This window comes from Streptomyces sp. NPDC088554 (assembly GCF_044752945.1).
In the GTDB taxonomy this organism is placed as follows: domain Bacteria; phylum Actinomycetota; class Actinomycetes; order Streptomycetales; family Streptomycetaceae; genus Streptomyces.
Genome location: NZ_JBIVMF010000010.1, coordinates 57,672 through 115,342, shown reverse-complemented (window position 1 = coordinate 115,342; position 57,671 = coordinate 57,672). Strand labels below are relative to the sequence as shown.

The window sequence follows — 57,671 nt, the reverse complement described above, 5'->3', positions numbered from 1 at the left end:
ACCAGACAGCACCTCAGCCGCACCCGGCGTTCCGCGATAGCCGGTGCCGCGGCTCTCGCCGTGGTCGCGGGCGTGGGCGGAGCCGCGCCCGTCGCCGGAGCGGCGACCGCGCCCGGTCCGAAGCTCAACCTGATCGCCGCCTCCACGTCCGTGACCCTCGACCGGTGGGAGGGCAGCGACGGGGTCTACCTGGAGCTCGGCACCTATCTCACCGTCGACGGCGGCCCGCTCGAATTCCAGGTGACGCGCAAGTCCTACAAGGACCCCGTAATCGCCCGTCAGATCATCCGGGACGGGAAGAAGACCCGGACCAGGAACCTGCCCAAGGGAATGGTCAAGGACTTCTCCGGGCTCCGGGGGTTCCTGGAGACCACACTGACCGACGCGTCCGGCAAGGTGGTGCACAAAACCACCGACACGTTCTGTCCCAACAACGCGTCGGGCCGGCTCCGCCCGGACGCCCCGGCCACCTCGAAGTATCCCGAGAGCTGCCCGACCAACCCCTTCACCCTCGGTTCGGTGTGGGGCGTCCAGCGGGGCTGGGCGACCAACACCACGATGTACGACTACTCCAGGCCGGTCGATCTCAAGGCCGGGGAGTACACCGCCAAAGTCTCCGTGACGAAGAAGTACCGCGACCTGTTCTCCATCCCGAACAAGACGCGGACGGTCAAGGTGACCGTCCGCCGGCTGACGGACGACGGGGGCGGTGCGGGGCTCCGCTCCGCCGCCGGGCACTCGGGCCACACCGCGATGCCGGGGCACTCCATGCCCTCGGCCCCGGCAGCCGGACACGCCCACACCTACCTCGACAGCCGGGGCGCCGACGCGCCCGTACCGCCCGCCGCGCCGCACGCCCTCGCCTCCGGCAACCGCTCGGCGCGCGCCGCCGACGGCAAGGGGCAGACCGACGGTTCGCGGATCGCGCCCGCGCTGAAGCCCAACGCCGAGCGTCCGGCCGGCCGGGCCAAGGTCCCGGACGTACCCAAGCCCGATCTGCGCGCACTGCCCGCCTGGGACATCGCCATCACCGACGGCGAGGACGGTGACATCAAGGGCAAGGACTATCTGGCCTTCAGCGCCAACGTGTGGAACGCGGGCCCCGCTCCCCTGGTCGTGGACGGTTTCCGGAGCCCCGGCAAGGATCTGATGGACGCGTACCAGTACTTCTACGACGCCAAGGGCAGGCAGGTCGGATACGCGCCCGCCGGCACCATGGAGTGGGACGCGCGGGTGGGCCACGAGCACTGGCACTTCACCGACTTCGCCAGCTACCGGCTGCTGACCGCCGACAAGAAGGTGGCCGTGCGCAGTGGCAAGGAGGCCTTCTGTCTGGCCAACACCGACGCCATCGACTACACGGTGAAGAACGCCAACTGGCACCCGAACAACACCGATCTGGCCACCGCCTGCGGTTCGCGCGGCTCGATCTCGGTGCGTGAGGTGCTCGACGTCGGCTCGGGTGACACCTACACCCAGTACCGCCCCGGCCAGTCCTTCGAGGTCACCGACTTCCCGAACGGCACCTACTACATCGAGGTGCTCGCCAACCCGTCGAAGCGGCTCCACGAGACCAGTCTCAAGAACAACGTCGCGCTGCGCAAGGTCGTGCTGAGCGGCAAGCCCGGCGCCCGCAAGGTGACCGTGCCGCCGCACCAGCTGATCAACACCCCCTGATCAACACCCTGTGATCAACACCTTGTGATCCGCGAAAAGCGTCCGCCGGTTTCTGTGATTCCGGCGGACGCCGCGCGTCTCCTGTAGGCCGGGACGTGCGGACGCTCCCGTGGCGGCGCCCGTGCGCCCGCCCGGATAGCCTGCCGCACAGGGCCGGCGGTCCGCAAGCGTCTCGCCCGCCATGTGCGCGCGTGCCCGCACTGCGCCGCCCACCAGGAAGAACTACTGCCCGCCGAGGGGCTGTTGGCGTGCCTCGCCCTGGCGTACGGGACATCGGCGGCCTGGCCGGACACCGCGCCGCCCCGCCGGGCCGCCCCGCCGGGCCGAGAGGCGGGATCACCCCGACCAGCTTCCCGGGGGAAGGTCTCCGGTGGTGACGGCTGTCGATCGCGCACCGGGGCGAGTGGGTGACCATCCGGGCAGGGGTACTTCACGGTCCGCTGGAACCTGATGTACGGGGAGCGCGGCGGCGCACCGACCATGCCCAGTTGGACCGCGCTGGAGGGGAAGCTGTTCCATGCGGCCTCCGGGGGCGGTACCGGATGGACGACACACTGCCCGGGAGCCCCGACCCGCAGCAGGACGGGCAATCGGAGGACGGCCATGTCGTCCCGGGACACCGTCACCGCGGGGTTCTCCGTACCGCCGTCCGGTGGCGATCAGGGACGGGTGCGGTACGGCTTCGCACGGACACCGGCAAGGACACCGCTCCGGTCCCGCAGCGTCTCTGACCCGCTCGGCGGGGGCAATCCATTGACGGCACGTCAGGAGTCATCCGTACAGTAGGAGACCGGGGCGCCTGGGCACGCCCGGTAAGTCCAGGATCGACCGGTCTCCACGTCACTCCCATTACAGTTACATGTCATGCGCATGACATCACAACGCCCCTTCTTGAAACGGCGGTTGGGCTTCCGCCATCGTTTCCCACAAGCGGTCGCAGCAACCCACTGCGCCCCACGCGCACCACGATGAGGAGGACCCCTCACCATGGCAGTGATACGTACCACCCGCACCCGGATCGCCGCGGCGGTCGCCGCCGTCACGGCGGTCACCGCGCTCGGAGCCGTCTCCCTCCCGGCCCAGGCCGCGCCCGCACCCGCGCTCGGGACGGTCATCGGCGCCGACGCCGCCGACGCGGTGGACGGCAGCTACATCGTCACGCTGAAGAAGAGTTCCGGCCTCGCCGCCGCCTCGGCCGCGGGCCGCGATGTGGTGTCCGAGTACGGTGGCACGGTCGAGCGGACGTACACGGCGGCCCTCAACGGCTACGCCGCCGAGCTGTCCCCCACCCAGGCCCGCAGACTCGCGGCCGACCCGGCGGTCGACCAGGTCTTCCAGAACCGCACCGTGCGCGCGCTCGCCACCCAGACCAACCCGCCGTCCTGGGGACTGGACCGCATCGACCAGACCTCCCTGCCGCTGAACCAGCAGTACGCCTACCCGGACACCGCCGGTGAGGGCGCGACGGTCTATGTCATCGACACCGGGGTCCGCATCGCCCACCAGGACTTCGGCGGCCGGGCCGTCAACGGCTACGACGCCGTCGACAACGACAACGTCGCGCAGGACGGCAACGGTCACGGCACCCATGTCGCCGCCACCGCCGCGGGCACTGCCTACGGTGTGGCGAAGAAGGCGAAGATCGTGGCCGTGCGGGTGCTCAACAACTCGGGCCAGGGCACCACGGCCGGGGTCGTGGCGGGCATCGACTGGGTCACCAACAACCACAGCGGCCCCTCCGTCGCCAATGTGTCCCTGGGCGGTGGCGTCGACACCGTACTGGACACCGCCGTACAGAACTCCATCAGGAGCGGGGTGACCTACGCCATCGCCGCGGGCAACAACAACGCCAACGCCCAGAACTACTCCCCGGCCCGTGTCCCCGAGGCGATCACCGTCGGCGCGACCACCAGCACCGACGCGAGAGCGAGCTACTCCAACTACGGTTCCCGGGTGGACATCTTCGCGCCCGGCAGCTCCATCACCAGCGCCTGGAACACCTCCAACACGGCCACCAACTCCATCTCCGGCACTTCCATGGCCGCCCCCCACGTGGCCGGCGCCGCCGCCGTCTATCTCGCCGGACACCCCACCGCCACCCCGGCCCAGGTCGCCACCGCCCTGGTCGACGGCGGCACGTCAGGCACCGTGACCAGCCCCGGCACCGGATCACCCAACAAGCTGCTCAAACTGATCCCGTAACCACCACGCCCCACCCCACCCGCCCGCCGCCCACCACCCCGGGCGGCGGGCGTCGCCGTACCCACCGCGATCACCCGAGGACGCGAACCGAGCGCCCGGCCGCGGAACTCGGGGGTGGCGCTGTGTCCATGCGGTCATTCAACGTGCAGCGGTACAGGGCAAGCACCGTGACGACACGGCGTAGTCCCACCGGTCGAGACATTCCGCTTCCTCACCATGGGTACGTTCACAGACGAGCCCGCTCTCCGGACCGATCCCAAGGTCCACAAGTCCACGCTGTGCCGGATCAGCACCTCCTGACTCCACCTCACCACCACCCCGGGACAGGGGCCGTGAGCGGCGAAGCACCGACTCGACCGAGCGAAAGGAACGAGACGTGAAGAGAACACGGCCGCCCGCACGGTATCGCAGACAGGGGTTCGGGCAAGTGGCGAGCCTTCTGCTGGCGCTGCTCGCCGCAGTCGGTCTCGCCTGTGGCAGCGCGTTCGCGGCTCCTCACCCGGAGAGCGCGTCCGCCTCCTCGACGGTCACAGCCCCGGTTCCCGACAACGCCATGGACGCCGTGGCCGCGATGCAGCCGGGTTGGAACCTGGGCAACACTCTGGACGCCATCCCCCATGAGACGTCCTGGGGCAACCCCTTGACCACCAAGGCGATGTTCGACACCGTGCGAGCCCAGGGCTTCCGCAGTGTCCGCATACCTGTCACCTGGAGCAACTACCAGTCGGCCGAAGCCCCTTACACGATCGACCCGGCGTACATGAGCCGGGTCGGGCAGGTGGTCGACTGGGCCCTGGCCGACGATCTCTACGTCGTCCTCAACCTCCATCACGACTCGTGGCAGTGGATCAACAAGATGGCCACCGACCACGACCAGGTGCTGGCCCGTTACAACGCGACCTGGAACCAGATCGCCACCGCGTTCAGGAACGCACCGCGCAAGCTGCTCTTCGAGAGTGTCAACGAACCCGTCTTCGACAACGCCAGTGACGCCCGGAAAGCCCAACTGCTCAACGAGTTGAACACCTCGTTCCACAGCATCGTGCGCCAGAAGGGCGGCGAGAACGCGACACGTCTCCTCGTCCTGCCCACTCAGGTCTGCACACCGGACCAGGGACTCATGGACGAGCTGGCCGCCACGATCAACTCGTTGCACGACCCCAACCTGGTCGCCACCGTGCACTACTACAGTTTCTGGCCGTTCAGTGTGAACATCGCCGGCTACACCCGGTTCGACGCGACCGTCCAGAAGGACATGAGCGATGCCTTCACCCGGATGCGCGACACGTTCGTCGCGAAGGGCATCCCCGTCTACCTCGGTGAGTACGGCCTGCTCAGCGACCCCGACTACACCCGCCCCACCGACATCGTCCAGCGGGGTGAGGCGCTGAAGTACTTCGAGGCGTTCGGCCATGAAGCGCGGGTCAACGGGGTCACCACCGCTCTGTGGGACGCCGGTTCCTTCCTGAACCGCAACACGTTGCAGTGGCGCTACCCCGGACTGTCCGCCCAGATCAAGTCGGGTTGGACCACCCGCTCGGGAACCGCCTCCTCGGACAGGGTCCTCGTACCGAAGTCCGGCGCGATCACGGCCAAAACCATCGCGCTGAACCTGAACGGCACCGCCTTCCAGGGCCTCTGGCAGGGCAGCACACCGCTCGTCCAGGGCAGGGACTACACGGTCGCGGGCAGCCAGCTCACGCTGACGACTGCCGCCCTCACCCGGCTGACCGGCAACCGGGACTACGGGGTCAACACGACACTCCAGGCCGGATTCTCCTCAGGGGTGCCCTGGCAGATCGACGTGACCACGTACGACACACCGGTGCTGTCGCAAGCGACCGGAACGACCGGCTCCTTCGCCATCCCCACGCAGTTCCGGGGCGACACACTGGCGACCATGGAGGCCACATACGCCGACGGCCGCAACGCCGGCCCCGCCGACTGGACCTCCTACCAGCAGTTCGAGACCGCGTTCTCCCCGAACTACGGCGGCAACGCCCTCACCCTCACCCCCGCCTTCTTCAACGCGGTCGGCGACGGCACACCGGTAACACTCACCTTCCACTTCTGGAGCGGCGCCACCGTGACGTACCACGTGACCAAGTCGGGAAGCTCGGTGACGGGCAGGACCTCCTGACCGAGCCGTAAAGCACGCACCGCGGTAACGGGGTAACGGGCGACTGGGTCGTCGGGATCCGCCACCGGGTCCCGACGACCACGCCCGCGTCACTGCCGCTCGGGATCCCGCGCCGCGCGTCAGTCCACGGTCACGGTGTTGAGGGGCACCGTTGCGGCCGTACGCGCGAACGCACCTCCGAAGGACCCCTCGACCTCCGCCTTCTCGGCCGTGTTCGGGTAGGCGTTCGTGCACGTGGTACCCGCGCTGGAACCGGACATCAGGCTCGAACAGGGCCCCGGCTTGCGGTCCGGCAGGCCCAGGATGTGGCCCAGTTCATGGGACGAGATACGGATCGTGTTGTGGCCCTCGTCCACCGCCTGCCGTCCGATGTAGACGGTGCCGTTGCCCAGCGAGGTGGTGATGGCACGGGGCCAGCCGTTGTCCGCCAGGACCCGGATGTTGGCGCGTTGCCCGGCCGAGACCGGCCGCAGTTCGACAGCGTCGACGCTCTCGTTCCAGATGGCCGCGCCCCGGTCGACCGCGGACCTGAACTCCGCGGCCCCGCCGGCGTCGTACGTGATCACACGAGCGGCCAAGGCCCTGTCCGTATCAGCGGAAGGGGCGGCCACGGCCGGACCACCCATCAGGGAAAAGGTCACGGTCAGCGCGGCAGCCAGCCCGCTGGTCAGCTGGGGAACGTTCATGGTCGGCCTCCTTGCAGGGAGAGATGGTCGTGCACATGACATGCTTTCTCCCTGCTCACTGCCCATCAAGGACCGGCGCCAATCCGCCGTTTCGGCGAACGTGACACCCTGGATCCGAACTGCCGCCGGGATAGCTCGACCTGGTGCCGGGCAGGCCCATAAAGGCTCCCCCCTAAGGGGGTTGACGACCCTCCCGGAGCACCGTACGACCGGCCTCGCGACGTCGCGACACCGCCCGTACGCCGATTGGAGCAATGTACAAGATTTGGCAAGGCCGGAGACGAGGGACTTCCATGCATCGCATCGCTGAGCAAGAGTGACCTCCACCACGATTCGGAAGTAAGTTTCCGCATTGTAGAACTTGCTCTGGAGGAATACCGTGTCGCCGTCCGTACCGTCCCTGCCGCGACGCGTCGCACGCACGCTGTGCACCTCGCTGTTCGCGCAGGTCGCCTGTGCCCTCGTTCTCGGAATCGTCGTCGGAAAGCTGTGGCCCGACATCGCCACAGCCGCCCAGCCGCTCGGTGACGGATTCGTCCGCCTCATCAAGGCAGTGATCTCGCCCCTGGTGTTCTGCGTGGTCGTCGTCGGCATCACCAAGGCCGGAGACCTCAAGGCCTTCGGACGGATCGGCCTCAAGGCCCTGATCTGGTTCGAAGTCGCCACCACGCTGGCGCTGTTGATCGGCCTGCTCGCCGGGAACCTGGTCCAGCCCGGGGCCGGCATGAACATCGACCCGGCGAAGCTGGACACATCGGCGGTCGACGAGAAGACGGGCGGCGGATCCCTGCCCTCGACATCCGAGTTCATCCTGCGCGCCCTGCCCGACAGCGCGGTCGGTGCGTTCGCCGAGAACTCGCTCCTCCAGGTTCTGGTGCTGGCCTGTCTGGTGGGAGCCGCCGTGCTGCATCTGGGTCACACCAAGGTGCCCAAGATCCTGCCGGCCGTGGAACAGGCCCAGGACGTGGTCTTCGCCATCGTCGGCTTCGTCATGAAGCTCGCCCCCCTCGCGGTCTTCGGCGCGACGGCCCACCTGGTGGGAGAGTACGGGGTCGGTGTGATGTCCACGTACGGCAAGCTCATCGGTGTCTGCTACGCGGCCGCGCTGATCTTCCTGCTCCTGCTGGCCGTCGCGCTCAAAGCGGTCGTCGGCATCAGCCTCTGGAAGTTCGTCCGCTACACCCGCGAGGAGATGCTGCTCGCGCTCGGCACCGCCTCCAGCGAGACCGTCATGCCCCGCATGATGCAGAAACTGCGCCAGGCCGGCTGCCGCGACGACGCCGTGGGCCTGGTTCTGCCCACCGGCTACTCCTTCAACCTCGACGGCGCCTCGATCTACCTCTCCATCGGCACACTGTTCATCGCCGAGGCGGTAGGCGTGAACCTTTCCCCGGGCCAGCAGATCACGGTCGTCCTGATCCTCATGCTGACGAGCAAGGGCATGGCGGGCGTACCGGGTTCGGCGTTCCTCGCACTGTCGGCGACCGCATCGGCGCTCGGGGTCATCCCGGTAGGCGCCGTCGCCCTGCTCCTCGGCGTCGACCGCATCATGGACTCGATGCGCGTCGCCACCAACCTCCTCGGCAACTGTGTCGCCGTCTTCGCCGTCTCCCGCTGGGAGGGCGCGCTGGACATCGACCGCGCCAAGAAGATGCTCGACGGCGAGATCACGTTCGTACCGGAGGAGAACACACCGATACACGACACCGAACTCACACCTCGGCGCGGAGCCCACGTGGACGGTCCGGCCGGTCAGCCGACCGCGGAAAGGAGTTGACCCGCGCCGAACGGCAGAGACAAGGAAGTCCACACCGACCGTGACCCCAGACAGTGGACAGCCCCCGCCCGGAGAATCCTCCCGGTGCTGGGCTTGTCCGGCCGGACGCGCCTCTCGGTGAGGTGCGCCCCGTGGTGATCTGCCGAATCCCGGCCGCGAACCGCTGCCTCAACGCGTTTTGATCGCTCTCGTCGAGCCATGTGGCCGAGACGCTCCGCAGACAGGTCTCGACGAGATCGTCGGCGCTCCGGTCGGAGACGACACTCCGTGAGAGGTGTTCGCCCATGTCCACAACGCCTGTCCCCCACCGGATGACGATCGAGGCCGACGGTGCGCGCCTGTACGCCGAGGTGGCCGGTGAGGGCCCGCCACTGCTCTGCGTCAGCGGATCCGGTTCGGCGCTGAACGAGGAGTACGGCCCGGCTTCGTCACCGCTCAGCAGGCATTTCACCGTCGCCGCCTACGACCATCGTGGACTCGGGCGCTCCACCTCGCAGGACCGGCCCCTCACCATGGCCGACTTCGCCGAGGACGCCTTCACGGTGGCAGACGCGTTGGGCTGGGAGAAGTTCGCGCTGTTCGGACCGTCGTTCGGTGGCATGGTGGCACAGCGGATGGCGGTGTCACGGCCTTCCCGGATCCGTCGGCTCGTACTCTGCGGTACGTCGAGTGGAGGCCCGGGAGGAAGCTCCTACCCGCTCCACGAACGTCCGGAGCCGCTCCGGATGGCGATGCTGTTCGACACCCGGCCGAAGATGTGGGAGGGCCTGGTCTCCCTGATCTCCGGGACCGAGCCCCCGCACGAGCCTGGCTACGAACGGCAGTTGCGCGCGCGGGCGACGCACGACGTCTGGTCGCGGCTTCCCGCTGTCACGGCACCGACCCTTGTCACCTCGGGCAGGTACGACGCGATCGCGCCGCCTGGGAACGGCGCGGCCATCGCGTCCCGGATCCACGGAGCCCGTCACGAGGTCTTCGAGGGAGGGCACGCCTTTATGTACGAGGACGCACGCGCCTGGCCTGTGACACTTGAGTTCCTCCGAGGCGCCTGACACCACAGAACAGCACCGGTGCGGCTCGCCTGCCGCATCGGTGCTCCCGTACGTGATCCACCGGGCAGCCGGCCTCATACGGGGCAGCCCGTACCCTCACCGCCTCGCGGACCGCCGCGGTGTTCTTCCTGCCCGTCCTGGAGCCGTCGAGCTTCGCCTGGATGTGGTCCTTGATGGTGCCCGGCTCGTACAGCGCGGCGTCCGACTCGGCGACGAACGACGCCAGTGGCGCGACCACCGCGTCGATGGTGCCGTCGTGGAACAGGGCGGCCGACCGGCATCGTCGGATCCGGCCGTCCACCACACGCGGCTTCACCCGGTGACTGTCTAGGGTGGGCGGATGGACGAGATGGAGATCGTGGCCGACCGGGACGCGTGGCGAGCCGAATTCGAGGAGCGGGTGCTGGCCGGGTACCGGGCTGCGGGGTGCTCCGAGCCGCTGGCCCAGGCCCTGCGGGAACGGGCGGTGGAGGGAATCGACGACTGGACGGTGGCCACGGACGGCACCGAGTGGATCGCGGTCGGGGTGACGGAGGACAACGGGACGACCGTGGGCCGCATACACGACCTGACGGCGCCGCAGGGACGCGAGTGGGCCGAGCGGTGGTGCGCCGCACACGGCGCGCGGCAGGTGGCGGTCCGGCTCACCGGCGGAGCGGGAGCATTCGCCGGCTATCCCGTACGGGGACAGAACCGGATGCGTGTCGCGGCCGAGCAGCCCGCGCTGCCACCGGGCCTGGCCGTACGCCGGCTCACCGAGGAGGAGTACCCGGGCTGGTACGCGGACGAGAAGGCCGCGTACATCAGGGACATCGTCCGTGCCGGATTCCTGAGCCTGGAGCAGGCCGGGGCCAAGTCCGACCAGGACTTCGCCCGCCACCTCCCGCAGGGGTATCTGACCCCGGGGCACGCCTTCTACGCGATGGAGGCCGGCGGCCAGGTGGTCGGCACCGGCTGGGTGAACCACGGCTTCCTGCCGGGCGTGACCTTCGGCTTCTCGCTGGAGGTCCGCAGGGAGCACCGCGGCAAGGGCTACGGCCGGGCCGCGATGGCGGTCGGCGAGTGGGTCACCCGGCAGGGCGGCGACGAGGCGATGATGTTCAACGTCTTCGGCGGCAACGAGGTCGCGATGAGTCTGTACGACAGCGCCGGCTTCGTCGTCCTGGACGAGTACCGCTCGATCGACCTCTAGGGGTGTGGCGAAAGTCCCGTACCAGCGCCGTGTGCTGTCATCGGCGACCGGCCTCCTGCCGAGGCCGGTCGCCGCGTCGTACGGCAGAACCCGCTCAGTAGAACTCGACGGTGTTCACACGGTTGACCAGGGTGTGTCCGTCGAGGAGCCGGGTGGCGTTGGCCGCGAAGAGTTCGGCGATGAGGCGGTCCTCCGCCGCGTCGAGCGCGGCGGTGTGCGGGCTCACCAGCACGCGTTCGTGGTCCCAGAGCGGGCTGTGGGCCGACAGTGGTTCGGTCTCGAAGACGTCCAGTGCGGCGAAGCCGACGCGGCCGGAGTCGAGCGCGTCGAGCAGGGCAGCCTCGTCGACAACGCTTCCGCGGCCGACGTTGACGAGGCAGGCGCCGGGCCGCAAAGCGTCGAAGAACCGCTTGCCGACGAGGTGTTCGGTCGCCGCCGTACCGGGGAGTGTGTTCACCACGGCGTCGACGTGGGGGGCCACTTCGGCGATGCGGTCGGGACGTACCATCCTGGAGACACCGGCGACCTCGACGTCCGTTCTGCTCGTGCCGATGACCGTCGCACCCAGCGCGTGGAGCTTCGCGGCGACGACCCGGCCGATCCCACCGAGACCGAGGACGAGCACGGTCTGCGCGCTCACCTGCCGCATCGTCCAGCGGCCGCTCCACTCGTGGTCGCGCTGCTGGCGGTTCAGCCGGGGCAGGTCCTTGGCGCCCGCGAGCACACCGAAGACGGCGAACTCGGCGAGCGGATGTCCGTGCACACCGGCGGAGGTGGTGAACCGGACCCTGTCGAGTTCGTCGGGGCGGAGTCCGGCGGCCTTGACCTGGCTGCCGCCGCCCGCGGCCATCGTGTGCACCCAGCGCAGGCGCGGGTTGGCGCGGACCGCTCGGGCCAGGGCGGCCGGGTCCACATCGGGAATGCCGTACAGGGCGTCGGCCGAGTCGATGGCGGCCTCGTAGGCGCGCTGCTGGGAAGGGGTACGGTGCCAGCGCGGATCGCCGGAGAAGTCGGCGGGCCAGCGCATCGGGGGAAGGAGCGCCTGGTCGACGACGAGATCGATCCGCGGCTCCAGTTCCTGTACGCGCGCGCGGTTCTCCTCGGACAGCGGTGCGGCGACCGCCACCCGGAGCCGGTCCGCCGGCCGGTCCTGTACGGGCATCAGGCGGTCCTGTTCCGCAGTGTCTCGACCTCGGCGTCCAGCGCCGCTTCGCGGGCGACGATCTCGCCGACCGACTTGAGCGCTTCGTCGGCGCGGTGCGGCGGGATGACGATGACACCGTCCCCGTCAGCGGCGATGATGTCGCCGGGGTTCACCACGACGCCGCCGATGGCGACCGATTCGCCGATCGTGCCCGGTCCGTTCTTGAAGGGACCGGCGGGGGTGAGCCCACGGGCGAAGACCGGGATGCCGAGTTCTTCGATGATCGCCGCGTCACGGACGTACCCGTCGACGATCGCGCCCGCGGCGCCGTAAGCGGCGAAGCGCTGGGCGAGGTTGTCGCCGATGACGGCCCGGCCGTCGTAGCCGAAGGCGTTGATGACGAGGATGTCGCCGGGGCGGATGTGTTCGAGCGCCGCGATCACGGCCTTGTTGTCACCCGCGACGGTGAGGACCGGGAGCGCTGTGCCAACGGCCGTGGCCCCGTTCCAGATGGGGGCGATGCCCCCGTCGACGATGTTGAGCCGGTCGAGGGCGTCGCCGAGGTTGGCCACGGAGTGGGTGCGGAACTGATCGAGCACATGCCCGTCGACACGTTCCCACTCGGTGTTCACGCGCACATTGTCCTGGGTCATCGCAGGCTCCTTCAGGTAGTGGGGTGGAGTGGGAAGACGGATCGGAACAGCGCGCGGCAGCCCGGCCGGAGAACGGAGGGGATCGCCGCACCGGCGGTGTGGCGGTGGGGACATGGGGGTCCGTCCCACCCCCCTCCAGGAAATGCGAAAGCTTTCGCGTTTTGCGAGAGACAGTGTGCATCCAACCGCGCCACAAGACAAGGGGTGACGCGCGAGAAAGGGGCGCCGTCCCGCATGCCGGGATACGGGACCCTCCGGCCGGACGGGAGCCGTGAAGTCACCCCCCTCGGCCGCCGAAACCGGCTCCGCGACGCCGGGAGAACCCGGCCGCCCGGGAGGGGAACACGATCGGAGCGCAAGGTTAACGTGAGGGCAACACACATCCTTGACCTCGCCCAGAATGCGAATCTATTCTCATTCGCGATTCAAGTCGCAACTTTGATGCCGGCGTTGTTCTGCGGCTCTTGTACCGTGACGTCTCCTCCCCGGCCCCACGCGGGCGAGCGATCACGGCCCTGGGCCGACCCGTGTGGAGCGTCGTGGCGCCTCACGGGACAGGAAGTGCGGGGCCGACACGACGGCGTGTTGGGCATCGGGCCCCGTAAGCCCTGGACGGGCGGATTCCTGAACAGCGCCGAGCCGACACGACTCCTCCGAGATGCCGTCACCGCGTTCCCCCGCAGGGACCGGAGCGGTGTACCTCGGTTCGGGAACGACCGCAGGCACCCCGTTCAGCGCATGATTCTCAGGACGCCGTTCCGGAGTCCGCGACACCGAAAGTGAACGCGAATGACAACGTCAGATCGGCTCGACACCACATCAGATCGCCACCGGACAGCGACGGAAGAGCCCGGTGCCGCCACGGTCGATGTCGCCTCCGCCAACGGCAAGGTCGTCCGTAAGGCCACCATCGCCGGCGCGGTCGGTTCCTTCGTCGAGTGGTACGACTACGGCATCTACGGCCTGCTCGTCACCTATCTCGCGATCAACATCATGGGCGAGGCCGAGGCCGGCGGCCTCTTCCTCACCAACGTCGGGTTCCTGATCAGCTTCATCGCCCGCCCGTTCGGCAGTGTCATCTGCGGATACCTCGGGGACCGGATCGGGCGGAAGTCCCTGCTGGCCGCCCTCCTCGTGCTCATCTCCGCCGCGACCGCGGCCATCGGTCTCATCCCCTCCTCCTCCGTCATCGGTGTCGCCGCCCCCATCCTTCTGGTGCTCCTGCGGGTGCTCCAGGGCTTCTCGGCGGGCGGGGAGGTGGCCGGCGCCATGTCCTTCGTCGGCGAGTACGCCCCGGACGCCCGCCGTAACTTCATGATGAGCTTCATCGCCGTCGGCTCGTTCATCGCCCTGATGTTCGGCAGCGCCTTCTCCGCGATCCTCATCACCACACTCGGCGATGACGCCATGGCCTCCTGGGCCTGGCGGGTGCCGTTCCTCCTCGCCGTCCCGCTCGGCTACGTCGGCTTCTACATCCGCCGCCAACTGGAGGAGACCCCGCACTTCGTGGCGCTGCGCGCGCGGAACACCGTCGCGCGCAACCCGCTGAAGGACGCCCTGACCTCCCCGCGCCATCTGAAGGCGATCGCGCTCACGGTCTTCCTCCCCGCGCTCAACGGCCCCGGCTACTACCTGCTGTTCGTCTACATGCCCACGTATCTGAAGACTTCGCTCGGCGAACACAACTTCTCGATGCTGCGCGCGCTCACCGTCACGGCGTTCAGCCTGGTCGCCATCGCGATCTGCATCCCGCTCATGGCCCGCCTGTCGGACAGGATCGGCCGCAAGCCCGTTCTCGCCTTCTCCGCCATCGCGATGGCCGTCGTCTCGTACCCGATGTTCCGGCTCATCATCACGGGAGAGTTCGCGCTGGCCTGTATCGGCACCATCGTTCTCGCGATCGCCTTCTCCGGCCACGCCGCCGTCGTCCACACTGTTCTCGCCGAGATGTTCCCGACCACCGTGCGCTACTCCGCCTACAGTATTGGGTTCAGCATCTCCACGATCATCTTCGGAGGCAGCGCCCCGCTCCTGATGACCGAACTGATCCAGTCGACCGGCTCGAACCTGATCCCGGCCTTCGCCTCCATCATCACCGCACTGATCACCCTGATCACCATCGCCTTCGTACGCGAGACCAAGGGCCAGCCCCTCGCAACCAGCTGAAACACACCTGGGAGAGACACCATGGGAATCAACTCCGTAGCCGTCGTCGCCGACCTCGGTGAGAGCTTCGGCAACTACACGATCGGCGACGACAGCGCCCTGCTCGGCCTCGTCACCTCGTCGAACATCGCCTGCGGCTTCCACGCCGGCGACCCGCGCATCATGGACCGGACCGTCGCCGACTGCGTCGAGCGCGGCATCGAACTCGGCGCCCACCCCGGATACCCCGACCTCGTCGGCTTCGGCCGCCGGCTCATCGAGGCGACCGAGGAGGAGATCCGTACCGACGTCCTCTACCAGCTCGGCGCACTCGACGCCTTCGCGAGGGTGCACGGCGGTACGATCAGCCATGTCGCCCCGCACGGCCGTATGGGGTCGATCGCGCAGACCGACGCCAAGCACGCGCGGGCCATCACCGACGCGATAGCCGCGTACAACACCGACTACGTCGTCATCTGTCAGCGCGGGCTGCTCGCCGAGGAATCGCGCAAGCGCGGACTCGAGGTCGGCTACGTGTTCCTGGCCGACCGGGGGTACGGCGACGACGGCATGCCCGTCTCCCGCTCGCACGAAGGCGGCCTGATCCACGACCCCGAGCTCATCGGCCGGCGCTCGGTCCAGGTCGTACAGGAGGGCACCGTACGCTCGGTCAACGGCAATGTGGTGCCGCTCGGCCACGACGCCGACGTCCTGCTCCTGCACGGTGACCACCCCTCCGTCCTCGCCAACGGCACCGCGCTGCGGGCCGCGCTCGACGCGGCGGACATCCGCGTCGCCGGGCTGCGGGACGTCCTGGCGGAGAAGGCGGAGGCCGCGCTCGCCCACTGAGGGCCCGAGCGCACCGGACGATGACCACAACACCGTACGGCGCCATCGCCGTCGAGCCCTTCGGGGACTCGGCGGTGATGGTGACCCTCCCCCACGCAGACCAGGCCCTCCGCACGTCGGGGATCGTCGCCTTCCGCGACCGGTTCCTGGCCCACCGCCCCCACGGCGTACTGGACGTCGTCTCCGGTCTCGAATCCCTGCTCATCGAGTTCGACCCGCTGCAGACCGCGCTCCAGCACGTGGAGTACGCGGCGCGCCTGCTCGCGCGGTGGACCCCGGCGCCGTCGGACGGTCCCGACCGCCCGCGGGCGGTACGGGAGTTCGCCATCCCCGTTGTCTTCGACGACGCGGCCGGACCCGATCTGGCCTCCGTCGCCGACGAGGTGGGGCTCGCCCCCGCCGAAGTCGTCGAGGCCATCGCGGAGTCCACCTTCACGATCGCCCTCCTCGGCGCGGCGATGGCGCCGATGATGGACGGGCTCGACGTGCCCAGGCCGGTACGCCGACGGGCCGAGCCCCGGACCGATGTCGCCCCCGGATCGATCATGATCGCCGGTACCCACGCGATCATCCAGCCGTTCCCCGGCCCGACCGGCTGGCGCGTGGTCGGACACACTCCGCACACCATCGTCGACATCTCCCGTCCGGACCCCGTCTCGTTCTCCACCGGCGACCTCGTGCGCTTCGTCCCCGTCACCCGGGGCGAGGCCGCGGCGCTCGGCGCCGGTTTCCTGCTGCCGGTGAAGGAGCCCGTATGAGGACCGTGGCGCTCGACATCACCAGCACCGGATGGGTCACGACCTTCCAGGACCTCGGCCGTCATGACACGGAGCGGCGCGGTGTGCCCACCGGCGGCGCGGCCGACCAGCACTCGGCGGCCGTCGCCAACCTCCTCGTGGGCAACCCCCGGGGCGCGACGCTGATCGAGAGCCTCGGCGGTGAACTGGCCCTCGTGCCCGAGGCCGACGTCCTGCTCGCCGTGGCCGGCGTCCCGGCCGAGGTCACCGTGGGCGGCGAGCCCGTCGAGAGCTGGTCGCCGCTGGTGGTGCCGGCGGGCCGCGAGGTGCGGGTACGCGCAGACATGGGCCGGGGGGCCCGTACCTATCTGGCCGTGAACGGCGTGCTCGGCGCGGAGACCCTGTTGGGCAGCGCGGCCCCGGACGCCCGGATGGGGTTCGGGCAGGTCGTCGCCCGGGGCGCGCGGGTCCTGCTGGAGACGGAGTTCCGGGGGTTCGGCCGACGGCTGTTCGGGCCGCCGCTGTTCCGGCTTCCCGTGCCGGTGCCGCGCTTCGACGCCGGGCCCTGGACCATCGACGTCGTCGCGAGTCACGGGATCCACACGATCCCCGGTATCCGCGAGGTGATCGAGGAGGCGACCTATGCCGTCACCCCCCGCTCCGACCACGTCGGGCTCCGGCTCGACGGGCCGGTACTCCACCCGGACACCGACACCGAGATCCTGTCGCACGGGGTGCCCATCGGCGCGTTGCAGATCCCGCACGCGGACGAGCTGATCGTGCTCGGCCGCTACCGGAGTCTGACCGCGGGCTACCCGATCATCGGTGTCACCTCGCGGGCCTCCCTGTCCCTGCTCGGACAGGCCGGTCCGGGGCGGGAGTTGCGGTTCCGCTGGACCGACCGCGAGAGCGCGCTGCGCCGGTTCGCGCGGCGCGAGGCGGAGGTGCGCGTCCTCGGACACGCGGCCGCGGAGGCGTTCGGCGCTCTCGGCTTCACCGCGCCCTTGTCCCGCACTATATGAGAAGTTATTCTCAAGTGAAAAGTTAATCTCAGATCAGTTGTGGAGGAGGAACGTGACAACGTTGGCCGGCAGGACCACGCTCATCACGGGAGCGGGCAGCGGAATGGGTCGGGAGACCGCCCTCCTGCTCGCCCGGGACGGCGCCGCCGTCGTGCTCATCGGCCGCAGACAGGAGGCGCTCGACGAGGTCGCCGCCACGATCCGCGCCGAGGGCGGCACGGCCCTCGCCCTCGCCGCGGACATCACCCGCACGGACGATGTCACCCGCGTCCTCGACCTGGTCCGCTCCCGGCTCGGGCCGGTGGACATCCTCGTCAACAACGCGGGCAGCGCCTCGTCCGTACTCAACCCGCAGTGGCTCCCGCACGACGAGTGGCGCCAGGTCCTCGACGTGAATCTCACGGCGGTCTTCCAGCTCACCCAGGCCGTGCTCCCCGACATGCTCGGCCGGGACACCGGGACGATCGTCACCGTCTCCTCGCTCGCCGCCGTCAACCCCAACCTGCTGGGCGGCGCCGCCTACGGCGCGGCCAAGGCCGGGGTACGCAACTTCATGACGTTCCTGCACAACACCTTCCGCAACCAGGGGCTGCGGGCGATCACCGTGCTGCCCGGCGAGGCGGACACCCCCATCCTCGACAACCGCGCCCGGCCCCCGGCCCCGGAGGAACGCGCCAACATGGTGCGGCCCGAGGACGTGGCCGAGGCCATCCGGCTCGCCGTCACCCTCCCCCAGCGCGTCGTCCTCCAGGAGATCGTCGTCGCCCCCACCCGGCAGCGCGACACCTCCGCCGACCTGGAGACCAGCCGTTGGGCGGGCGCGCCCGCCGACGCCGTACCGCAGGTCTGACCACCCCGCCACCAGGAGAAGCACATGCCGCCCACCGTCACCTCGCAGCCGCCCCGGTTCGCCACCGCGGAGGCCGTCGCCCGTATCGCAGCCGCCTCCCGGCGGACACAACAGCCGCAGTCGCAGGGCGATCTCGTCTCCCTCGCCATGGGCGAACCCGACTTCGACACGCCCGAGTTGGTGACCGAAGCGGCCCACGCCTCGCTGCGCGCCGGACGCACCCACTACTCACCACTGCTCGGCGAACCCGCCCTGCGCGAGGCGCTCGCCGAGAAGCTCACCGGCATCGCCGGGGCGCCGGTCGCCGCCTCCGACATCCTGATCACCCAGGGCGGCACCGCCGGGCTCTCCGCCGCGATCCTCGGCATCGTCAACCCCGGCGACAAGGTGGTCATCCCCGACCCCACCTACTCCCTCTACGCGGACCTGGTCAGCATGGCCGGGGGTACGGTCGTGCCCGTCCCGCTCACCCCTGACCTGCACTGGGACCTCGACCTGCTCGCCGACGCCCTCACGGACGCCACCCTCTTCGTCTTCTGCAACCCCAGCAACCCGACCGGGATCGTGCACAGCCGCGAGGAGCTCGACACACTCGCCACCCTGCTCGACGGCACCTCCACGATCGTGATCTCCGACGAGGCGTACTCCGACCTCGACTACACCGGCCGGCCCTTCACCTCGACGATCTCGATCGACGGTCTGCGCGACCGTACCGTCTACTGCCAGACCTTCTCCAAGAGTTACGCGATGACCGGCTGGCGCGTCGGCTACCTCTGGGGACCGTCGGCGCTCATCCAGGCGGCCGCGCGCATTCACAACACCTTCAACGGCTCCGTGAACACCTTCATCCAGGACGCCGCGCTCGTCGCGGTGCGAAGCTGCGACGAGGACGTGGCCCGGATGCGCGCCGAGTACGAGCGGCGCGGCGAGATCATGCGTACGGAACTGGCCGCGGTCCCCGGCCTCACCCTCAGCGCGCCGGAAGGCGCCTTCTACCAGTTCCCGCGCTACGACATCGACCTGCCCGCCGTGGAGGTCGTCGCGGCGCTGCGTACGCGCGGTGTGGCCGTCCGGCCGGGAAGCGAGTTCGGAGCCCGGGGCGAGGGGCACCTCCGGCTGTCGTACGCTGCCAGCCGGCAGTCCATCACCGAGGGCGTCCGCCGACTGGCCGATGGACTCGCGGCTCTTCGGTGAAAGCCGTCCCGCACGCAACGGGGAGTAGACCCATGCGCAGTGACACCGAGCGCAATCGCAGGCATCTGATCAAGGCTGCCGCACGGCTGTTCGAGAACTCGCCGACGCCCGTCAGTCTGGCCGAGATCGCCAAACACGCCGAGGTGTCCACCGCGACGGCCTACCGGCACTTCTCCTCCGTCGAGGAGATCCTGCACGCCTTCCGCGCCCAAGTCGGCTCCGAGCTGCGCGACTTCGGCGCACAGCAGACCACCCGGGGCATGGCGCGGCTGGAGGCGGTGTCCCGCTGCTGGGTGTCGCTCGTCCTCGAACACGGCGGAGCGATGGCTCAGATGCGTTCACACCGCGGCTATCTCGAACGGCTGCGCGAAGGGACCGGCTATCTCACCCCGCAGGCCGAGGCGCTCGCCGAGCCGCTGCGGCAGACCACCGAGGAACTCGGCCTCGGGGACCTCGGGGACGAGGCCCTGTATCTGTGGAACGCGCTGTTCGACCCGCGCGACATCCTCGACCTCATCAGGAGCGGACGTACCGAGGACGAGGCAGCCACCCGTCTCGTGGCCGCGCTGCGCGGCGCCCTGACCGGCTGGGCGGCGGCGGGGCGGTAAGGCGCCGAAGGCTGGAGGGCCGCGCGAGAACGGGTGCGCGGGCCCTCCGGCTCCCGCCGGAAGGCCCTCTGCCGTAAGCCCTCCGCCGGAGTCGCTCCCTCGTGTACGTACCTGCGGAGTGGCCACTCACTCCGTGTCGGCCGCCGCGGGCGTACGCGCGGTCCGGAGGGAGTCGAGCAGCCGGGGCGACGCCTGAAGTGCCGTGCGCTGCATCAGGTCCACGACGCCGCGGACACCCGCCAGCTCCGATCCCCCGCCGGCCCGGCCGGGGCCGCCGTGCCGCAGGGCGGGCAGCGGCGATCCGTGTCCGGTGGTCTGCGCCATGTTCGTCGAGTCCAGCAGATGCAGCCGCCCGTGCCAGGGCGCGGTCTCCTGGACGAGGGCGGTCGTCCAGGCGAGGTCGTCGCTGACGACCGAGGCGGCGAGGCTGCCCAGGCCGCGTGCCATCAGCTCCGTGGCGTGTGCCGTGTCGCGGTACGCCAGTACGGTCGCGGCCGGGCCGAACGGCTCGACCTCGTGGGGCGCGGCGGCGTCCGGGTCGGCGGAGACCAGGAGGGTGTCGAGGAAGGCGCCCCGCTCGGGGTCGGCGTCGACGGCCCGCACCCTGTCGGGGTCGCCGTACACGAAGCGGCCGGACTCGGCGATCGTCCGCACGGCCCGGCGTACGTCGTCGCGTTGTTCGAGGCTGACGACCGCCCCCATGGTGACGCCCTCCGCCGCCGGGTTGCCGATGGTCACCCCGGCCAGCTCGGACGCGAGGGCGTCGAGGGCGGCGGATTCGTGTTCCCGGGGGACGAGGACGCGCCGGATCGCGGTGCATTTCTGGCCGGCCTTGACGGTCATCTCGGTCACGACCTCGCGGACGAACGCGGCGAACAGCGGCGAGCCGGGCGGTACGTCCGGGGCGAGGACGATGGCGTTGACGGAGTCGGCCTCCGCGTTGAAGCGGACGGAGCGGGCCACCACGTTCCGCTGGGTGCGCAGCGTCCGCGCGGTGGCGGCCGAGCCGGTGAAGGACAGCACGTCCTGCTCCCCGAGCAGGTCGAGCGCGGGCCGTACCGAACCCACGACCAGTTGCAGCGCTCCGGGCGGCAGCACACCGGCCTCGGCCACGATCCGGACGAGGTGTTCGGTGAGGTACGCGGTGGGGGTGGCCGGCTTGACCACGGTGGGCATTCCGGCGAGCAGCGCCTGGGCCAGTTTCTCCAGTGGCGCCCAGACGGGGAAGTTGAAGGCGTTGACCTGGAGCATCAGGCCCGGGGAGGGGGCGCAGAGGTGGACGCCGAGGAAGTCCTCGCCGCGGGCCAGGCGTTCGGCGGGGCCTTCGACCAGGAAGGGGGCGTCCGGCAGTTCGGCCCTGGCGCGCGCGGAGTAGTCGCGCAGGACGCGGATGCCGCCGTCGACGTCGTACCGGGCGTCCAGCGGGGTGGCTCCGGCGCGGGCCGAGCGCGTGTACAGCTCCGCTCTGCGGTCGCGGACGGCCGTGGCGACCGCGTCCAGCAGGTCGGCCCGCTGGTGGAAGGTCAGGGCGCGCAGGGCGGCGGCGCCGGTGTGCCGCGCGTGGCCGAACGCCCCGGCGAGGTCGAGGCCCTGGGAGGAGACGTGGCAGATCAGGTCTCCGGTGACCGCGTCGCGTACGCCGGTCGCGGATGCGGGCGTGGCGGTGGGGGTGACCCAGGTGTCCCGTACATAGCTCTGGAGCATGGGCTGCATGGCTGCTGACCGCTTTCGTCGGAGGGCCGGTTCGGGGTGGGTGGTTCGGGGGCCGCTTCGGGGGCGGGACGAGCCGGGGCACGGCGGGCGGGGCCGGCCTGTCACTCGACCGGGTGGTGGCCCCAGATGTCGGCGGTGTAGGTGCGGCTGACCCAGGTGTCCTCGTCGACCTCCACGCCGCCCGCGCCGATCTCGATGCCGAAGCCGCCCGGTGAGGTCATGTAGAAGGAGAACATCCCGTCGTTGGCGTGTTTGCCGAGCGTCGCCATGAGCTTGACCCCGTGTTCGCGCGTCCGGTCCAGGGCCCGGCCGACCTCCTCCGGGCTGGTCACCTCGCACAGGATGTGGTGGGTGCCCTCGTTCTTGAAGGACCGGATGAAGGCGATGCTGTGATGGCGGGGGTTGCAGCCGAGGAAGTAGAACGTGCCCCAGGGGTAGTCGGCGGTGTCGCTGAGCCTGAACCCCAGGATGTCGCAGTAGAAGTCCACCGCCTCCTGGACATGGGGCGTCTTCATCACGACGTGTCCGAGCCCCTGCTCCCCGGTCACGAAGTCGACGCCCAGCGGTGAGACGAACTGGCTCGGGGCGAGGCGACGGCCGCAGAACAGCTCGGTACGGACGCCCAACGGGCCCGTGAAGTGCACCATCCGGGCCACATGGCGGTCCCGGCACTCCTCGTCCGTACCGACGGACACATCGACCCCGGCCTCCTTGAGCCGCACCGTCATCCCGTCGATCGCGGCCGGGTCACGGGCCTCCCAGCCGATGACCGTCGCCCCGCCGGTCCCCGCCTCCTCCAGCCACATACGGAACGGATGCTGGTCCATTCGCAGGTGGTAGCGCGCGGCGGAATCGCCGCCCGATGCGGCCACGGGCTCGACCGCGAGACCTATCACTGTCCGGGCGTACTCCGCCCACGCTGTCGGGTCGGGTGTACCTATGCCCACGTAGCCAAGGCTCTGGATCGTCATAGCCAGACGGTATTTGTTAGACCCTTGACGGTCAAGACTCATACGAATACGTTGACGTCATCGAACCGAGGAGGTTGCAGGTGCCCGAGAAGGCCCGTGTACGGCCCGTCGACGAGGCCGATCTGCAGGAGAGGACGCTGGCGTCGCTGGCGCCGTACCGCGACCAGGACGGCCGGATCCACACGATCTGGGCCACCCTGGCCCACCACGAGGACGCGCTGCGCCGCTACCTCGTCTTCAGCAACCACGTGCTGGGCAAGAACACCCTGCCCCTCGCCTCGCGGGAGCTGATGATCCTGCGGATCGCCGCCCGCGCCCGAGCGGCGTACGAGTGGGACCAGCACGTCAGGATCGCCCGCCGCGCCGGACTGTCCGACGAGACCGTCCTCGCCGCCGCGACCGGCGCGTGGGACGGGCTCGACGAGCTCGACCAGATCCTGCTCGCCGCCACGGACTCGCTCATCGATCGTCAGAATGTTGACGACGAGCTGTGGAGCAGGCTGACGGCGCACCTGAGTGTCCAGCAGACCATCGACGTCCTCTACACCGTGGGTCAGTACCTGACCATCGCGACCGTCATCAACACCCTGGGCGTCCAGACGGAGGGCGATCCCGCACTCGCCCTTCCCCCCACCGATCAGAAGGAAGTACAGGCATGAAGCTCGCCAACCTTGCCGGCCGCCCCGTCGTCGTGCGCGGGGCCCGCGCCCTCGACATCGCAGACGCGAGCAAGGGAGCGATCGAACCGCGGCCTGCGGTCCTGTCCGATCTCGCCCTCCACGACGAGGTGCGCGCCCTCGCCGAACGGGCCGCGGAGACGGACTGGAAGCCGTTCGACCCCCGCGACCTGGGCCGCGTCTCCAAGCCCTACAAGGCCATCGGCGTCGCCCTCAACTACCGCGCGCACGCCGAGGAGTCCGGGCTCCCCGTCCCGGACGAGCCGTCGGTGTTCGCCAAGTTCGCCTCGTCCGTGATCGGTCCGTACGACTCCGTCGTCGTGGCCCCGCAGTACGACAAGGTGGACTTCGAGGCGGAGCTCGTGGTCGTCATGGGCAGGGTCGGCAAGGACATCCCCGAAGCCGACGCCTGGTCCTATGTGGCCGGTGTCACCGCGGGTCAGGACATCAGCGACCGCAAGGAGCAGTGGCGCAAGCCGATCAACCAGTTCACCCTGCCGAAGTCGTACGACACCTTCAGCCCGATCGGCCCCTACCTGGTCACGGTCGACGAGTTCGAGGACCCGGACGACATCGAGGTGGCCGGCTGGGTCGACGACCTCGAAGTGCAGCGCGGCCGTACCTCCGAGCTCATCTTCAGCGTGCCCGAGCTGATCGTCTGGCTGTCGAAGCGGATGACGTTCGAGCCGGGCGACCTGATCTTCACCGGTACCCCCGCCGGCTGCGGCGTCCGTCGTACCCCGCGCCTCTACCTCAGCGCGGGTAAGGTCCTGCGCACCGAGGTCACGGGCGTCGGCGCTATGGTCAATCCGGTCGTCGCCGGCTGACAGCGGTCCGCCGGACCAAGGAAGGGTGGGAGATCGTGACCGACACCGTACGCGAACCGGGAACCGTCGGCGCGAGCCGTACCCGGGAGTTCTCGGAGCTGCTGCGCCACCACCACCGCCAGCTGGGCACGACCGACCCCCGGGATCTCGACGCGATCGAGATGGTCACCGATCTCACCCGTCTCGAAGCCCGGCTGACCAAGGACTTCGAGAAGCACGTCCACCGTCCCCTCGGTCTGACCTGGGCGGGCTTCCGTATCCTCAACGCCCTGTGGGCGTACGGCGGACTCGCCCAGCAGGACATCGGGCGGGTCTCCGGCTCCACCCGCGCCAGCATCTCCAGCGCGCTCACCACACTGGAGAACCGGGGGCTCGTCACCCGCGAACGGGTCGAGAGCGACCGGCGCCAGCTGATCGTCGGCCTCACCCCGGAGGGCAGCGAGACGCTACGGCGCGCCATCAGTGCCCAGACCGAGCGCGAGCGGGCCTGGACGGCGATCCTCCGCGACGACCAGCTCGGTGAGCTGGTGCATCTGCTCCGTATGCTGGTCAACCAGGAAACCCCGGACTCCTCGGAGACTCCGGAGACCGCAGCGTCCGCGAAGGCCCCGGACACGGTCTGATCCCTCACGGCGGAACTCCCCCTGACGCGCACCCCGGGACAGCCGGGTGCGCCACGCGACAGCCGAATACCGCCAGAACTCCCACCGCACACCCGCTTTTCGCGCTGAGCGCCCCTACCGCTCAGCCGCTCCCCCACCCTGACACTCCCCCGTCGGGTTCTCCGTCGTCCCCGTCATGCTTCTCAAAGGAGAGAACCATGGTCCGTCGTGTTGTCACCGGTGTCAGCACGGGCGGCAAGCCCGTGATCGTGAGCGACGGCGAGCCGCCGCGCACCTATCAGTACACCCACACCCCCGGCTTCGCCCGCTCCCTGGTGTGGAACACCTCGGCGCCCGCCGTCCCGGCTGCCGATCCGACCCAGGCTCTGAAGTCCTTCGTACCCGCCCCCGGCGAGACGATCGCGATGACCGTCACCTTCCCGCCGACCAGCGTCTACACCGACCCCGGCTGGGACCCCACAGCCGCCGCGGCCGAGCAGGCGGAGGCCACCCCGGTCTTCGCGGAGCTGTTCGAGCCCGACAACCCCGGCATGCACACCACACCGACCGTCGACTACGGCGTGGTCCTGAGCGGCGAGATCGTGCTCGACCTCGACGGGGACGAGACGGCGGTGCTGCGCCCCGGCGACCTGATAGTCCAGAACGGCACCCGGCACGCCTGGCGCAACCCCGGTACCGAGCCCGCCACGGTGTTCTTCGTCCTGATCGGCGCGGGCGGTACCTCATGAGCACCCCGACAACGGCGGCGCCCGGCGCTCCGGTGGTCGACCTCGACCTCGCCGACCTGCGCCGCGACCCCTACCCCGCCTACGCGGAGCTGCGCCGGACCGCGCCGCTCGCCTGGGTCCCGTCGGTCGGGCGGCATCTGCTCACCCGCTACGACGACATCGTCCACGCCGAGAAGCTGCCCGAGGTGTTCAGCTCCCGCGAGGAGGGCTCGCTGCTGCTGCGCACCGTCGGCCCCAATCTGCTCCGCGAGGACGGTCCGGAGCACCGGCGGCTGCGGGCGGCGGCCGAGCCGCCCACCCGTCCCCGGCAGGTCCGCGACCTGTGGGCCGGATCCTTCGAACGGACCGCGCACGAGCTGCTCGACGGGATCGCCGGACGCGGCGAGGCCGATCTCGTACGCGACTTCGCCGAGCCGCTCGCGGCGGCCAACCTCGCCCTGGTCCTCGGCCTGCGCAACGCCCGCCCCGACCACATCGCCGGCTGGTCGCGGGACATGATGGCCGGCAACAGCAACTACGCGGACGACGCCGACCTGTGGCTCCGGGCCGAGAACGCCACCCGGGCCATCGACGAGGCCGTGGCCGAGGTCGTGCGGATCGTCCGGCGCGAGCCCGACGGCTCGGTGATCTCCACCATGGTCCACGCGCCCGATCCGCTGGAGCTCACCGAGATCCAGAACAACGTCAAGGTCATCATCGGCGGAGGCGTCAACGAGCCGCGCGATGTCTTCGGTGTGGGCGCCCGGGCCCTGCTGCGCCGCCCCGGCGTACGGGACCGGGTGCTGGCGGACCCCGCGCTGTGGAAGCGGGTCTTCGAGGAGACCGCCCGCTGGATCTCGCCGATCGGCATGTATCCGCGCCAGCTCACCCGGGAGTACGAGATCGCCGGGGTGACCCTGCCCGCGGGCAGCCGGGTGGCCCTGGTGATCGCCTCGGGCAACCGGGACGAGTCGGTCTTCGAGCGGGCCGACGAGTTCGACATCGACCGCCCCACCCGCCCGCATCTCGCCTTCGGCGGCGGCCCGCACTTCTGCATGGGCGCGTGGGTCGCGCGCCACGAGGTCAGCGCCCTGGCCTGGCCCCTCGTCTTCAGCCGCCTCAGGGGACTCCGCCTGGACGACAGCGCGCGGGACCAGCTGGAGGGCTGGGTATTCCGGGGGCTCACCTCACTGAACGTCACCTGGCAAGCCGTCTGAGCCGCCCCCACTGGGAGAACTTCATGCCCATCGTCATCTTCGAGTCGCCCGACGGCGCCCAACGCAAGATAACCGCCGCCCCGGGGACCGTACTCATGCAGGCAGCCGTGTCCCACGGCGTCGCGGGCATCGTCGCGGAGTGCGGAGGCAACGCCTCCTGCGCCACCTGCCACGTCTACATCGACGCCCGGCACGGCGACCAGGTCGGCCCGCCCAACGAGGTCGAGGACGAGATGCTCGACTTCACCGCCGCCGAACGCCGGCCCACCAGTCGGCTCAGCTGCCAGATCGAGCTCTCCGACGCGCTCGACGGGCTGGTCGTCCTCGTGCCCGAGGAGCAGGTATGACCAGCACGGACCCCGGCCCGAGTACGGCGGGTGTGGTCGTCGTCGGCGGTGGGCAGGCCGGATACAGCGTCGTCTCGGCCCTGCGCGGCGCCGGGTACGAGGGACCGGTCACCCTCTGCGCCGACGAGCCGCACCTCCCGTACCAGCGGCCGCCGCTGTCGAAGAAGGCCCACACCGAGCCGGACACCCTGCGTGTGGAGCTGGTGCCGGAGTCCTTCTACCGCGACCGGGACATCGCGCTGCGGCTGGGGGACGGGGTGGCCTCCCTCGACACCGCCGCCCGCAGTGTGACCACCCACGCGGGCGTCCGGCTCGGCTACGACCACCTCGTCCTGGCGACCGGCGCGCGCAACCGTCCGCTGCCCGTCCCCGGCGCCTCGCTGGCCGGTGTCCACGCGCTGCGCTCGCTCGACGACGCCCTCACGATCGGCCGGGCCCTGACCACGGCCCTGGACGTGGTCGTCGTGGGCGGCGGGTTCATCGGCCTGGAGCTGGCGCTGGTCGCGCAGGGGCTCGGGGCCCGGGTCACCGTCGTCGAACTGGCGGACCGGCTGCTGAGCAGAGCCGTCTCCCCGCAGGTGGAGACCCATCTGCGGGAGCGGCACGAGAGCAGCGGCGTCCGTATCCTCACCGGGACGGCCGTCCGGGCGATCGAGGGCACGGACCGGGTGCGCCAGGTCGTCACGGACCGCGGCACGCTCCTCGCCGATCTCGTCGTGTACGGCATCGGCGCCGTCCCCAGGGACGAGTTGGCGCGGGACGCCGGTCTGGCCGTGGGCGACGGGGTGATCGTGGACGAGCGGCTGCGCTCGGTCACCGACCCGAGGGTGTCCGCCGTCGGCGACTGCGCCCGCCATCCCCACCCCCACGCCGACGGGCCGGTCCGGCTGGAGTCCGTGCAGAACGCCGCCGACCAGGGGACCCTGGTCGGCCGGCGGATCGCGGGAGCACCGGGCCCGTACGAGAGCCTGCCGTGGTTCTGGAGCGACCAGGGCGACGTCAAGTTACAGATCGCCGGGCTGCGTACGGGCACCGACGAGGTGCGCGTGATGCCCGGCGGCTCACCCGAGCGGCTGGCCGCGTACGCCTTCCGCGACGAGCGGCTGGTGGCCGTGGAGACGCTGAACTGGCCCGCGGAACATCTGGCCGCCCGCCGGCTGCTGGAGCGGCGGACGCGGATCGGCGCCGCCGACCTCGCGGGGACGACCCTCGGCGCGCTCGCCCGCGCCCAACGTGCCACGGAGGTAGGGACATGAGCGCGGCGCCCGCGGCGGAGGACAGCTGGTTCGGCGCCCACCTGGTGGCGAGCGCGGCGGAGGTCGGCTCCCGGGTCGCCCTGGTCTTCCTGGACCGGTCCTGGACCTACGCCGAACTGAACCTGGCCATCCGGCGCACCGTCGCCCGCCTCGACACGTTCGGGATACGCCGGGGCGATCGTGTCGTGATGCAGGGGACGGCCCGGCCCGAGGCCCTGATCACCCTGTTCGCGGTGGCCCGGATGGGGGCCGTGCTCGTACCCGTCCACCCCCAGGTGACCGGCGGCGAGCTGGCGGTCGTCTGCGAGGAGACCTCGCCCCGGGCCGTCGTGGCGGACGAGGGGTTCCCGGAGAGCCGCCCTGCCGACGGCTCCCGCACCCGGCTGAGCTGGGACGATCTGCACCCCGGTGCCGAATCGTCGGCGCCCGACAGCGAGCCCGCCGCGCCGCACGGCTCGGACGTCGCGGTCATCTCGTTCACATCGGGCACCTCCGGGCGGCCCAAGGGCGTCGCGCTGACCCATGACAACCTGCGCTGGAGCATGGTCAACGGGCTGTCCCTGCTGCCCGTCGGCCCGGACGACGTCGCCCTCGTCTCCACACCGCTGGCCCATGTCGCCGTCCTGGGCGGGCTGCCGCAGTACACCTGGGCACGGCGCGGAACGGTGGTGCTGGCCCCGAAGTTCGACCCGGACCTGTTCATCGACCTCGTCCGCGTCCACCGGGTCACCTGCGCCTTCGCCGTACCGGCCATGGCGGCCCTGCTGATCCGTCACCCCCGCTTCACCGGCGGCGGCCTGGACACGCTGCGCTGGGTCCTGTCCGGCGGAGCGCCCGCCCCGACGGCCACCAGGGCCCGGCTGCGTGAGCGCGGTATCGCGGTGGTCGACTCCTACGGCCTGACGGAGACCAGCGCCGGAGTGACGTACTCCGCGCTCGACGGGGCCGGCGCGGCGGGGCACCCCGTACCGCACGTCGAGTTCCTGATCGTGGACCCGGCGGGGGCACCCGCCCCGCCCGGCGCGGCCGGGGAGATCTGGGTGCGCGGGCCGTCGGTCGCGGCGACGTACCGCTCCGCCGCCGGGTCGCGGCCCGCGACCGACCCCGAGGGCTGGTTCCACACCGGGGACCGGGGCCGGATCGACGCGCGGGGCCTGCTCGAAGTCGTCGGACGGGTCAAGGACACCATCATCACCGGCGGCGAGAACATCGACCCCGCCGAGGTCGAGAACGCGCTGGCCGATCTGCCGGGCATCGTCGAGGTCGCGGTGTCCGGGACGCCCGATCCGGTCTGGGGCGAGGTGGTGACCGCCTTCCTCGTCGCCGACGCGGGCGAACCCTCCCTGGACGACATCCGGGGCCATCTCGACGGCCGGCTCGCCCGGCACAAATGGCCGCGCCGTCTGTGCGTGGTCCCCGCGCTGCCGCGCGGAACGACCGGAAAGCTCCAGCGTCAGCGGCTCACCACGCTGCTCGACGGCTGATCCCCACCGCCGCGTCCCTCTCCCCACATCCCCACGCCCCCGCCCATCGGGCGGGGGTCGGCGCCACCTTCAGCACGCCATCTCCCTCACCCATACCCAGGAGAGACCATGAGTGCGATTATGCGAGCCGCGCGGATGCACGACGTCGGCGAGCCGATGCGGATCGAGGAACTCCCCGTTCCCGTCCCGGGCCCCGGTGATGTCCGCGTGGCCGTCCACGCCGTGAACATCGTCCCGAATCTCGCCAACATCCTGAACATGTGGACCACGTGGTTCCCGCACAGCCCCCTGCCCACCCTGCCGGCCATCTTCGGTCTCGACCCGGCCGGTGTGGTCGAGGCGGTCGGCGAGGGCGTCCAGGGGTTCGCCGTGGGCGACCGGGTGTACGTCAACCCGGGCCGCTCCTGCGGCTCCTGCCGCTCCTGTCGGAACGGCGACTCGATCAACTGCGCCAGCTACGCCTTCGCCGGATACTTCGGCTTCTCATCCACCTCGCTCGGGCTGCTCGACCGCTACCACGGGGGCCTCGCCGAGTACATGCTCGCGCCGGCCTACTCGCTGGTGAAGCTGCCCGACACGCTGTCCTTCGAGGCGGCCGCCCGCTTCGGCTATCTGGGCACGATGTACTCCGCCCTCCGCAAAGCGGGGGCGGGACCGGGCAAGACCGTCCTGGTCAACGGCGTCAGCGGCACCCTCGGGATCGGCGCCGCGCTGCTCGCGCCCGCCTTCGGCCTGACCCATGTCTACGGCACCGGCCGGGACCGGGGCCTCCTCGACCAGGTCGGCAGGCTCGCGGACGGCCGGGTGCGGGTGCACGCGCTCGACGACGGCCCGGTCGACGCGTGGATCCGCGAGGAGACCGGCGGACACGGCGCCGACATCTACATCGACGCGCTCGGTCCGGGGGCCCCGCACGAGACGTTCCTCTCCGGTATGCGCGCGATGGCGCGCGGCGGCGTCGCGGTCAACATCGGCGCCGTCACGGGCGATGTGTCCATCGACATCCACCGGATGATGGACCAGCAGCTACGGCTGATCGGATCGGCCTGGTTCACCTCCGGCGAGGGCCAGGACATGGCCGACATGGTGGAGGCCGGTCTGCTCGACCTCGGCCCGCTGGAGCACCAGGTGTTCCCGCTCGACCAGGTCAACGAGGCCATCAGCGGTATCGCCCAACGCAACGGCGGCTTAAGCAACTTCATCATCAGCCCGTCGGCCGTCTCGTAGCGCACGGCCGGTTCCGGCCGGGGCCGCCGGCCGTCCCCCCTGTCCGGCGGCCCCCTCTTCTTCCCCTCTCCCCCCTCTCCGCTTTCCGCTTTCCGCTTTCCGCTTTCCCGATCTTCTGGAGTCACGATGCGCACACCGCACGCCGCCCGCCCGGCCGACCCCCTCGACCTCATCGAACTCGACACGCTGCTGACCCCGGACGAGCGGTCCGTCCGCGACACCGTCCGCACCTTCTGCGACCGGCGCGTCGAGCCGTACATCGCCGAGTGGTTCGAGCGGGGCGCGATCGACGACATCCGCGGACTCGCCAAGGAACTGGGCCAACTCGGCTTGCTGGGAATGCACTTGGAGGGGTACGGCTGCGCGGGGATGAGCGCCGTCGACTACGGGCTCGCCTGTCTCGAACTGGAGGCGACCGACTCGGGGCTGCGCTCCCTGGTATCGGTCCAGGGCTCGCTGGCCATGTACGCCATATGGGCGTTCGGATCCGAGGAGCAGAAGGAGGAGTGGCTGCCCCGTCTCGCGGCCGGCACCACCATCGGCTGCTTCGGTCTCACCGAGCCCGACTCCGGGTCCGACCCCGGCAGCATGCGGACCTCGGCCCGCCGTGACGGTGAGGACTGGATCCTGGACGGGCGCAAGATGTGGATCACCAACGGGTCGGTCTCCGACGTCGCGGTGGTCTGGGCCCGTACCGACGACGGGGTCCGCGGCTTCGTGGTGCCCACCGACGCCCCCGGCTTCTCGGCACCCGCGATCAAGCACAAGATGTCGCTGCGCGCGTCGGTGACCAGCGAACTCGTCCTCGACTCCGTACGCCTGCCCGCCACGGCGGTCCTGCCCGGGGTACGCGGGCTCAGGGGACCGCTGTCCTGCCTCAACGAGGCCCGGTACGGCATCGCCTGGGGCGCGATGGGCGCCGCCCGCTCGGCCTTCCGCACAGCGCTGGCGTACGCGGGCGACCGGGTCCAGTTCGACCGTCCGATCAGCTCCTTCCAGCTGACCCAGGCCAAGCTGACCGATATGGCCCTCGAACTGTCCAAGGGCACACTCCTCGCCTTCCACCTGGGCCGGATCAAGGACGACCGGGGTCTGCGGCCCGAGCAGGTCAGCTACGGCAAGCTCAACAACACCCGGGCCGCGCTGGAGATCTGCCGCACCTCGCGCACCATCCTGGGGGCGAACGGCATCTCCCTGGAGTACCCCGTCATCCGGCACGCCAACAACCTGGAGTCGATCCTCACCTACGAGGGCACCGTCGAGATGCACACCCTCATGATCGGCCAGGCGCTGACCGGGCAGGCGGCCTTCCGGTGACGCGCGCGGTCAGGGCCTGGCGCCGGAGCCCGGTGTTCAGTTGACGGGCCGGTCGTTCCCGGATGTCTCGGCGGGGTCCGGCTGCCAGGAGCGCATACGGGCGAACTCCACCACCTGCTCCGCCATGGTCTCGATCTGCTCCCGCGTCCGCTGGTCGGCGCAGCGGCCGTCGGGCGTGAAGCCGGCCACCGTGGTGTTCACCACCACGCCCAGGGGGGTCGGCCAGCCCCGCAGCGCGTGGGTGATCGTGCGCAGAGTGCCCAGTGTGGTCACCCCGCTCTGCCAGCCCTGTGCCACACCGAGGCAGCCGACAGCGCGCCCGCTGAGGTAGGGGCGTCGGTCGTCACGCAGCTCCTCGATGTGGTCCAGGGCGTTCTTCAACAGCCCGGACAGGCTGCCGTGGTAGGCGGGTCCGGCGATCACCACACCGTCCGCGACGGCCAGCGCGGCCAGCAGCCGTTTGGCGGCGGGGGACAGGTCCGGCGCCGTGGGGTCGTACATCGGCATGACCAGATCGGTACCGCTGATGGCGGTGACGGTCGCGCCGAGGCGTTCCGCGGCGGCCAGGGTCACGTGCAGGGCCCGCTCCGAGGTGGAGTCCGGCCGGGGCGACCCGCCGATGCCGAGGACGTTGACTGGTCTCTGAACCGCTTTCCCTGGATACACGTGAAAACCGTACTCGTCCCCTCCCATTCCCTGTTCTCTCCCGGGTAACGACATATTCTCCGGTGGCGTGGGACGAGCGATTACAGCGCCGTGGAAGAACCGGCCTCGATGGCCGCTAGCGTTTGTCACAGTGGGCGCTACACGCAAGGTCGCACCACTGTCGATCGGCTGGCGACTCTTTCGGAGAACTCCGCAGGAATGAGACGAAGCCACGCCGCGTAGGTCTTCCAGGAGGAAACAAGCATGCCCCAGAGCGCCGCTGAGAGGGTGCCCACCCGCGAGGAATTGATCGGCCGGGCGCAGGAACTCATCCCGTTGCTCCGGCGCAACGCGGACCGGACCGAGAAGGAGTCGAAAGTCCCGGACGAGAACATCGCCGCCCTGCGCGACGCGGGCCTGTTCCGGCTCAGCACGCCCGCCAAGTGGGGCGGCTGGGAACTGCCGATGCGCCACCAGGTGGAAATACTCTCCGAACTGGGGCGGGGTTGTCCGTCCACCGGGTGGATCGCGGCCAACCACGCGGCCTCCGTCGATCTGGTGATGCTGATGCCCGAGCCGGGTCTTGAGGAGATCTACGGCGACCGTCCGGACGCCGTCATGCTCTCGGCCGCCAGCCTCGACCCGGAACTGCGCGCCGACAAGGTGGCCGGCGGGCTGAAGGTCAACGGCCGTTTCCCGTACGCCTCCGGCTGTGAGCTGTCCGACTGGGCGTTCCTCGCCTGGGTCCCGGTGTACGAGGACGGCCGGCACATCGGTGTGGCCAACCTGCTGGCGCCGCCCACCGGGCTGCGGATCGAGCACACCTGGAAGGTGGCCGGGCTGCTGGGCACCGGCACCCACGCGATGGTGGCCGAGGATCTGACCGTGCCGGACCGCTTCGTACAGTTCGCGCCGCTCCGGGCCGACGGCGAGGCGGGCTCGCCGATCGCACCGACCGTTCTCATCAAGGGCAATCTGCACTCGCTGTCGTCCCTGGTGGGCGCGGCCCGTGGTGCGCTGGACGTGGTCCGCGCGAAGCTGGAGGAGCACAAGCCGCTCGCCTTCTCCACGTACTCCCGGGCGATCGACTCGATGGCGGTGCAGCAGGAGTTCGCCGAGGCCACGCATCTGATCGACACCGGCATCCTGCACATGCTCGCGGTGGCCGACGGTTTCGACGCGGTGCCGGAGGGCGAGGAGGCGTCGGTGGCCGAGCGGGCCCGGTTGCGGATGCATATGGTCACCTCGCTGGAGCGCTGCCGCGAGGCGATGCAGCGCCTGCTCGACCTGGCGGGCACCAGCGGATTCGCGCAGGCCAATCCGGTGCAGCGGCACTGGCGGGACCTGGAGATCGGCAGTCGGCACACGGCGCTGAACCGGCCCATGATATTTGAGGACTACGCGCGGACGCTGCTCGGCACGGGCGACCCGGTGTCGCTGCTGTTCTGACGTCTCGGATCGGCCACCGAAACGGCCCCGTCGGCGCAGAGCGCACCGGCGGGGCCGTTTCGGTGGGCCGGACGGCTCAGGACAGCAGGGCCTCGGCCAGTTCGGCGGGCAGCAGTCCGGGGTCACCGTCGACGCCGAAGCCGGGCGGCAGGGCGAAGCCCTCGGGACCGCGTACCGGCGTCGCCGTCGGGTCCGTTCCCGTGAGCCGGCGGAGCGCCGGGCTGACCACGACAGCCGTGTGTCCCGTGGCGCGTGCCGCCATGGCCGCCCCGGCGACATCGGCCGCGAGCGTACCGGCCGGGTCGGCCCCGGCCTCGTCGACGAGGAGCGGGAAGACCGTCAGCTCCACCGCGGCGCCGGTCGCCGTGCGGCACCGTACCGGCGGGCACGGGGCCATGGACCGTACGGGCGCCGACCGGGCGACGAACGCGCGCAGCGTGGCATCGTCCAGCTCGGCGAGTGCCGGGTCGAAGCGCCGCAGCGCGTCCGGCGAGCCCAGCTCGGCGATGTACGCGACCCGGGTGGCGGCGGGATCGGCGCCGGGACCGGGCCGCGGCGCGGACCGGAAGTCCCGGACGTCCGTACGCGGCGGCGGGGTGTCCACACCGGTCAACGGGTGCACCAGGAGCAGCGCGTCCTGGTTCCGCAGCACCTCGCAGACCTCGCGCAGGCCCGCCGCCAGCCGGTCGATCGCGTCGTCGCCGATCGCGTACGACGGCTGGATCCGCAGCGTGTGCGGCGCGCTGCCGGTCGGCATCAGCCGCAGACCGTGCTTGCGCAACAGGAAACCCGAGATCGCGAAACCGATGAAACCGGTGCGTGCGTAGTTGCGGATCACCGGGGAACCGGCCGCCGACTGGTCGGCGAACTCGAATCCGGCCAGCAGCCCCTGCCCACGCACCGCGCGTACGACGTCCCCGAAGTCGGCCCGGACCTCTTCCAGGGCGCCGCGCAGCCGCTCCCCGCGCTCGGCGGCCTGCCGGTAGGCCGCTCCGCCGTCGCGTTCCAGCATCTCCAGCACCTTCTCGGTGACCGCGCAGGAGAAGCTGTCCTTGGCGTACGTCGAACTGTGCAGCAGCTCGAACTCCTTGACGTACGACGACTTCCGCACCAGCAGCAGCGAGGTCTTGGCCAGGCCGCCGCCGACGCTCTTCGCCAGGGTGTAGTAGTCGCCGACCAGGCCGATCCGCGCGCTCGCGAAGAACGCCCCGGTGCGCCCGGCGCCGGTCTGGATCTCGTCGACGATCAGCGGGCACTCCAGCGCCCGGCACACCTCGGTGATCCGTTCGGCCTGTTCAGGGGTGAGTACGTTGATGCCGCCCTCGCCCTGGATCGGCTCGGCGAGGAAACCCGCGACGAACGGCACGGCCCGGCGCCGTACCCGTACGACATCGTTCTCGACGACGAGGTCCAGCGCGAACGGCTGCTCCGCCCCGACGTACTTCAGCGCCTCCTCCGGCCGGTCGGCGGGGACGAAGCGGGCGTGGGCCCCGAGCGCCCGGAACGGCAGCCGGAACGTCGGGTTGTGGGTGAGCTGGAGGCTGCCGACCAGCTTGCCGTGGAAACCGCCCTCCAGCGCGAAGAACTCCGGGGCCCGGCCCATCGCCTCCGCGTTGCGCCGCTCCACCTCGTTCAGCAGCTCGTCGATGTCCGTGTCCGGGCCCGCCAGCTCGGCGGCCTCGGGGGACAGCCCGGCCGTGCCGAGGCGTATCCGCTCCCGTACCTCCCGGGCGTGCGCGGCCAGCTCCTCGGCGAGCCCGCCGAGGCGGAACACCCGGGCCAGCTCGGCGTGTTTCATGGCCGCCTCGACCGCTTCGGCGCCGCTGTTGGCGAAGACCACCTCGTACGGTTCACCGGTGTCCAGCTCCCGGCGGGTGATGACGTTCAGCGCCGCCGCGACGCGCTGTGCCTCGGTGCGTTTGGACAGCTGGGCGTGGCTGGGCGTCCCCGCGTCGAGCAGGTCCTTGGCCAGGGTCACCAGCTCCGGATGGTTGTGTCCGAAGAACAGCGAACCGAAGCCGCCGACGAAGTCGGTGACCGGTGTCCGGCTGCCCTCCTCCCCTGTCGGATACATCGTGTCGCCCTCGGCGCGGGCGTACTCCACGTCCAGTCCCCACGCGGACAGGGCGTTGCCCAGATACCGCTCTGCCAGCTCTTCCCTCACGACGCTCCTCACAAGGACGCGGCGGGGGCGAACTCCCGCAGCGGGTTGACTCGGTCGGCTCCGATACGCGCGCGCAGCTCCGGCGCGGTGACACCGAGGCCGGGTTCCGGTGCCAGGCACAGCACGCCGACCTTGCCGACGTGCTCGTTCTTCTGGACCAGCCGGGTCGCCTCGGCGGCCTCGGCCAGGGGGTACAGGGCGGACAGGGTGGGCGCGATCGTGCCCGTCGCGACCAGGCTGTTGGTCTCGAACTGCTCCTGGAGATTGGCTCCGTGGCTGCCGATCACCCGTTTGAGCCGCATCCACAGATAGCGGTTGTCGAACTCGTGGCGGTACCCGGTGCTGGAGCCGCAGGTGACCACCACGCCGCCGCGGGCCGCCACGAAGACCGAGAGGCCGAAGGTGGCGCGCCCGACGTGCTCGAACACGATCTGCGGGTCCCGGCCGGTCTCCCGCCGGATGATGCCGCCGAGCTGTTTGCCGGCGGCCAGGGTGGCCTCCGGTGTCGGATCGGGATCATCGGTCAGACCGAACTCGGCGCGGTTGATCACCACATCGCAGCCGAGGCGGCGAGCCGCCTCGGCCTTGCGTTCCGAGCCCACCACGCCGACGGCGATCCCGCCGCCGTTCTTGACGAACTGCACGGCGTACGCGCCCAGACCGCCGGCGGCGCCCCAGACCAGCACCACGTCGCCCTGCTTCATCCGGGCGCCGTTGGCCCCGACGAGCATGCGGTACGCCGTGCTGCCGCACATCGGGGTGACGGCGGCTTCCTCCCAGGTCAGATGGGGCGGCTTGGGCACCAGCATGCTGGCGCGCGCGACCGCGAACTCGGCGAGCCCGCCGTAGTTCGTCTCGTAGCCCCAGGCGCGCATCTCGGTGCCCAGCATGGCGTCGGCGTGGGTCACCGGCTCCTGCTCGTCGACATGCACCGGATGGACGACGACATGGTCGCCGACCCGCCACCGGCGCACGCCGGAGCCGATCCGTACGACCACCCCGGAGGCGTCCGAGCCGACCACCTGGAACGGGCGGTCGTGCCGGGCCGCCCAGCCGCCCTGCGCGGCGTACTTGCGCAGGAAGGCGAAGGTCGGGATCGGCTCGAACGTCGCCGACCAGACCGTGTTGTAGTTGATCGAACTGGCCATGACGGCCACGACCACCTCGTCCGGGGCGAGTTCCGGCATGTCCACCGGCCCGACCCGCAGCGATTTCCTGACGTCTTTGCTCTCGACGCCACGGAACATGTCCGTGTCGTCCGCGCGCAAATGTGCGGCCCTGAATTGTTCGGGAAGTTCCATTCGCTCGATCTCATCCGGCGGTCGGTTATCGAGAATCGCTTCCAGGAATTCGTCCACCACATCTCCCACCCTCGTCCGGTTCTCCACGGAACCTAGCACCGGCAGAGAATCAACCGTTCACCGCGGAGAACCGCAGGGCCAATTACCTGAGATATTCCATGCGATTGATCAACGCGCCTAACGTCGAATCCGTGGCCGTAGACGTGTATGAAAAATATGTTCCTCCGGAGCCCGTAGCCGTTATCGGAATCGCCTGTCGGCTGCCCGGCGCAGCCGGCCCCGACGCGTTCTGGCAGCTGCTGCGCGACGGGCGCAGCGCGATCGCCGAGGCCCCCGCCGACCGGTGGCTCGACACCCCCGTACGCGTACGCCGTGGTGGCTTCCTCGACCGGGTGGCGGACTTCGACGCCGACTTCTTCGGTGTCACGCCGCGTGAGGCGGCCGCCATGGACCCACAGCAGCGCCTCGCCCTCGAACTGGGCTGGGAGTCGATGGAGAGCGCGGGCATCGCGCCGGTGAGCGTCCGTGGCACCGGGCTCGGTGTCTTCATCGGGGCGATCGGCGACGACTACGCCCGGCTCACCGCGAGCGCCGGCCCGGAGGCGGTCACCCCGCACACCCTGGCCGGGCTCAGCCATGGCGTCATCGCCAACCGGCTCTCCCATCGGCTCGGTGCGCGCGGCGCCAGTATGACCGTGGACACCGGGCAGTCGTCGTCCCTGGTCGCCGTGCATCTCGCCTGCCAGAGCCTCTGGTCGGGAGAGTCCGATGTCGCGCTCGCGGGCGGTGTGCAGCTCAATCTCACCGGCGCCGCGACCGTGAGCGTCGAGCGGTTCGGCGGGCTGTCCCCGGACGGCGAGTGCTGGACCTTCGACGCCCGCGCCAACGGCTATGTCCGGGGCGAGGGCGGCGCGATGGTGGTGCTCAAGCCGCTGCGCCGGGCGCTCGCCGACGGCGACGAGGTCTGGTGCGTGATCCGGGGCGGCGCGGTCAACAACGACGGCGGCGGCCAGGATCTGACCACCCCGGACCCGGACGCGCAGCGCGCGGTGATCGAGGCGGCCTACGAGCGAGCGGGGGTCGACCCGGCGGCCGTCCAGTACGTCGAGCTGCACGGAACCGGCACCCGCGTCGGCGATCCGGTCGAGGCCGAGGCGCTCGGCGCGGCCCTCGGCCGGTTCCGGCCCGCCGGACGGCCGTTGCTCGTCGGCTCGGCGAAGACCAACGTGGGCCACCTGGAAGCCGCCGCGGGCATCACCGGTCTGCTCAAGGTGGTGCTCGCGCTGCGCGCCGGTGAGCTCCCCGCCAGCCTCAACTACCGTGACCCGAACCCGCGGATCCCGATGGCGCAGGCGCGGCTGCGCGTGCACGACCGGCTCGGCGCGTGGCCCCGGCCGGACGAGCCGCTGATCGCCGGGGTCAGCTCGCTCGGCATGGGCGGCACCAACTGTCATCTGGTCCTGTCGGCCGCCCCGGCGCCGACCGCCGCCGCCCCCGGTCCGGTCGGCCACACACTGCCGCTGCCGTACGCGGTGTCCGGCCGCGACCCGGTGGCGCTGCGCGCCCAGGCGCGGCGCCTCGCCGCCTGGGTCCGCGAGCGTCCGGACACCCGGCCCGCCGACCTGGCGGCATCGCTCGTCACCACCCGTACCGCCTTCCCCGCCCGCGCCGTTGTGGTCGCCGACGGCCTCGGCACCCTGCTCACCCGGCTCGACGCGCTGGGCGCGGGGGTCCCGGGCGCCGGGACCGTCGAGGGCGAGGCGGACGGCGGCGGGACGGCGGTGCTCTTCACCGGGCAGGGCGCGCAGCGACCGGGGATGGGGCACGCGCTGTACACCGCCCACCCGGCGTTCGCCGCCGCCTTCGACGCGGTGTGCGAGCATCTCGACACCGCGCTGGACCGGCCGCTGCGCGACGTGCTGTGGGCCGAACCCGGCTCGCCCGGCGCCGACTTGGTGCACCGTACGGAGTACGCCCAGCCCGGCCTGTTCGCCTTCGAGGTCGCGCTGTACCGGTTCGTCACCGGTCTCGGTGTGCGGCCCGCCCTGCTGCTGGGGCACTCCGTGGGCGAGCTGGCGGCGGCCCATGTCGCCGGGGTGCTGTCGCTGCCGGACGCCTGTGCGCTGGTCGCCGCGCGGGGCCGGCTCATGCAGGCCCTGCCCGAGGGCGGGGCGATGGCAGCGGTCGAGGCCACCGAGGAGGAGGTCGGGGCCACCCTGGCCGGCCTGGAGGAGCGGGTGGGCATCGCCGCGGTGAACGGTCCCCGGGCGGTGGTGGTCTCCGGTGACACCGACGTGGTCGACGCCCTCGCCGCGCACTGGCGCGCCGAGGGCCGCCGCACCCGCCGGCTCCAGGTCGGCCACGCGTTCCACTCCCCCCGGATGGCCGGGATGCTGGACGCGTTCCGGACGGTCGCGCGGTCCGTGTCGTACGCGCCGCCCCGGCTGCCGGTCGTCTCCACCGTCACCGGTGATCTCGCGACCGCCGCCGCGTTGTGCGACCCGGAGTACTGGGTGCGCAATGTGCGCGCGTGTGTCCGGTTCCTCGACGGTGTACGCCGTCTGGACGCGGCGGGGGTCACCACCTACCTCGAACTCGGGCCGGACACCGTGCTCGCCACCATGGCCCGCTCCGGTGCTCCCGGGGGCCGCCGGTTCCTCGCCACGGCACGCGCCGGCCGTCCCGAACCCGAGACCGTCGTGGAGGCCCTGGCGGGCCTGTACACGGGCGGCGCCGAGGTGGACCTGGCCGCGGTGGCCGACGGTGGCCGCCGTGTCCCGCTGCCCACCTACGCCTTCCGCCGCCGCAGGCACTGGCTGCCCGACGCGGCCCCGGCCGCGACGCCTCCGGCCGTACCCGCGCCCGAGTCGGTGTCCGTGCCCGCCGAAGCCGCGTCGGAGGAGGACACCCTGGACCTGGTGCGGCGGCACACCGCCGCCGTACTCGGCCTCGACACTCCCGGCGACATCCCCGCCGACCGGTCGTTCCGCGACCTCGGGCTCACCTCGGCCACCGCCGTGGAGCTGAGCGTCCGACTGGCCACCGCGACCGGTCGCGGGCTGCCGGAGACCCTGGTCTACGACCATCCCACGCCCGGCCTGCTCGCCGGCCGTCTGCGGCCCGGAGCGGACAGGGACGCCGACTCCGACGCCACGGACCGTACGGTCGTGGCGGCGGCCGACGATCCGATCGTCATCGTCGGTATGGCCTGCCGCTTCCCCGGTGGGGTGCGGTCACCGGAGGATCTGTGGCGGGTCGTGGCCGACGGCGTCGACGCGATCGGCGCGTTCCCCGACGACCGGGGGTGGGATCTCGACCGCCTGTACGACCCGGACCCGGAGCGCCGTGGTTCCTCGTACGTCCGCGAGGGCGGCTTCCTGTCCGATGTGGCGGGTTTCGACGCCGCGTTCTTCGGCATCGGCCCCCGCGAGGCCACCGCGCTGGACCCGCAGCAGCGGCTGCTGCTGGAGACCGCGTGGGAGTCCCTGGAGCGCTCGGGCATCGACCCGGTGTCGCTGCGGGACAGCGACACCGGTGTCTTCGTGGGCACCACGTTCCAGGAGTACGGGCCCCGGCTGGGCGAACCCTCCGACGGCTCCGACGGCTACCTCTACACCGGCACCACCCCGAGCGTCGCGTCGGGCCGGATCGCGTACGTCCTCGGTCTGCGCGGCCCGGCCGTCACCCTGGACACCGCCTGCTCGGCGTCGCTCGTGGCCGTGCACACGGCGGCGCGGGCACTGACCGGCGGCGAATGCTCGCTGGCGCTGGCGGGCGGGGTGACCGTCATGCCGACGCCGGGGGTGTTCGCCGAGCTGAGCCGGCTGGGCGGGCTGTCGCCGAACGGCCGGTCGAAGGCGTTCTCGGCGGCGGCCGACGGCACCGGGTGGGCCGAGGGCGCCGGTGTGCTCGTACTGGAACGGCTCTCCGACGCCCGCCGCGCGGGCCACACGGTGCTGGCCGTGGTCCGTGGTTCCGCGGTCAACTCCGACGGGGCGTCCAACGGTCTGACCGCCCCGAACGGCGGCGCACAGCGCCGGGTCGTCCGCGGGGCCCTGCGCGCGGCCGGGCTGACCGGCGCCGATGTCGACGCGGTCGAGGCCCATGGCACGGGCACCCGGCTCGGCGACCCCATCGAGGCACACGCCCTGCTCGCGACGTACGGTCAGGACCGGCCGGGCGACCGGCCGCTGTGGCTCGGCTCCGTCAAGTCGAACATCGGGCACACCCAGTCCGCCGCGGGCGTGGCCGGCATGATCAAGATCGTCATGGCGCTGCGGTACGGCACACTGCCCCGCACCCTGCACGTCGACGAGCCGTCCCCGGGCATCGACTGGGAGTCGGGCGCGGTCCGTCTGCTGACCGAGGCGGTCGACTGGCCCCGTACCGACGGACGGCCCCGCCGGGCCGGTGTGTCGTCGTTCGGCATCAGCGGCGCCAACGCCCACCTCATCCTGGAGGAGGCGCCCCCGCAGGCCGACACGGAGCCCTCCCCGGCCCCGGCCGGGCCGGTGGCCTGGCCGCTGTCCGCGAAGACCCCGGACGCGCTGCGGGAGCAAGCCGTACGGCTGCGCTCACATCTGGACGCCCACCCCGAACTCGCCCCGGCCGACGTGGCGTTCACCCTCGTCCACGGGCGCGCCGATCTGCGCCACCGCGCCGTGGTGGTGGCCGACGACCGCACCGGCTTCGCGGACGCGCTGGACACACTGGCCGCCGGTGCGCCGGGCGCCGCTGTCACCCGGGGCACGGCCGACGACCCCGGCCGGGTCGCCTTCGTCTTCCCCGGACACGGGTCGCAGTGGCCGGGCATGGCGACCGCGCTGTACGAGCGGGTTCCCGTGTTCGCCGCCCGGCTGCGCGCGTGCGCGGCGGCGATCGACCCGCTCGTCGACTGGTCCCTGCTCGACACCGTGCTGGGCCGTCCCGGCGCCGCCGACCTGGAGCGCACCGATGTGGCGCAGCCGGTGCTCTTCTCCGTCATGGTGTCCTTCGCCGCGCTGTGGGAGGCGCACGGGGTACGGCCCGCGGCGGTCGTCGGCCACTCCCAGGGCGAGCTGGCGGCCGCCTGTGTCGCCGGCGTACTGACCCTGCCGGACGCCGCCACGGTCGTGGTGCGTCGCAGCCGTCTGTTCGCGGAGCGGCTGCCCGGCCGCGGCATGATGGCCGCGGTCGAACTCTCCGCCGACGACGTACGCCGCCGTATCGCCGAGCGGGCGGCCCGTATCGACCTCGCCGTCGTCAACGGGCCGCTCGCGGTGACCGTGGCCGGGGAACCGGACGAGGTCGAGCGCTTCGTCGCCGGCTGCAAGACCGACGGCGTCCGTGCCCGCGTCGTGGTGCGCGCGGGGGCTTCGCACTGCGCGCTGGTCGATCCGCTGCGCGAGCCGCTGCGGGAACTGCTCGACGGCATCCCGCACCACCGGCCGCGTGTCCCGTTCTACTCGACGGTCACCGGCGGGCCGCTCGACGCCGACGGCCTCGACACCGGTTACTGGTTCCAGAACGCCCGCGAGCCGGTGGACTTCCAGGCCGCGGTCCGCTCCCTGCTCGGCGACGGGCACCGTACGTTCATCGAGTGCAGCCCGCACCCGCTCCTCGTGTCGGCGCTGCTGGACACCGCCGACGAGGACGGGCACCAGCCCGCCGCGGTGGGCACCCTGCGCCGTGACGAGGGCGGCCCGGAGCGCTTCCTCCGCTCGCTCGCCGAGGCGCATGTCCGGGGCGTCGCCGTGGACTGGGACGCGACGCTCGCCGGTACCCCGGCGCGCCGGACCGAGCTGCCCACGTACCCCTTCCAGCAGCGCAGGCACTGGCTGGCGCCGGTGGCCGGGGCGGCCGATGTCGCGGCGGCCGGGCTGGTCCCGGCCGGCCATCCGCTGCTCGGCGCGGTCCTGGAGGAGATCGACGGCGACCGGACCGTGCTCACCGGCCGGGTGTCGCCGCGCGCACCCGGCTGGCTCGCCGACCACGCGGTCGGCGGTACGGCCCTGATGCCCGGCACCGGCTTCGTCGAGCTGGCGCTCCGGGCCGGGGACGAGGTCGGTCGTACCCGGATCGAGGAACTGACCATCGAGCGGCCGCTGCTGCTCCCCGAGGGGGCGGCCGTACAGCTGCGGGTCACCGTCGACGCGCCCGACGCCCGGGGTGGCCGGCCGGTCGCGGTGCACGCCCGCCCCGCGACCGGCGAGGACGAGCCGTGGACACGGCACGCGGTCGGCTCACTGACCGTCGCCGCCCCGGCGGCGCAGACGTCCACCGCCTGGCCGCCGCCCGGCGCCGAGCCGGTCGACGTGACCACGTTCTACGCGGACCGCGAGGCCGACGGGTACGGGTACGGGCCCGCGTTCAGGGGGCTGCGCGCCGCCTGGCGGCAGGGCGACGAGATGTACGCCGAGGTCGCCCTCGACCAGGCCCACCACCAGGACGCCCGCCGGTACGCCGTCCATCCCGCGCTGCTGGACGCGGCCCTCCACGCCGAACTGCTGCGCACCGCCGGGGGCGGAACCGGGGCCGGGCGGCTGCGGATGCCGTTCGCCTGGTCCGGTGTGTCCGTGGCGCTGGCGGGGGCCACCACCCTGCGGGTGCGGGTCGCCCCGGCGGGAGGCGACGCGGTCCGGGTGACCGCGACCGACCCCACCGGCGCTCCGGTGGCGGCCGTCGAGTCGCTGCTGATGCGGACCGTCTCCCCGGTGGATCTGACGGCCGGACCCCTCGGCGGCGGGGCGCTGTTCGGGGTCGACTGGCAGCCGCTGCCCGCCGGTCCCGCCGCCGAGGCCGACGTCACACTGCTGCGTGTGGAGCCCGCCGGTCCCGGTGCGGCGGCCGTCCGCGCCACGACGGCCGGGGTCCTGACGGAGCTCCGCGGCTGGCTCGCCGACGAACGCCCCCTGTCGGCACGGCTGGTGGTGCTCACCCGTGGCGCTGTCGCGGTACGCGGCGACGCCGATGTGACCGATGCCGGGCAGGGCGCCGTATGGGGGCTGGTGCGCTCCGCGCAGGCCGAACACCCCGACCGGCTGCTGTTGTTGGACGCGGACGCCATCACCGATGAGGGCGGCGTCCTGCGCGCCGCCGCGCTCATGGCGGCCGCCGGGGAGGGACAGGCCGCGATCCGTGGCGACGTGATCCACGTACCCCGACTGGTACGGCGGGAACGCGCCGGCCGGACCGTGGTCGACCCGGACGGCACGATCCTGATCACCGGCGGCCTCGGGGCCCTCGGCGGCGATCTCGCCCGCCACCTCGTCTCCGCCGGGGCCCGGCATCTGGTTCTCACCGGACGCCGGGGGGCCGGGACGCCCGGCGCCGACGAGCTGACCGCCGAGCTGATCGCGGCGGGCGCCGAGGTCCGGGTCCACGCCTGCGACGTGGCCGACCGCGCCGCGCTCGCCGCGCTGCTCGCCGGTGTCCCGGACCGGCACCCGCTGACCGGCGTGTTCCATCTGGCGGGCGCGGTCGACGACGGCCCGCTGGACGCCATGACGCCCGAGCGCCTGGACGCGGTGCTGCGTCCCAAGGTCGACGGCGCGATCCATCTGGACGAACTCACCCGCGGCCTGCCCCTCTCGGCGTTCGTGCTGTTCTCCTCCGCCGTGGGCGTGCTCGGCACCCCGGCGCAGTCCGCGTACTCCGCCGCCAACACGTTCCTCGACGCCCTCGCGCACCGGCGCCGCGCCGGGGGGCTGCCCGGTGTCTCCCTGGCGTGGGGGCTGTGGGCCCGCAGCAGTGGGCTGGGCGACCTCGCCGAGACCGATGTGGCGCGGCTGCGCCGCTCCGGACTGGCCCCGCTGTCCACCCCGGACGGCATGGCGCTGCTCTCCGCCGCGCTCGACGGCGGGCAGGCCCTGCTGCTGCCCGCCCACCTCGATCTGGCGGCGCTGCGCGGCCGGGCGCGGGAGCACACCCTCCCACCGCTGCTGCGCGGGCTCGTCCGCGCCCCGGCCCGCGCCGTCGCCGACGCGCCCCGGGAGGAGAGCGGGCTGGCCGGACGGCTCGCCGGACTGTCGCGGGCGGACCAGGAGCGGCAGTTGCTGGAGCTGATCCGCGCCCACGCGTCGACGGTTCTCGGCCATGACGCGGCCGACGGGGACACGATCCGTCCGGACCGCGCGTTCCGCGAGTCCGGTTTCGACTCGCTGACCGTGGTGGAACTGCGCAACCGGCTCCGGACCGCGACCGGACTGCCGCTGCCCACCACCCTGCTCTTCGACCATCCGACACCGGCGGCCCTCGCCGCGCATCTGCGCGAGCGTGTGCTCGGGTTCGCCCCCTCGGTGGCGGACGGGTCCCCGGTGGCCGGGCGGCCCCAGGACATCGAGGACGACCCGATCGCCATCGTCTCGATGGCGGGCCGCTTCCCCGGCGGCGCCGCCGACCCGGAAGCGCTGTGGCGTCTCGTCGCCGACGAGGTCGACGTGATCGCGGACTTCCCCGACGACCGCGGCTGGGACACCGGCCGCCTCTTCGATCCGGACCCCGACGGGACCGGCCGCTCGGCCACCCGGCACGGCGGCTTCCTGTACGACGCGGGGCGGTTCGACGCGGCCCTGTTCGGCATCAGCCCCCGCGAGGCCCTCGCCATGGACCCGCAGCAGCGGCTCCTCCTGGAGGTCTCGTGGGAGGCGTGGGAACGCGCCGGCATCCCGGTCGAGGAGGTCCGTGGCAGCGACGCCGGTGTGTTCATGGGGGTCAGCTACCACGACTACGCCGCTCGGGCCGAACAGCTCCCGGACGAGGTGGAGGGCTACATGATGACCGGCGGCGCCGGGAGTGTGGCGTCGGGCCGGATCGCGTACAGCTTCGATCTGCGCGGGCCCGCGATCACCGTCGACACCGCCTGCTCGTCCTCCCTGGTCGCCCTGCATCTCGCCGTCCGCGCCCTGCGCGCCGGCGAATGCGCCCTCGCCCTCGCCGGTGGGGTCAGTGTGATGGCCACCCCGACCACCTTCGTGGAGTTCTCGCGTCAGCAGGGGCTGGCCGTGGACGGCCGCTGCAAATCCTTCAGCGCCGACGCCGACGGCACCGGCTGGTCCGAAGGCGTCGGAATCCTCCTCCTCCAACGCCTCTCCCACGCCCAACGCGACGGCCACCCCGTCCTCGGCCTCGTCCGAGGCACCGCACTCAACCAGGACGGCGCCTCCAACGGACTCACCGCACCCTCAGGACCCGCCCAGGAACGCGTCATCCACGCCGCCTGGACCGACGCCCACCTCACCGGCAACGACATCGACCTCATCGAAGGACACGGCACCGGAACCCGACTCGGCGACCCCATCGAAGCACAAGCACTCCTCACCACCTACGGCCACAACCGCACCCACCACCAACCCACCTGGCTCGGCTCCCTCAAATCCAACATCGGGCATACGCAGTCGGCGGCGGGGGTCGCCGGCATCATCAAGACCGTGCAGGCCATGCGGTACGAACGGATGCCCCGCACCCTGCACGTCCAGGAGGCGACGCCGGATGTCGACTGGGACACGGGCGGTGTCCGGCTGCTCGACAGCGCGCGCCCGTGGCCCCGTACAGCGGAGCGGGTCCGCCGGGCGGCCGTGTCGTCGTTCGGTATCAGCGGCACCAACGCCCACGTCATCATCGAGGAACCACCCGCGACGGAGCCCGACACCACCGAACACACCGCCCGGCACGGGCAGAACCGCCCGCCCCTCCTGCCGTTCCTGGTGTCGGCCGCCTCGGCCACCGCCCTGCGAGGTCAGGTCGAGCGCCTCTCGGCCCTGCTCCTCGACGACGCGGCGGACCCGCTGGACGTGGCGTACTCACTGGCCGTGCACCGCTCGCACCTGCCCTACCGGGCCGCGGTCGCCGCCCGTACGCCCGCCGAAGCGGTCGCCCAGCTCGCGCGGCACATTCCGGACGCCGCTGCCGCCGACCGTCGGCTGGGAATGGTGTTCTCGGGCCAGGGAGCGCAGCGCGCGGGCATGGGGCGCGAACTGGCCGCCGCCTTCCCGCTGTTCGCCGAGGTCTTCACCGAGGTGTGCGACCGCTTCTCGCCCGCACTGGCGAAAGTGATCGCCTCGGGAGACGGCCTGGAACGCACCGAATTCGCCCAGCCCGCCCTGTTCGCCTTCCAGGTCGCCCTCTACCGTCTGCTCGAATCCTGGGGTGTGCGGCCCGCCATGGTCGCCGGACACTCCCTCGGCGAGATCACCGCAGCACACCTCGCCGGAGTGCTCGACCTCGCCGACGCCGTCGCCCTCATCGGCGCCCGGAGCCGGCTCATGCAGGCGCTGCCCTCCGGTGGACTGATGGTGGCCGTCCAGGTGTCCGAGGACGAGGTCCTGCCCCATCTCTCCGAGGGCGTCGCCCTCGCCGCCGTCAACGGGCCCCGTTCCGTGGTGATTTCCGGCGAGACCGCCGCGGTCGACGCCGTACTGACCGCACTGGGCGACATCCGCCACACCCGGCTCCGGGTCTCCCACGCCTTCCACTCCCCCCTCATGGACCCGATGCTCGACGAGTACGCCGAAACCCTCGGCTCCCTCACCCTGCGCGAACCCACCATCCCCCTGGTCTCCGGCCTGTCGGGACAACCGGTACGACCCGGCGAACTCACCGACCCGCACTACTGGGTACGCCACACCCGCCACCCCGTCCGCTTCGCCGACGCCATCGGCGCCATGGCAGCCGGCGGCATCGACGTCTTCGCCGAAGTCGGCCCCGACGCCACCCTCACCAGCCTCATCACCCACACGCCCCTCGCCGTCCCGTTCGGCCGTCGTGACACCGACCAGGCCGCCACCCTGCTCGGCGCCCTCGCCCAACTCCACACCGCCCGGGTCCCCGTCGACTGGGCGGGCTATTTCACCGGCACCGGCGCGCGCCGGGTCTCCCTCCCCACCTACGCCTTCGACCACCAGCACTACTGGATCGCCGACGGCGCTCCGCCCAGGAGCGTGGCCGCCGCGGACACCGCCGGGCCCGCCGGGACCGACCTGGTGGAGCGGCTCGCCGCGCTCCCCGAGGCCGACCGCGACGCGTACGTACTGGACGTGGTGTGCGAACACACCGCTACGGTGCTCGGCCACGCTCCCACCCAAGTGGTCGGCCCCGAAAGGCCGTTCCAGGAGATGGGCCTCGACTCGCTGATGGCAGTCGAGCTGCGCAACCTGATCGGCCGGGTCAGCGGTCTGTCCCTCGCCGCCACACTCGTCTTCGACCACCCCACCCCGGCCGCTCTCGCCGAGCATCTGCGCACCCTGCTGAGTCCCGCGCCCGACGCGTCCCTGGACGACCTGTTCGCGCGCGTCGACCAAGAACTCGGCCACCCCGGCAAGGAAGCGAGCGACTTCGCATGACCACACCGAACGAACGGAAGCTCACCACCTATCTCGAACGGGTGACGGGGGAACTGCGGCGCACCCGGGAACGGCTCACCGAGCTGGAGTCCGGCGACGACCCGATCGCCATCGTGTCGATGGCCTGCCGCTATCCCGGCGGTGTCCGTACCCCCGAGGACCTCTGGCGGCTCGTCGACGAGGGTACCGACGCGATCGGCGACTTCCCCGACGACCGCGGCTGGGACCTCGACGACCTCGCCACCCGCTCCGACTCCACCCGAGGCGGATTCCTGGACGCCGCGGGCGACTTCGACGCCGCGTTCTTCGGTATGTCGCCCCGCGAGGCCCTGGCCACCGACCCGCAGCAGCGGCTGCTGCTGGAGGTCGCCTGGGAGGCGGTCGAACGCGCGGGCATCGACCCGTCCTCACTGCGCGGCAGCCGTACCGGTGTGTTCGCGGGCTTCGCCGGACAGAGCTACACCGACATGGACACCGGCGCGGACGAGCTGCGCGGCTATCTGCTCGCCGGCAGCGCGGCCAGTGTGGCGTCGGGCCGGATCGCGTACAGCTTCGATCTGCGCGGGCCCGCGATCACCGTCGACACCGCCTGCTCCTCCTCCCTGGTCGCCCTGCATCTCGCCGTCCGCGCCCTGCGCGCCGGCGAATGCACCCTCGCCCTCGCCGGTGGGGTGACCGTCATGTCGACGCCCGGGGCCTGGATCGAGTTCTCGCGTCAGCAGGGGCTGGCCGTGGACGGCCGCTGCAAATCCTTCAGCGCCGACGCCGACGGCACCGGCTGGTCCGAAGGCGTCGGAATCCTCCTCCTCCAACGCCTCTCCCACGCCCAACGCGACGGCCACCCCGTCCTCGGCCTCGTCCGAGGCACCGCACTCAACCAGGACGGCGCCTCCAACGGACTCACCGCACCCTCAGGACCCGCCCAGGAACGCGTCATCCACGCCGCCTGGACCGACGCCCACCTCACCGGCAACGACATCGACCTCATCGAAGGACACGGCACCGGAACCCGACTCGGCGACCCCATCGAAGCACAAGCACTCCTCACCACCTACGGCCACAACCGCACCCACCACCAACCCACCTGGCTCGGCTCCCTCAAATCCAACATCGGACACACCTCCGCCGCCGCGGGCGTGGGCGGCGTCATCAAGACACTGCTCGCCCTGCGGCACGGGACCGTGCCGCGCACCCTGCACGCCGATGAACCGGCCACGGTCGTGGACTGGTCGGCCGGGGCGGTACGCCTCGCCGTCGACCAACAGCCGTGGCCCCGTACGCCGGAGCGGGTCCGCCGGGCGGCCGTGTCGTCGTTCGGCGTCAGCGGCACCAACGCCCACGTCATCATCGAGGAACCACCCGCGACGGAGCCCGACACCACCGAACACACCACTCGGCACGGGCAGAACCGCCCGCCCCTCCTGCCGTTCGTCGTCACGGGTGCCACTCCCGGCGGATTGCGTGGGCAGCTCGGCCGGATCCGCGACCACCTCGCCACCGTCCCGGACGGCGCCCTGACCGATGTGGCGTACTCCCTGGCCACCACGCGCGCGGCCCTGCCGTACCGCGCGGTCGTCCCGGGACGTACGAAGGCGGATCTGGTCGGCGCCCTGACCGCCGCGGCGGACGCGCCCGCCCCCGATCCGGCCGGACGGCGACGGGTCGGGATGGTGTTCTCGGGCCAGGGGGCGCAGCGCGCGGGCATGGGGCGCGAACTGGCCGCCGCCTTCCCGCTGTTCGCCGAGGTCTTCACCGAGGTGTGCGACCGCTTCTCGCCCGCACTGGCGAAAGTGATCGCCTCGGGAGACGGCCTGGAACGCACCGAATTCGCCCAGCCCGCCCTGTTCGCGTTCGAGACCGCGCTGTTCCGGCTGGTGGAGTCCTGGGGCGTACGGCCGGCGGTGGTGGCCGGTCACTCGCTGGGAGAGATCACCGCGGCCCATGTGGCGGGGGCGATCGATCTCGCGGACGCGGTCACGCTGGTGGCCGCGCGGGGCCGGCTGATGCAGGCGCTGCCCTCCCTGGGCGCGATGGTCTCCGTACAGGCGGCCGAGCACCGGGTCCGGCCGCTGCTGCGCGACGGGGTCGATATCGCGGCGGTCAACGGGCCCCGGTCCGTGGTGATTTCCGGCGGGACCGCCGCGGTCGACGCCGTACTGACCGCACTGGGCGACATCCGCCACACCCGGCTCCGGGTCTCCCACGCCTTCCACTCCCCCCTCATGGACCCGATGCTCGACGAGTACGCCGAAACCCTCGGCTCCCTCACCCTGCGCGAACCCACCATCCCCCTGGTCTCCGGCCTGTCGGGACAACCGGTACGACCCGGCGAACTCACCGACCCGCACTACTGGGTCCGGCACGCGCGGGAACCCGTCCGCTTCGCCGACGCCGTCACGGCCATGACCGCCGACGGTGTGGACGCCTTCGTGGAAGTGGGTCCCTCGGCGGTGCTGACGGCCCTGATCACCGAAGCCCCGGTCGCCGTCGCGCTGACCCGCCGCTCCACCGACGAGCCGACCGCGCTGCTGACCGCCCTCGGCCGGCTCTACGCCGCCGGTCTGCCGGTGGACTGGCCCGGATTCTTCAGCGGCTCCGGTGCGCGCAGGACCGGCCTTCCCACCTACGCCTTCGACCACACCAGGTACTGGCAGACCGCCCGGCAGGACACCGGTCGTCCCGCGACCGGACATCCGCTGCTGACCTCCGTCGTCGAGGACCCGGACAGCGGACAGGCCACGCTCACCGGGCAGTTGGCGGATGTCCGGACGCCCGCGACGGTCTGGGTCGAGGCCGCCCTGCGCGCGGCCGACGAGGTCGACTGCACCACCGTGGACTCCCTGACCGTCGTCGCCGCCCTGACCCCGCCTCCGCGCGGCGGCGTCCACCTCCAGGTCACCGTCGACGCGGCGGACGCGGACGGCCGCCGCGCCCTGCGGATCCACGCGCGCCCCGGCAGCGGCGGCGCCTGGACCGCGTACGCCCACGGCCTGCTCAGCCCGACCCCCTTCGTACCGCCCCCGGACAGCGTCCCCGGGACCACCGAACTCTCCGTGGACGGCGACGACGCCGAGCGCTACATCCTCCACCCGGAGCTGCTGTCGGCCGCGGTCGGCCACCGGGCCGTGCTCCACTGGCGGGGTGTACGCGCGTACGCCACCGGGGCCCGCGCGGCCCGCGTCCCGGCGGCCCCGCCGGACGGGCCGGAGCTGCTGCTGACCGACCGGGCCGGGCGGGTGATCGCCGCCGTGGACGGGATCACCTACGGCGAGCCGCCGCCGGCCCTCGCCCCGGGCGATCTGTACCGCGTCGGCTGGACGCCGGTCGTGCTGCCCGCCGCCGACGGGCCCGCCCCGCCCGTCGCGCGCGTGGCCGCCGGGGCCCCGCTGCACCGCGTCCTCGATGTGGCCCTGCGCCGGCTCGCCGAGGGCCCCGCCGATGTCCCGCTCGCCGTCCTGACCCGGGGCGCGGTCGCGGTGGACGGGGAGGCGCCCTCCTCCATGGCACCCGTCTGGGGCCTGCTGCGCTCCGCCCAGTCCGAACACCCGGGCCGGTTCGTGCTGGTCGACACCGATACCGACGCCGACGTACCGCCGCCGCTCCTGGCCGCCGTCGCCGCCTCCGGCGTGCCCCAGGTGGCACTACGGAACGGCCGCGCCCTGGTGCCCCGGCTCGCGCCCTTCCCCGCCGCCCCCGCCAGAACCGGCGGCTGGCCCGGCGACGGCACCGTGCTGATCACCGGCGGCACCGGCGCGCTCGGCGCCCATGTGGCGCGGCATCTGGCCGCCCACCACCGGGTGCGGCACCTGGTCCTGACCAGCCGGAGCGGCCCCCGTGCGCCCGGGGCGGCGCGCCTCGTCGAGGAGCTGGCCGGGCTGGGCGCCCGCGCCACCGTCGAGGCGTGCGACGCCGGTGACCGCGCGGCCCTCGCCGCCGTCCTGGACTCCGTCCCCGCCGACCGGCCGTTGCGCGCGGTGGTGCACGCCGCCGGCATACTCGACGACGGCGCGTTCACCGCGCTCACGCCGGAGCGTCTGGACGCCGTGCTGCGCCCCAAGGCCGACGCGGCCCGGCATCTGGACGAGCTGACCCGCGATCACGACCTCACCGCGTTCGTCCTGTTCTCGTCCGTCGCCGGTGTCCTCGGCGGGGCGGGGCAGGCCAACTACGCCGCCGCCAACACCGCCCTCAACGCGCTGGCCCAGCGGCGCGCCGCCGCCGGTCTGCCCGCCGTCTCGGTGGCCTGGGGGCCGTGGGCGCTGGACGAGGGGGGCATGGCCGCCGCGACGGATCTGGGCCGGGTCGCCAGGGAGGGGTTCGGGGCCGTCTCCGTCGAGCGCGGCATGGTCCTGCTGGACGCCGCCGTCGCGAGCGGCGCCCCGCTCGTCGTCGCCTGCCCGATCGATCTGGACGCGGTACGGCGGCAGCCGTCGGTCCCGCACCTGCTGCGCGGGCTGGCCCGGCGCGGCACCCGGCGCGCGGCGGCGGGCGACGACCCCCTGGCGTTCGCCGACGAGCTGGCCGCGCTGCCCGTGGCCGACCGCCCCGGCCGCGTACTCGACCTCGTACGGAGCCGGGTCGCCGGTCTGCTGGGCCTCGGCGACGCGGCAGTCGTACGCGCCGACGCGCCCTTCCCCGCGCTGGGCATCGACTCCCTCGGCTCGGTCCAGCTGCGCAATCAGCTCGACGCCGCGTCCGGGCTGCGGCTGCCGCCGACGCTCGTCTTCGACCATCCGACCCCCCGGGCCGTCGCCGACCGGCTGCTGCGCGACCTCGTCCCCGCCGGGGACGATCCCACCGCCGATATCGCCGCCGACATCACCGCCGGTATCGCCCTCGCCGACGACATCCGGCCCGCCGCCACCACCGTCTCCGTCGTCACCGACCCGGGCGAGGTCCTGCTGACCGGCGCGACCGGCTTCATCGGCGCGTTCCTGCTGCGCGACCTGATGCGCACCACGAGCGCGGTGGTGCGCTGTCTGGTCCGTGGCGCCGGCCACGAGGACGCGCTGCGCCGTCTGACGGAGAACCTGCGGTGGTACGAGCTGGGGGACGACGTGGACCAGGACCGTCTGGAAGTGATCGTCGGCGACCTCGCGCAGCCCCTGCTCGGTCTGACGGCCGACCGTTTCGACGCGCTGTCCCGCTCGGTCGACCTGGTCGTCCACGCGGGGGCGCAGGTCAACTGGCTCCAGCCGTACGCCGCTCTGAAGGCCGCCAATGTCGACGGGACCGCCGAGATACTGCGGCTGGCCTCCCGGCACCGGACCGTACCGGTGCACTATCTCTCCACCACCGGCGTCTTCGCCGGTCCGGTGACGCCCGGGGTGCCGCTCGGCCCCGGCGACCCCACGGGGCCGCCCGAGGCGCTGCGCAACGGCTACACACGGAGCAAGTGGGCGGCCGAGCAGCTCATCGGCCTGGCGCGTGGGCGCGGTCTGCCGGTCACGGTCCACCGGGTGGACCTGGTCTCCGGCGACCAGCGGAGCGGCGCCTGCCAGACCCATGACTTCGTCTGGCTCAGCGTCAAGGGAATGCTCCAGGCCCGCGCGGTCCCGGCGGATCTCGGCGGTGGTTTCCAGCTCGTGCCGGTGGACTACGTCAGCGCCGCCGTACTCGCGCTCACCCGGCGTCCGGAGGGGGTGGGCGGTACCTTCCATATGTCCGGCCGGGCGTCCGTCTCCTTCGCCGAACTCGCGGAGCATCTGCGGTCGTTCGGTCATGAGCTCGTCGAACTGGACCGCTCCGCCTGGCGCGACCGGGTGACCTCCGATCCCGGCAACGCGCTGCTGCCGCTGCTCGAATCGTTCGAGGCGGTCTCCGGTAGCGCCGGCTCCTCCGACGTGTACCTCGAAATGGACAGCTCCGACACCGACACAGCGCTGGCAGGCACCGGGATCGTACGCCCCGAGCCGACCCGGGAGCTGTTCCGCGCGTACGACGAATTCTTTGTCCGAACGGGCTACTTCCCGCAGTAGGAAGAGGACAGACATGCTCATTCCCACAGCCGACCAGCGGGCCCGCCTGCGCGAGGTGACCCTCGACGGGCACCGGCTCTCCCTGGAGGACATCTCCACGGTCGCCAGGCACCCCGGCACCCACACCGTCGCGCTGGGCGCGGAGGCGTCCGAGGCCATCGCCGCGTCCAACGCGATGAAACACTCCCTGATCGACTTCGGCACCCCGATCTACGGGGTGACCTCCGGGTTCGGCGACAGCAGCGCCCGGCAGATATCCTCGCGCAAGACCGCCCGCCTCCAGGACAACCTGATCCGCTTCCTCTCCTCGGGGGTGGGCCCGCTCGCCGAGGACGATGTCGTCCGGGCCACCATGACGATCCGCGCCAACTGCCTCGCCCGGGGCGCCTCCGGGGTGCGGCCGGAGCTGGTCACCGCGCTGATCGACCTGCTCAACGCGGGCATCCTGCCGCGGATCCCCGAGCGCGGTTCGGTGGGTGCCAGCGGCGACCTGGTGCCGCTGAGCTATCTGGCCTCCGTGCTCACCGGGCACGGCACGGTGACGCACCGGGGGGAGCTGAAGCCCGCGGCGACCGCTCTCGCCGAGTGCGGTCTGACTCCGCTGACGCTGGAGGCCAAGGAGGGGCTGGCCCTGGTCAACGGCACCTCGTTCATGTCCGGCTTCGCCGTCCTGGCACTGCACGACGCCCGGGAGCTGGTCTTCGCCGCCGATCTGTGCACGGCGCTGACCAGCCAGGTGCTGCTCGGCAACCCGGCGCACTTCACCCGGTTCCTGTTCGAGGCGAAGCCGCACGAGGGCATGGTGGACAGCGCCGCGACGATCCGGGCCATCCTCACCGGTGATGTCGGGGCCGACCGGGGGGTCCGCCGGCCCGACGCCGACTTCGCGGAGCTGGAGCATCCGATCCAGGACCACTATTCGGTGCGCTGCGCCCCGCATGTCACCGGCGTCCTGCGCGACACCGCCGACTGGGCCCACCGTTGGCTGACCGTCGAGGTCAACTCCTCCAACGACAACCCGCTGTTCGACGTGGCCGCCGGCGCGGTGCGCAACGGCGGCAACTTCTACGGCGGCCATGTCGCCCAGGCAATGGACGCCCTGAAGACGGCGGTGGCGAGCGTCGGCGATCTGCTGGACCGTCAGCTGGAACTCGTCGTCGACGAGAAGTTCAACAACGGCCTCACCCCGAACCTCATTCCGGTGCTGGAGCCGGACGACTTCGAGGCGGGGCTGTTCCACGGCTTCAAGGGCATGCAGATCACGGCCTCGTCACTGGCCGCCGAGGCGCTCAAGTGGACCATGCCCGCGGCGTCCTTCTCGCGCTCCACCGAGGCGCACAACCAGGACAAGGTCAGCATGGGGACGATCGCGGCCCGCGACGCCCGTTCGGTGGTCGAACTGGTCCAGCGTATCGCCGCGATCCACCTCATCGCCCTGTGCCAGGCGGCCGATCTGCGCGGCCTGGCGCACCTCAGCCTCCCGACCAGGACGGCGTACGACGCGGTACGCGGCGTCTGCGCCTTCCTCGACCGGGACCGCGCGCTGGACGCCGACATCGAACGCGTCGTCACACTGATCCGCTCCGGCGAACTGCGCGGCATGGTCCAGCTCGACATGCGGGACGCCGAGTCCGACGAGGCGATCGGGCGGGCCCGGCCATGACCGCCGTCGCCGAGGTGAGCTGCGAGGAGCGCGCGGACAACAGCCGGATCCTCCGGGCCCGCCAGGGGCTGGCGGACCATCCGCCCACCCTCGCACACGTGTTGTGCCACTGGGCGCGGGAGTGTCCCGACCGGTGCTGGCGGCCGAGCGGGCCGGGGACGGCTGGCACACACTGACGTACGGCGCGGCGGCCGGGGCGGCCGCCGCGCTGGGCCAGACGTTCCTGGACCGGGGATACGGGCCGCACGCGCCGGTGCTGCTGCTGTCCGGCAACTCCCTCGACCATCTGCTGCTCACCCTCGCCGGCTACCTCACCGGCGTACCGGTCGTACCGGTCGTGCCGGTCGTGCCGGTCGTGCCGGTCGTGCCGGTCGGCGTGCCCTACTCGCTGCGCAGCACCGATCACGAGCGCCTGCGCGCCATCGCCGCCCTGGTGCGGCCGGGGCTGGTGTACGCCGACGACGGGGCCCGGTTCCGTACCGCGATGGACGCCGCCGTGCTGCCGGGCGGCGGCCTGAAGCCGGTCCCGGGCGGCGGGCGGGTCGAACTCCGAGTGCGCAGCCCCTCGGTCACCCCCGGTATCCGGGCGTCGAGGTGTCCGACGCGGTCGACGAGGAGGGCTATTACCGTACGGGCGACGCGGCACGGCTGCTCGATCCGGGCGGCGACCCGCGCCTCGGGCCGGCCTTCGACGGCCGGATCGCCGAGGACTTCAAACTCGCCAACGACACCTGGGTGGTCTGCGCCCGGCTGCGCAACGCGTTGCTGTCGGCCACCGGGGTGCTCTCGGATGTCGTGCTGGTCGGTGGCGACCGCCCGTATGTCGCGGCGATCGCCTGGCTCGCGCCGGCCCGGGCCA

The 57,671-nt window shown here is 71.7% G+C and carries 37 protein-coding genes (2 of these 37 cut by a window edge); 29 read left to right on the top strand and 8 right to left on the bottom strand.

Annotated elements, in window-relative coordinates; all coding sequences use genetic code 11:
* The 3 genes from ACIP8W_RS14130 to ACIP8W_RS14120 all read left to right on the top strand — a co-directional run.
* Window positions 1-1,677, top strand: partial view of a lysyl oxidase family protein gene (locus tag ACIP8W_RS14130; protein WP_402203106.1) — the 3' portion only. Its footprint begins 3 nt before the window's first position; 1,677 of the gene's 1,680 nt are visible here — the last part of the coding sequence; its start codon lies off the left edge, out of view; it ends in the stop codon at window positions 1,675-1,677.
* 987 nt (window positions 1,678-2,664) lie between these two features.
* Window positions 2,665-3,879: a S8 family peptidase gene (locus tag ACIP8W_RS14125; RefSeq protein WP_401955562.1), complete on the top strand. Its 1,215-nt coding sequence runs from the start codon at window positions 2,665-2,667 to the stop codon at window positions 3,877-3,879.
* A gap of 376 nt (window positions 3,880-4,255) precedes the next feature.
* Entirely contained in the window at window positions 4,256-6,019 is a 1,764-nt protein-coding gene (locus tag ACIP8W_RS14120) for a cellulase family glycosylhydrolase (protein ID WP_402203104.1), read from the top strand.
* A 119-nt stretch (window positions 6,020-6,138) separates the two neighbouring features.
* Here the strand turns inward: ACIP8W_RS14120 and ACIP8W_RS14115 are convergent, their stop codons facing one another.
* A complete protein-coding gene (locus ACIP8W_RS14115) occupies window positions 6,139-6,705 on the bottom strand; it encodes a snapalysin family zinc-dependent metalloprotease (RefSeq protein ID WP_402152808.1) in 567 nt (188 codons plus the stop codon).
* Window positions 6,706-7,084: 379 nt separating this feature from the next.
* Between ACIP8W_RS14115 and ACIP8W_RS14110 the strand changes: the two genes are divergently transcribed.
* From ACIP8W_RS14110 to ACIP8W_RS14095, 4 genes are all read left to right on the top strand, one after another.
* On the top strand, window positions 7,085-8,482 hold the full coding sequence (locus tag ACIP8W_RS14110; protein ID WP_402152806.1) for a cation:dicarboxylate symporter family transporter: 1,398 nt from the start codon (window positions 7,085-7,087) through the stop codon (window positions 8,480-8,482).
* 284 nt (window positions 8,483-8,766) lie between these two features.
* The gene (locus tag ACIP8W_RS14105; RefSeq protein WP_401955558.1) at window positions 8,767-9,534 is read left to right on the top strand and encodes an alpha/beta fold hydrolase; all 768 of its coding nucleotides are present in this window, start codon (window positions 8,767-8,769) and stop codon (window positions 9,532-9,534) included.
* A 119-nt stretch (window positions 9,535-9,653) separates the two neighbouring features.
* A complete protein-coding gene (locus ACIP8W_RS14100) occupies window positions 9,654-9,857 on the top strand; it encodes a hypothetical protein (RefSeq protein WP_401955557.1) in 204 nt (67 codons plus the stop codon).
* Window positions 9,858-9,874: 17 nt separating this feature from the next.
* A complete protein-coding gene (locus tag ACIP8W_RS14095) occupies window positions 9,875-10,726 on the top strand; it encodes a GNAT family N-acetyltransferase (RefSeq protein WP_401955556.1) in 852 nt (283 codons plus the stop codon).
* Between the two features lie 94 nt (window positions 10,727-10,820).
* Here the strand turns inward: ACIP8W_RS14095 and ACIP8W_RS14090 are convergent, their stop codons facing one another.
* A complete protein-coding gene (locus ACIP8W_RS14090) occupies window positions 10,821-11,888 on the bottom strand; it encodes a D-2-hydroxyacid dehydrogenase (RefSeq protein WP_401955555.1) in 1,068 nt (355 codons plus the stop codon).
* Window positions 11,888-12,523, bottom strand: a complete 636-nt coding sequence (locus ACIP8W_RS14085; protein WP_401955554.1) for an RraA family protein — start codon at window positions 12,521-12,523, stop codon at window positions 11,888-11,890. Before ACIP8W_RS14085 ends, ACIP8W_RS14090 begins: the two co-directional genes overlap by 1 nt.
* 789 nt (window positions 12,524-13,312) lie before the next feature.
* Between ACIP8W_RS14085 and ACIP8W_RS14080 the strand changes: the two genes are divergently transcribed.
* Genes ACIP8W_RS14080 through ACIP8W_RS14050 form a run of 7 tightly spaced genes read left to right on the top strand, consistent with a single transcriptional unit; the run spans window position 13,313 to window position 19,928 of the window.
* Window positions 13,313-14,689 (top strand): MFS transporter, encoded by a 1,377-nt coding sequence (locus tag ACIP8W_RS14080; protein WP_401955553.1) that lies wholly within the window; start codon window positions 13,313-13,315, stop codon window positions 14,687-14,689.
* Between the two features lie 21 nt (window positions 14,690-14,710).
* Window positions 14,711-15,517 carry a 5-oxoprolinase subunit PxpA gene (locus tag ACIP8W_RS14075; protein ID WP_401955552.1) on the top strand — a complete coding sequence of 269 codons (807 nt, stop codon included), beginning with the start codon at window positions 14,711-14,713 and terminating at the stop codon, window positions 15,515-15,517.
* A 20-nt stretch (window positions 15,518-15,537) separates the two neighbouring features.
* Window positions 15,538-16,275, top strand: coding sequence for an allophanate hydrolase subunit 1 (locus ACIP8W_RS14070; protein WP_401955551.1), 738 nt, complete (start codon window positions 15,538-15,540; stop codon window positions 16,273-16,275).
* Window positions 16,272-17,276 (top strand): biotin-dependent carboxyltransferase family protein, encoded by a 1,005-nt coding sequence (locus ACIP8W_RS14065; protein ID WP_402203099.1) that lies wholly within the window; start codon window positions 16,272-16,274, stop codon window positions 17,274-17,276. Before ACIP8W_RS14070 ends, ACIP8W_RS14065 begins: the two co-directional genes overlap by 4 nt.
* A gap of 52 nt (window positions 17,277-17,328) precedes the next feature.
* Window positions 17,329-18,126, top strand: coding sequence for an SDR family oxidoreductase (locus ACIP8W_RS14060; RefSeq protein WP_402203097.1), 798 nt, complete (start codon window positions 17,329-17,331; stop codon window positions 18,124-18,126).
* Window positions 18,127-18,150: 24 nt separating this feature from the next.
* Window positions 18,151-19,320, top strand: coding sequence for a pyridoxal phosphate-dependent aminotransferase (locus ACIP8W_RS14055; protein ID WP_402154547.1), 1,170 nt, complete (start codon window positions 18,151-18,153; stop codon window positions 19,318-19,320).
* 32 nt (window positions 19,321-19,352) lie between these two features.
* A complete protein-coding gene (locus tag ACIP8W_RS14050) occupies window positions 19,353-19,928 on the top strand; it encodes a TetR/AcrR family transcriptional regulator (RefSeq protein ID WP_401955547.1) in 576 nt (191 codons plus the stop codon).
* A gap of 126 nt (window positions 19,929-20,054) precedes the next feature.
* Here ACIP8W_RS14050 and paaZ read toward each other — a convergent pair whose 3' ends face one another.
* The gene (paaZ, locus tag ACIP8W_RS14045; RefSeq protein WP_402203095.1) at window positions 20,055-21,632 is read right to left on the bottom strand and encodes a phenylacetic acid degradation bifunctional protein PaaZ; all 1,578 of its coding nucleotides are present in this window, start codon (window positions 21,630-21,632) and stop codon (window positions 20,055-20,057) included.
* A gap of 110 nt (window positions 21,633-21,742) precedes the next feature.
* Window positions 21,743-22,612, bottom strand: coding sequence for a VOC family protein (locus ACIP8W_RS14040; protein WP_402203093.1), 870 nt, complete (start codon window positions 22,610-22,612; stop codon window positions 21,743-21,745).
* A gap of 80 nt (window positions 22,613-22,692) precedes the next feature.
* Between ACIP8W_RS14040 and ACIP8W_RS14035 the strand changes: the two genes are divergently transcribed.
* The 10 genes from ACIP8W_RS14035 (at window position 22,693) to ACIP8W_RS13990 (ending at window position 32,294) form a co-directional block, all read left to right on the top strand.
* Window positions 22,693-23,271, top strand: a complete 579-nt coding sequence (locus ACIP8W_RS14035) for a carboxymuconolactone decarboxylase family protein (protein ID WP_401955544.1) — start codon at window positions 22,693-22,695, stop codon at window positions 23,269-23,271.
* Window positions 23,268-24,116 carry a fumarylacetoacetate hydrolase family protein gene (locus tag ACIP8W_RS14030; RefSeq protein ID WP_401955543.1) on the top strand — a complete coding sequence of 283 codons (849 nt, stop codon included), beginning with the start codon at window positions 23,268-23,270 and terminating at the stop codon, window positions 24,114-24,116. The genes ACIP8W_RS14035 and ACIP8W_RS14030 overlap by 4 nt, the downstream gene beginning before the upstream one ends.
* 35 nt (window positions 24,117-24,151) lie before the next feature.
* The gene (locus ACIP8W_RS14025) at window positions 24,152-24,739 is read left to right on the top strand and encodes a MarR family winged helix-turn-helix transcriptional regulator (RefSeq protein ID WP_401955542.1); all 588 of its coding nucleotides are present in this window, start codon (window positions 24,152-24,154) and stop codon (window positions 24,737-24,739) included.
* Between the two features lie 197 nt (window positions 24,740-24,936).
* Window positions 24,937-25,467 (top strand): cupin domain-containing protein, encoded by a 531-nt coding sequence (locus ACIP8W_RS14020; RefSeq protein WP_401955541.1) that lies wholly within the window; start codon window positions 24,937-24,939, stop codon window positions 25,465-25,467.
* The gene (locus ACIP8W_RS14015; RefSeq protein ID WP_402203090.1) at window positions 25,464-26,663 is read left to right on the top strand and encodes a cytochrome P450; all 1,200 of its coding nucleotides are present in this window, start codon (window positions 25,464-25,466) and stop codon (window positions 26,661-26,663) included. The genes ACIP8W_RS14020 and ACIP8W_RS14015 overlap by 4 nt, the downstream gene beginning before the upstream one ends.
* A gap of 23 nt (window positions 26,664-26,686) precedes the next feature.
* Window positions 26,687-27,010, top strand: coding sequence for a 2Fe-2S iron-sulfur cluster-binding protein (locus ACIP8W_RS14010; RefSeq protein ID WP_401955539.1), 324 nt, complete (start codon window positions 26,687-26,689; stop codon window positions 27,008-27,010).
* Entirely contained in the window at window positions 27,007-28,266 is a 1,260-nt protein-coding gene (locus ACIP8W_RS14005) for an NAD(P)/FAD-dependent oxidoreductase (RefSeq protein ID WP_401955538.1), read from the top strand. Before ACIP8W_RS14010 ends, ACIP8W_RS14005 begins: the two co-directional genes overlap by 4 nt.
* Window positions 28,263-29,750 (top strand): class I adenylate-forming enzyme family protein, encoded by a 1,488-nt coding sequence (locus ACIP8W_RS14000; protein WP_401955537.1) that lies wholly within the window; start codon window positions 28,263-28,265, stop codon window positions 29,748-29,750. The genes ACIP8W_RS14005 and ACIP8W_RS14000 overlap by 4 nt, the downstream gene beginning before the upstream one ends.
* A 108-nt stretch (window positions 29,751-29,858) precedes the next feature.
* On the top strand, window positions 29,859-30,977 hold the full coding sequence (locus ACIP8W_RS13995; RefSeq protein ID WP_402203088.1) for an alcohol dehydrogenase catalytic domain-containing protein: 1,119 nt from the start codon (window positions 29,859-29,861) through the stop codon (window positions 30,975-30,977).
* A 126-nt stretch (window positions 30,978-31,103) separates the two neighbouring features.
* Entirely contained in the window at window positions 31,104-32,294 is a 1,191-nt protein-coding gene (locus tag ACIP8W_RS13990) for an acyl-CoA dehydrogenase family protein (protein WP_402203086.1), read from the top strand.
* Window positions 32,295-32,330: 36 nt separating this feature from the next.
* Here the strand turns inward: ACIP8W_RS13990 and ACIP8W_RS13985 are convergent, their stop codons facing one another.
* A complete protein-coding gene (locus ACIP8W_RS13985; protein WP_402203084.1) occupies window positions 32,331-32,960 on the bottom strand; it encodes an NADPH-dependent FMN reductase in 630 nt (209 codons plus the stop codon).
* Between the two features lie 243 nt (window positions 32,961-33,203).
* On the opposite strand from ACIP8W_RS13985, the gene ACIP8W_RS13980 reads away from it, so the two are divergent.
* Window positions 33,204-34,388 carry an acyl-CoA dehydrogenase family protein gene (locus ACIP8W_RS13980; RefSeq protein ID WP_402203082.1) on the top strand — a complete coding sequence of 395 codons (1,185 nt, stop codon included), beginning with the start codon at window positions 33,204-33,206 and terminating at the stop codon, window positions 34,386-34,388.
* A gap of 76 nt (window positions 34,389-34,464) precedes the next feature.
* Here ACIP8W_RS13980 and ACIP8W_RS13975 read toward each other — a convergent pair whose 3' ends face one another.
* Window positions 34,465-36,552 (bottom strand): aspartate aminotransferase family protein, encoded by a 2,088-nt coding sequence (locus ACIP8W_RS13975; protein WP_402203080.1) that lies wholly within the window; start codon window positions 36,550-36,552, stop codon window positions 34,465-34,467.
* Between the two features lie 8 nt (window positions 36,553-36,560).
* Entirely contained in the window at window positions 36,561-37,853 is a 1,293-nt protein-coding gene (gene ccrA, locus ACIP8W_RS13970; RefSeq protein ID WP_401955531.1) for a crotonyl-CoA carboxylase/reductase, read from the bottom strand.
* Window positions 37,854-38,044: 191 nt separating this feature from the next.
* Between ccrA and ACIP8W_RS13965 the strand changes: the two genes are divergently transcribed.
* From ACIP8W_RS13965 to ACIP8W_RS13950, 4 genes are all read left to right on the top strand, one after another.
* A complete protein-coding gene (locus tag ACIP8W_RS13965; RefSeq protein WP_402203078.1) occupies window positions 38,045-49,171 on the top strand; it encodes an SDR family NAD(P)-dependent oxidoreductase in 11,127 nt (3,708 codons plus the stop codon).
* Window positions 49,168-55,149 carry a thioester reductase domain-containing protein gene (locus ACIP8W_RS13960; protein ID WP_402203076.1) on the top strand — a complete coding sequence of 1,994 codons (5,982 nt, stop codon included), beginning with the start codon at window positions 49,168-49,170 and terminating at the stop codon, window positions 55,147-55,149. Before ACIP8W_RS13965 ends, ACIP8W_RS13960 begins: the two co-directional genes overlap by 4 nt.
* Window positions 55,150-55,162: 13 nt before the next feature.
* Window positions 55,163-56,812, top strand: coding sequence for a histidine ammonia-lyase (gene hutH / locus ACIP8W_RS13955; RefSeq protein WP_401957466.1), 1,650 nt, complete (start codon window positions 55,163-55,165; stop codon window positions 56,810-56,812).
* Between the two features lie 121 nt (window positions 56,813-56,933).
* Window positions 56,934-57,671, top strand: the 5' portion of a protein-coding gene (locus ACIP8W_RS13950) for a hypothetical protein (RefSeq protein ID WP_402203074.1). Its footprint extends 375 nt past the window's final position; the window shows 738 of its 1,113 coding nt (coding positions 1-738); it begins with the start codon at window positions 56,934-56,936; its stop codon lies off the right edge, out of view.

Coding starts and splice junctions, on each gene's coding strand:
- ACIP8W_RS14000 (WP_401955537.1), top strand. CDS start 28,263: ATGAGCGCGGCGCCCGCGGCGGAGGACAGCTGGTTCGGCGCCCACCTG.
- ACIP8W_RS14050 (WP_401955547.1), top strand. CDS start 19,353: ATGCGCAGTGACACCGAGCGCAATCGCAGGCATCTGATCAAGGCTGCC.
- ACIP8W_RS13960 (WP_402203076.1), top strand. CDS start 49,168: ATGACCACACCGAACGAACGGAAGCTCACCACCTATCTCGAACGGGTG.
- ACIP8W_RS14095 (WP_401955556.1), top strand. CDS start 9,875: ATGGACGAGATGGAGATCGTGGCCGACCGGGACGCGTGGCGAGCCGAA.
- ACIP8W_RS14090 (WP_401955555.1), bottom strand. CDS start 11,888: ATGCCCGTACAGGACCGGCCGGCGGACCGGCTCCGGGTGGCGGTCGCC.
- ACIP8W_RS13980 (WP_402203082.1), top strand. CDS start 33,204: ATGCCCCAGAGCGCCGCTGAGAGGGTGCCCACCCGCGAGGAATTGATC.
- ACIP8W_RS14040 (WP_402203093.1), bottom strand. CDS start 22,612: ATGACGATCCAGAGCCTTGGCTACGTGGGCATAGGTACACCCGACCCG.
- ACIP8W_RS14070 (WP_401955551.1), top strand. CDS start 15,538: ATGACCACAACACCGTACGGCGCCATCGCCGTCGAGCCCTTCGGGGAC.
- ACIP8W_RS14080 (WP_401955553.1), top strand. CDS start 13,313: ATGACAACGTCAGATCGGCTCGACACCACATCAGATCGCCACCGGACA.
- ACIP8W_RS14020 (WP_401955541.1), top strand. CDS start 24,937: ATGGTCCGTCGTGTTGTCACCGGTGTCAGCACGGGCGGCAAGCCCGTG.
- hutH (WP_401957466.1), top strand. CDS start 55,163: ATGCTCATTCCCACAGCCGACCAGCGGGCCCGCCTGCGCGAGGTGACC.
- ACIP8W_RS14005 (WP_401955538.1), top strand. CDS start 27,007: ATGACCAGCACGGACCCCGGCCCGAGTACGGCGGGTGTGGTCGTCGTC.
- ACIP8W_RS13995 (WP_402203088.1), top strand. CDS start 29,859: ATGAGTGCGATTATGCGAGCCGCGCGGATGCACGACGTCGGCGAGCCG.
- ACIP8W_RS14125 (WP_401955562.1), top strand. CDS start 2,665: ATGGCAGTGATACGTACCACCCGCACCCGGATCGCCGCGGCGGTCGCC.
- ACIP8W_RS14115 (WP_402152808.1), bottom strand. CDS start 6,705: ATGAACGTTCCCCAGCTGACCAGCGGGCTGGCTGCCGCGCTGACCGTG.
- ACIP8W_RS13990 (WP_402203086.1), top strand. CDS start 31,104: ATGCGCACACCGCACGCCGCCCGCCCGGCCGACCCCCTCGACCTCATC.
- paaZ (WP_402203095.1), bottom strand. CDS start 21,632: ATGCTCCAGAGCTATGTACGGGACACCTGGGTCACCCCCACCGCCACG.
- ACIP8W_RS14055 (WP_402154547.1), top strand. CDS start 18,151: ATGCCGCCCACCGTCACCTCGCAGCCGCCCCGGTTCGCCACCGCGGAG.
- ACIP8W_RS14015 (WP_402203090.1), top strand. CDS start 25,464: ATGAGCACCCCGACAACGGCGGCGCCCGGCGCTCCGGTGGTCGACCTC.
- ACIP8W_RS14010 (WP_401955539.1), top strand. CDS start 26,687: ATGCCCATCGTCATCTTCGAGTCGCCCGACGGCGCCCAACGCAAGATA.
- ccrA (WP_401955531.1), bottom strand. CDS start 37,853: ATGGAACTTCCCGAACAATTCAGGGCCGCACATTTGCGCGCGGACGAC.
- ACIP8W_RS14085 (WP_401955554.1), bottom strand. CDS start 12,523: ATGACCCAGGACAATGTGCGCGTGAACACCGAGTGGGAACGTGTCGAC.
- ACIP8W_RS14030 (WP_401955543.1), top strand. CDS start 23,268: ATGAAGCTCGCCAACCTTGCCGGCCGCCCCGTCGTCGTGCGCGGGGCC.
- ACIP8W_RS14105 (WP_401955558.1), top strand. CDS start 8,767: ATGTCCACAACGCCTGTCCCCCACCGGATGACGATCGAGGCCGACGGT.
- ACIP8W_RS14065 (WP_402203099.1), top strand. CDS start 16,272: ATGAGGACCGTGGCGCTCGACATCACCAGCACCGGATGGGTCACGACC.
- ACIP8W_RS14075 (WP_401955552.1), top strand. CDS start 14,711: ATGGGAATCAACTCCGTAGCCGTCGTCGCCGACCTCGGTGAGAGCTTC.